The sequence below is a fragment of the Neobacillus sp. YIM B06451 genome, assembly GCF_032667185.1.
Lineage (GTDB): Bacteria > Bacillota > Bacilli > Bacillales > Cytobacillaceae > Bacillus_D.
The window spans coordinates 112499-154219 of sequence record NZ_JAVFKJ010000011.1; the positions used below are offsets into that span (position 1 = coordinate 112499).

A 41721-nucleotide genomic window follows, 5' to 3' on the forward strand; every position below is an offset into this window, starting at 1 on the left:
CATGTTCTGAAAAATAACCCCCTCGGGGAATGGGAAGCCATCGCCCTGAAACAGGGAGGAAAGCCAATCCCCGAAGATTACCTGAAGGAAGTCGCGAAAAAGGTGGCGGACAGGAAAGGCCAGTTCAGAAATATAACCGATTATGAGCGGTACACCCTCGGCATCCTCGCGGCTGGTGGAAATCCCGAAAATTTTGCGGGATACAACCTGGTAGAGGGCATCTACAATGGCGATTTTACAAGGCAGGGCCTTAACGGGGCTGCATACGGTCTGATTGCCCTGGACAGCGCGGACTTTTCCGTTCCTGCGGATGCAAAATGGAATCAGGAAAAGCTGAAGGCTCATCTTATCGCGAACCAGGGCGGCGATGGCGGCTGGGGCCTTGACATGGAGGCCGGAAGCGATCCGGATACAACGGCAATGGTGTTAACGGCATTAAGCCCGTACAAAGATGAAGCAGCAGTAAAACCGGCAATCGAAAAAGGGCTTGCCTATTTGAAACAGCTGTTTGCCGCTGGCAAGGTTGACAGCAGTCCTGCCACCGCTCAGGTAGTGATTGCCCTGTCGGCTTTAGGGCTTGATGCCAATACCGGCATCATCACAGCGGATGGAAAGACGTTGCTCGGCTATCTGGCGTCGTTCAGGCATGCAAATGGAGGATTCGCCTGGAAAGCGGGAGACGAAGCGGATCCCCTTTCAACAGCTCAAGGGGTTCAGGCATTGGTTGCCTACCAGCTTTACAAGGATGGCAAGGGTTCCCTTTACACATTCGCGCTTGATCCATCAGCAGGCGAAAATTCCGTTATTGAACAAAAGGCTCCTGAAGCCGGCAAGGAAGGCGCTGGAGAACAAGAAGGACACCGCCTACCGGATACGGCTACAAATGGATACACGATGATTGCAATCGGCATGTTCTTACTGGCAGCGGGAGGAATCCTGTTGGCCGCAACGAGGAGAAAACGCGCCTAAAGCATGGCTTCCAGCACCGGGCGGCCTTCAAGAACGCTGCCCGGAAGCCACGTCAAAGCCGAGAGTAAATAGAGGACAGGAGGAATGGCAATGGGACGTAAATTCATCATAAGGCTGCTGCTTTCTTTTTCATTGCTAGCCGCCCTTGCGCTTGGAGGATGCGGTACTAACCCTGAGCCTTCGGAATCGAAACAAAAGAATAGCCAATCGGAAACGGTCATAACGAATGAAGAGCAGGCCAGGGAAAAAACGGCTGACACCTCATCCTCCTCCGAGCCTGAGGATGCTGAAACTGTCTTAACCGGAAAAGATGAAGCTAATGGCCAAACGTCCAAAGGCACAACTTCCACCGCATCTTCTGAACTAGGCAACTCTGGCAAAGCATCTGTGGGCAACGGATCATCAAGCGGAACAGAAGGCGGGGAAGCTGCCGGAAGTGGAAACACCACAAATACCTCAGGAAAGGCTGGTTCAGGTACTTCAGCTTCTTCCGGGACTACCTCCTCCAAGAGCGGTTCCGGTTCTTCAACCAGCACAGCTTCACCGGGCAGCACGGTCTCTCCGGGAAGCACGTCTTCCTCGGGAAGTACTGCTTCCACGGGCGGAACGGGATCTTCCGGGACAAGCGGAAGCAGCCAGCCATCTGCAAAGCCAGCCCAAAAGCCCGCGCCAGCAGCGTCGGCAACCATAACAATTACAGGCCCGGACGACGCAGGGGTCATTCTTGCGGCAACCAAAGTTGAGTTCAAGGATGGCGACACTGTGCTTGATTTGCTCCTAAAAGCAGCGGGTAAAAAGGGAATTGACGTCGATTACACAGGAAGTGGCCCGACTGCGTATGTGGTGGGGATCGATAATTACTACGAATTTGATTATGGATCAAGGAGCGGCTGGATTTCCAAAAAGAATGGCAAGAGCCTTGAAAAAGGCGCAGGCATTGTAAAAGTTTCAAATGGCGACAGGATTGAGTGGGTCTACACTGAAGACTTTCTGAAAAAAGAATGAACAGCCTCCATCCTTTAACCGCGTTTAGCTACTATGCCGGAGCACTGGCACTCCTGCTTATTTTTCAGCATCCCGTTTTCCTTCTCGCGGGCTTTTCCATCATAGTGCTTGTGAATTTTGTCCAAGATCGCTGCAGAAGCCTGCGGCGATGGCTTTTTTTTATGCTGATAAGCGGGGCTCTCTTATTTGTTGTAAATCCCCTTTTCAATGAAAGGGGACGCCATGTCCTTTTTGAATGGGTAAGCCACCGAGTCACGCTGGAGGCGGTTGTGCTCGGCGGAATGGCGGCGCTATCGGTCATGGGTATTATCGCCTTGTTCGTTTCCTACAATGAGATTATGACTCCGAACAAGCTGCTGTTCCTTTTTTCAAAAATCATGCCGCAATTCGCAGTCCTTCTTATGCTAACACTCCGCTTCATCCCGCTGATGAGGATTAGGCTCGGGGAAATAGCCGCCGTCCAGGCAAGCAAGGGAATAACCGTTGTGTCGGGAACGATAAGGGAGCGCGCCAAAAACGGCATGCTTTACATTCAGACACTGCTTGTCTTTTCACTTGAGGAGGCAATCCAGACCGCGGACTCAATGAAGGCACGTGCATATGGGACCGGGCGAAGGTCAGCCTACCACCACTTCCGCTTCAGGAAACTGGATTGGCTGGCGTTCTGTGTACTTATCCCTGCCTTTGTTTTTGCTGTTTATGGCCGGATAAAAGGGTGGGGAACGCTTGCCGTTTATCCAATCATGGAGGGTGTGGGCCTGTCGGGCGCGGAAACAGGCTTGCTGATAGCCATGATCTGTTTTGTTGGCTTCCCGGCAATTATTGAACTGAAAGGGGCTTTCCGTTGGCATACATCGAACTGAACAACGTTACATTTACCTACCCGGAAGCCCCCGGACCGGCGCTTTCCTCGGCTAGCCTTTCGATCGGCATGGGGGAATTCGTCGTCCTGTTCGGCCCGTCCGGCTCCGGTAAAAGTACACTGCTTAGGCTTTTAAAAGAAGAAATTCGCCCTCATGGAAAACTTGATGGGACGATAACAACAGGGGGTCCTGGTCCGGCCGAAACAGGTTTCGTTTTTCAGGACCCGGAAAACCAGATTGTCGCAGACGACCCGCTCCATGAGATGGTTTTCGGACTGGAAAACCGTGGCCTCCCGACGAATGAAATGCGGAGCCGTGTTGCGGAAATCGTCAGCTTTTTTGGGGCGGAAACGATTTTACATAAAAAAATGCATGAACTATCGGGGGGACGGAAGCAGCAAATGAATCTTGCTTCCGTCTTGTTGATGCAGCCGGATATCCTGTTGCTTGATGAACCTGCTTCCCAGCTTGATCCGGTTAGCACACGTGAACTGTTTGATATGCTAAAACGGCTGAATGAGGAATTCGGGATGACGATCATCCTTGCCGAGCACCGCCTGGATGATGCGGTTGCGCTTGCCGACAGGCTGGTCATGCTTGAAGGGGGCAGGATTGTCCAGGACGGGCCGCCGCGGCTCATCATGCGCAGGCTTTGGGGTTCGAATTCCGAGGCCTTTATCCCAAGCATTCCCGCGTTGTTTTTGCGGGAGGAAAAAGAAACCCTGCTGGAAAGCCTGCCGCTTTCCATAAAGGAAGGGCGGAGCAGGCTTGACCTGCTTGGGCCGAGGGCTGCGGAAACTGGCCTTGAGACGGGGAAGTCCGTCCAAACGGGTGAGGTCCTTCTTTTCGCGAAGAACCTTGGCTTCCAATATGAAAAGAAGAATGGGCCTGTAATTGAAGATTTCATGCTTGAGCTTAAAAGAGGCGAGCTTTATGCACTTCTTGGCGGAAATGGTTCCGGGAAGTCAACCTTGCTTAAATTGCTATCCAACGTACTAAAGCCTTTGGAGGGGAAGGTATCCTTTGAAGGCAGGCCGTTCAAAAAGTGGAATCCACAGGATCTTGCCGGAAAGATTGCCTATTTGCCGCAAAATCCCAGGCTGTTTTTCCTTCATGACAGCGTCGCGGGCGAAATTGACGCTGCTTGCTTAAAATGGGGAACGGACCGTTCGGAAGCTGAACGGCTCGTACACGAATTCGGTCTAGAAAGCCTTCTTAATCGCCATCCATATGACCTGAGTGGTGGAGAGCTCCAAAAGGCGGCCTTTCTTTGCCTGCTGCTCAGGAAACCGGATGTATTCCTGTTGGATGAACCGACAAAAGGACTCGACCCGATTTCGAAAAAGAACCTCGGTTCAATTTTGCAAAGAATAAGGGAAAGCGGTTCGGCAATTCTTATGGCGACGCATGATATCGAATTCGCCGCAAAATACGCCACCCGGTGCGGCATGCTTTTTCAGGGTAACATTACTTCGGAAGACTTGCCTGAAAGCTTTTTTAAAGGAAATTTCTTTTACACGACAGTGGCCAGGCGCCTGTTCAGGAGCTTGGACAAGCCTGGGAAAAAGGCTGAGAGATGATCATGTGGAATTGGGAGGGAGGAAGAGCATGGTTCGATGGAAAAAAGCTGTTATCGCCGTAATCCCTGCAATCATGCTGGTCCTCCTTTTCTATGCCGCAGCAAAGGCGGAGGCGTTTATGTGGGCGAGTGTCGGCTTTGCCGCTTTGGCGTTCATTTACCTCCTCGTCCGGTTTGAACGGAGGAAAATTGAAGCGAGGGAATTGGTGCTCCTTGCCGTACTCGCAGCAATCGCGGCAGTGGGAAGGATTCCGTTCGCAAGCATCCCAGGGGTCCAGCCAACTACGTTTGTGATTATCATGTCCGGCCTTGTATTCGGTGCCGAAAGCGGCTTTTTGGTTGGGGCGGTCGCCGCCCTTGCCTCGAACATGATCCTTGGCCAGGGGCCGTGGACGCCATGGCAAATGGCCGCATGGGGTCTTGTCGGGCTGACGGCAGGTTTATTGCGGAAAACCCGCTTGATGGATAACCGATGGGGTAGAATAGCTTTCGGATTCGCATGGGGCTTTTTGTTCGGATGGATTATGAATATTTGGGGATTGCTGGCGTTTGCCCAATCCGGAGGCGAAGTTAGCCCAGCCTCGATCGCAACGTATTTTGCCGCAAGCTCGTTATTTGATTTCATGCATGCATGCTCGAATGTATTTTTCCTGTTGCTATTTGCCGATGTGTGGCTGAAAAGCCTAGGCCGGTTCAAGCGGAAATACGGTCTCCTTGAAAGGGATGACGTGTGAAGGAATCAGGCTGGCATTTATAAAAAGCTGTGTTAAATGACAGGGTGAAAGTGGCCATGCACCTCGGGAAATGCAAAAGGCAGCCCACCCTGTGACATTTATTCTCTGAGGATTTCCTTGTGGAGGGGACACCAACAGCCACGTTAAACTGAGCATTTTTTGAAAAATGTTCACAGGCCTGATGTGAATAATAGTGTAAAATGGAGGAAGAAGAATTGTGAAACTAATCACAATTAATACTTGAAGGGTCGCGGTCATATGTCTTCCTCCTATTCCAAGCCTGAAGAAATCATGGACATCACAGTTCAAAACGGCGTCAAAAAAACAGGTTATTCCCTTAAAACCTCAATGATTCTTGGTTTCCAGGCCGGGGCGTTCATCGCACTCGGCTATTTGTTGTCAATCCGGATCACAGCACCGCTTACCGGCGATATAGCCGGAATCGGCACGTTCCTCGGAGCAGCCGTTTTTCCAATCGGCTTGATTCTCACTCTTATTGCCGGTGGTGAGCTGCTGACAGGAAACATGATGGCTATCCCGCTTGCGGCGTTCGCCCGTAAGATTTCCGTCCGCGCTGTCATGCAAAATTGGGTGATTATCACACTATCAAACTTTCTCGGCGCCCTGTTTGTCGCCTACGCTTTCGGGCATATAGCCGGACTCACTTCATCTGGAATATTCCTCGAAAAAACAGTCAGTATTGCGGGACACAAGCTTGAGGCGACGTTCCTTGAAGCGTTTGTCTCAGGGATTGGCTGCAACTGGCTTGTCGCGGCGGCTGTCTGGCTCTCCTACGGCGCGAAGGACATTATCGGAAAAATTGCTGGCATCTGGTTCCCGACAATGACGTTTGTAGCCATCGGATTCCAGCATGTCGTTGCCAACATGTTTGTCATCCCGGCAGCGATCTTCGAGGGGCATTATACATGGGGCCAATACGTTGCCAATTTCATCCCGGTATTTTTGGGAAATGCCGTGGGCGGCGCCGTGTTTATTGCGATGGCTTACTGGATCGCCTTCCGTAAACCCAAAGTAAAGTCCAATACCCCTATCATTTATTTAAAAGTAAAAGGTTGAAAAGAAGCCGTCGGCATAAAGCTGGCGGCTTAAATATTTCATTGCTGGCGGACTGAAATGAACCCCTGAAATTATTGAACGAAATAACCCGGGAATTATTCGAAATCCTCGAATAATTGAACGATAAAACCCAATAATAGAACAATATATTTTCCAAAAGAAAAATCCCCTTGAAAGAGGGGACTTTTTTATTTTTAAGGAAACTTTAAAATTGATCCTTGCGGATAACTCAAAACAAGTTATTGTATTCCAGCTCCAGCGCCTAGCCCCTCGAGGTCATAAGCCGGTTCCCTCCGGAGGGCTGGCCCGTCCTGCGGGCCCCGTCTTATGCTGGTCGGGGCTGACCAAGGCGCTTGCGCATTTTGTTCCATAAAAATATATCCTGCGCCTAATCCTGCGTCTGGAGCGCCAGCTTAAGCCCCAGGCCAATATAGACAACGCCTACAGCTTTCCCCATCCACTTTGATGCCGGACCAGGTTTGGAGAAGAATTTGCTGCCAATGGAACTGGTCAGTAACACAAGGGAGGTCGTGTAGACAATCCCCATTACAACAAAGGTCAGGCCAAGTATCAAAAGCTGGATTGTAACCGGCGGGCCGTCAGACCGCACAAACTGCGGCAAAAACGCCAGGAAGAACAAAGATGTTTTCGGATTCAGCAGTTCAATCAGCAGCGCCTGGCGGAACGACGGGATTCCAGTTGGAAGCAAGGGCTTTTTTGCCGTCTTCGGTTCCTTTTTTGACCTTTCCAAAAAAGCCATAATACCTAAATAAATCAAATACGCTGACCCCATGTATTTGACGATCTCAAACGCAAGTGAGGAAGTCATCAAGATTGCCGACAAACCCGCAACAGCAGCGACGGTATGAATTAGGTCCCCGGCCGCAAGCCCCAATCCGGTAACAATCCCGGTCTTTATTCCTCCTTTAACTGTCTGCGATATTGTTATAAAAACCGCAGGGCCCGGAACAAGGAACAACATGAGGACAACCAAAATGAACGTTAGCACTTTTCATTCCCCCCTTTTACACAGAATAATAGTTATCTATTCGACAAACGTATTAGCTATTTTAACACTTTAAATTGGGAATAGAAACTACTATTCTGAAATAATAAAATTCTTTTTAAAAAGAGCAAAGCCGTTTTTTAAAAAGAAAAAGCTGTCCCTCTTTTCAAATCTTCTTGTGGGGTTAAAACGCCAATGACTCGGAATAGGCAATTCCTATCCGAAAAGCTTTTTTGAAAATTGCTGCTAAGGTATCAGGCTCCCGCAGAAGATTCAAGTTGCTTAGCCAGGAATCGAAGCCACACTCTACTACCTGCCATGAAAAAGATTTTTCTTCCATTGCATGGGTAAAATTTGTCCATTTAGGGTATTAGGAAATGACATAGTGAAGAGGAGGCTGAAAAGAGATATGAGCGATTTATTCAGCAGAGGAATTTTGCTTGGCCTTGGAGCGGCAATCGCAGGCAAGGAAAAACTTGAAGAAACGATTATGAAAATGGCCGAACAGGGCACGATGAGCAAAAACGAAGCGGAATCACTGTTCAATGACCTTGTCAGGAAAGGCGCGCAAAAAAGCGAGAGCTGGAACCAGGATATCCGGAACTCGATCACAAGCCAACTGAAAGAGTTAGGATTTGTAACAAAGGACGAATTCGATACCTTACAGGCCCAGATCGTCCTTTTGCAAAAAGAGCTTGCCTCACTCCGAACGAAGGATAGCCAGCAGTCCGAAAAATCTTCCGGCTATACGGATAGCGGAAGCGGGCTGAGCTCTGCCGGCTCGGGGTTCGGCGACACTCTTCCGGGCGCGGGTATTCAAGGTGTACCGGAAGATATGCAATTGACTGGCGCTGAAGAACAAACGGGTTTCAGCGGAAACCTGGCCGACACTGCCAGTAAAAAAACCCCTCCCGATACAAATCGTGTTCATGACTGACAGTTGGTGATGGAATGTTGACAGATAAGCTGCGGCGATTAAACAGATACAAAGAAATCCTTTCCCTTCTAGGGAAATACGGATTCGGATATTTGATAGAAGAGGTCGGCCTTAGCCAGCTCCTTTCATTCAAGGATCGGATTAAGGCCGATTTTAAAAAGGAAAACTCCCAGGAAATAGGCGTCCGTATCAAGGGTCTGCTGGAAGAGCTCGGCCCCACATTCATTAAGCTCGGCCAGCTCCTGAGCATCAGGAGCGACCTTTTGCCTGACGATGTAATTAGGGAACTGGAGACGCTCCAGGACGATGTTCCGCCCGTTCCAATCGAACAAATAAAGGAAAAGCTTACAAGCGAACTGGGCAAGCCTCCTGAAGAAATCTTCCATTCCTTTAATGAAGACTACGTGGCTGCCGCATCCATTGGCCAGGTCCATGAAGCTGTATTGTGGACAGGCGAAAAAGTCATGGTGAAAGTGCAACGGCCCGGCATACAGAAAACGGTCCATACCGACCTTGAAATCCTCCGTGATTTGGCAAAGCAGCTTGAACAGCATTATGATTTGGCCGAGCAATACAACGTATCGGAAATCACCGAAGAACTAAGCAATTCGATCAGGAAAGAACTTGATTATATAGAAGAGGCCCGCAATACCGAAACAATCGCCCTTCAGTTTGAAAAAAATGAAAAGATCAAAGTTCCGGAAATCTTCTGGGATTACACGACATCGAATATTTTAACAATGGAAAAAATCGACGGTATCAAGATAACTGATGTAAATGTGAAGGTGGCGGACAAGAAAAAACGGCGGGAGCTGGCCGATCTGCTTGTCCAAGCATTTGTTACACAAATTTTGCGGGAAGGTTTTTTCCACGGCGATCCACACCCGGGGAATATGCTCTATATGGAAAGGACCGGGCAGCTTGCATTCATTGATTTTGGCCAGGTTGGCAGGCTCTCGGGCAGGATGCGTTATGAAACGGCTTCGATGATGATCGGCCTAATGCGCGAGGACACCGACATGATCGTCAAAGCGCTATATCGGCTTTCCGATGTACCATCCGATGTGGATGAAAAGGAATTTTACGATGATGTTGACCGGATCAGCAAAACGGTGAGCAGGGTTCCACTCGGGGAAATGGATCTCGGAATGACGGTTAAGGATTTGCTTTCCACCGCGCAGGAACACCGGATTATCGTGCCGACCGAGTTGACGATGCTCGGGAAAACATTGATCACTGTCGAGGGAATCATTTCAGCAATCGACCCGGAGCTGAACCTGATCCAGCTGGCCAGGCCATACGCCGAGGAACTGGTCATGGAGCGCTACAACCCATTTAATATAGGAAAGCGGCTCCTGAAAGACGCGGAGGAAATGTCGGAAACCATTGCGAAGCTCCCCGGCCGTGTTGATGAAGTCCTTGAACAGACTGCGGATGGCGAGCTGAAACTGAAAATTAGCCTGTCGCAAATCGATGCGATTTTTAACAAAATCGATCGGATCTCAAACCAAGTATCTTTTAGCCTGACCTTGCTGGCCTTCAGCATCGTCGTCCTGGGACTTATAGTTGGCGCAACCTTTGGGACGGATACATTCCTGACAAGCATCCACGCGCTTGAAATCGGCTTCGCCGTAGCGTTCCTCATGTTCCTCTGGATCATTTATTCAATACTAAGGTCGGGCAGGTTTTAAAAAAGGCAAGGTTAAATAATGGTGTTGAATGTTATCTCGTTGATTGGAGCGGAGGGCACCGACTCCAGCGGGATGCAGCGGCAAGGTGGAGACCCCACAGGCGCAAGCGCCGAGGAGGCTCCACTGACGCCCCGCGGAAAGCGTGTGCCCGGAGTGGAAATCAACAGCAAAGTTTAACAATCGAAAACAGGAGGACCCCGTTTTCAATTCGGCGGGTCTTCTTTTTTCGCAGTCAATCATCTTTAAAACACATCAAAAAACCGGCCCCATCCGGGAACCGGTCATAATGTTAAAAGGAAAAGCCGCATTTGCCGTAGGTAATATAAGAAAGTTTTAAACCACCACTCCTCAAAGTGGGTGTCTCCAGAAGCGTTCCTGCCTGTCCTCCTTGCCGTGTAGGCGGAGGCATGTCATTCCGGCTTCGTTCAAAAACTCCCTATAACAGCTTAAAGGTTAAAACTTTATTATGAGTACGAACAACGCAGCTTGATAGTAGTATAATACAATAATTGCCCTGAATATTCAATGTAAATCAATTCCAAATCACATTAAGCAGAGGCTTTTATCATGCTCGTCCTTAATTGGAAAATGATTTGCGAAGCAATCGCCTTGTAGCCAAGGGAATTCGGATGGACGCCGTCCGGGGCAAGGTTCTGCAAATTATTCCCGTTAATAACCTTCGACGTTTCCACGACAATGGCAGTCGGGATGTCCTTGGCCGTCCTGTAAATATTCAAATTCCATTTTGGCAAAAGCTTGTCGGCCATTCCATAATACACCGCTTCGGGATTAAGGGGATTATACAATTCCAGGAACACAATCGTCGCTTTCGGATTAATCTCCGTAATCCTTGTCGCGATATCGGCCAAATTTTGCGCAAAAGACTCTTGAATCGAATCGAACGCCTTAAAGGCCGACTGGAAATCCGTCTTCTTAGCTGCCCGAAGGACATCATTTCCACCGATATTCACCGTAATAATATCCGCCCGCTTAATTTCCTCGTCATACGTGCTCGAATCAACGAGCTGCTTCAATTCGCCGCTCGTCATCCCGCTGACCCCTTCATTCTGGAAATCGACTTCCTTGGCAGTCAGCCTCCCAAGCTCTTCTGAAAAATGCTGGACAAGATTTTGGTCCTGATCCGCTCCAACTCCACGGATAATCGAATCCCCAAGGGCAAGATGGTATAGCGAATTCTTCGGATACTTCGAATAATAATCAATATATGTCGGAGAGCTTTCCTGGCCGGATGCTTCCAGCGACTGTTTCTTCAATTGGCTAATCTGATACTGGGGATAATAAAGCCAGCCGGCAATACTTCCCACAATGATGACGGCAACCAGGAGGATGTACTTAGCTATTGATTATGCTCCCCTTCCATTATTGTCTTGAATTTTCTTACAACCATTATACCAAAATATGTATGGGTAATAATTAGGTAATCACTGGTAATTCCCTTTCCCTGCCAGCCCTAAACCTTTTTTTAGAGCTTTTTTTTGAAAAACTGGCCACCCGGGCCGCTCGTTTCGGATAGACTTGTTACTTCACGCCACCATCCAATTTGCATCATAATCATTCTGCAAAAGAAAAATTTTTGTCAGCTTGTTGGGAAGAATTGGCTCGTTTTTGTGAAAAAAGGAGCAATTTTTGTCGAATAAAAGTCCCTATGAATGGTAAGATAGATAATTTTTATCTAGAATTCAAACCGATTCTGTGCAACAATAACAGAGTAAGGAGGGGGAATTTTGAACAGAAAGTTAATTTTGGTGATGATCGCAGTGTTTGCTTTGGCGATTACAGCCGGTGGTTATGCAGTGTATGGAGCGAATAAAGACAAAAGAGCTGAAGATTCGGTAGAAGAGGCCAAAGCCTCCGCCGCCGACTTATATAAGGAATTGAAAAAATACATAAACTCCGGTGAAGAAACCGGCGAGTTTAAAAAAATTGATGGCGACAAAATTTTAACCGTAGAAGCAAAGCTAGCCATTGCAAAAGCTGACCTTGAACCTGCTTCGGAAAACGCAAAAAAGAAGCTTGGCAAAGTCCTGAAAGAAACAGTGGAACCAAAAATTAAAGAAATACAGGAATACAATAAAGGCGCTTCAATCGCCATGACTTTATATGGACGGATCAAAGAGGCGGAAAAGCTGGCCGCGGAAAACCCGCTAGCGCCCGAGCTGCTTGCTGGATTGCCGCAGCTGAAGGAAGACACGATGGAGGAGAGCAGCAAATTCAAAAGCCTTGAGGCTCCATATTCCACTCTATTCGCCGATAGATACGTCCTGAGAGTCGAAAAGCTTGAGGGAATCATCAATATGTTCGCGACAGCCGAACAGACTGTCCAGGTGGTCATCGATATGTCTGTCGATGAAAAGACTAGCAGGGAAGTGTTTGAAAAAAAAGCTGAAGAAGCGAAAAAAATGATTGAAGACCTTACGAATGAAGCCGCACGGGAAGAATTGACAGATGAACTAGAAAAAGCGACGACGGCTTTCTATACAGCGGCTGTGGAGCGGGAAGAACTGGCCAGAAAAAAGGCTGAGGAAGAAGCAAAAACGTTTACCGCCGGGGATGGGACCGTCTTTGAACTCGGGGAAGGGCCTAATTTCGAGCCGGAAGCATCGGTGGCAAAAAAACATGGAGGAAAGGTTTACTACATGCCGAACTCCGACGTGGGAATCATCGTCAAAGATAAAACGGCCATCCTGTCAATGAGCACTGGCTCAATCGGAACGACAACCGGCCAGGCGAAGCTCCTTGCCGATTTGCTTGTGGCGAAGGGATACAAAATCTCGTACGAAACGATAAAGGAAGTCGTGGATTCAGGCACGACTTTTGAGGACACGAACGAGTTCATCCGTGTTTACAAAGAAGGGGACAAGCTATACGCGAATATGTGGTAATAAGGAGCATCCAGGATACATTTGCCTGGGTGCTTTTGATTTTTTTAAAACTGCCCGCTTGCATTACGTGATTCTCTTTAGGAATTCCCTCTGAGAAACCTGGTACGAGACTTGTTGGGGAAACTCTCTCGAAATGATACGGCACTTATTGGATAATCGCTCAAAATAATATGTGTGCAATACCTCAATAGTATGAACAAACTGTTTCCAAACCGTTAAGATTTGTGTAAAATTGCGCAAACGAGTTGATTCCGCGCCCGAGAAGATTTACTTTTGTACTAACGGACTGGCCGTTTTTGGAGGTTGATGAGAATGAGGATACTTGTAATAGAAGACAATGAAAGCGTTTGTGAAATGATAGGGATGTTTTTTTTAAAAGAAGGCATTGAAGGAGAGTTCGTCCACAATGGGCTGGATGGCTTTAACCGCTATAAAGAGGGCGGATGGGACTTGCTCATTGTCGACTGGATGCTTCCGGGCATGGATGGCGTAACCCTTTGCCGGAAAATCCGCCAGGAAAAGAGCAAAATCCCGATTATCATGCTGACCGCGAAGGACAGCGAATCGGACCAGGTCCTCGGGTTGGAAATGGGTGCTGACGACTATGTGACGAAACCGTTCAGCCCGCTTGCCCTGATGGCGAGGATCAAGGCGGTTGCCCGGAGATATCAAAGGGCCGGGGACACGGAGGATGAGCCACGGCATATGATCTCGACAAAGCATTTCCGGATCAACAAGGACACGAGGGAAGTGCTGCTTGACGGGACGGCGATTACAAACCTGACGCCTAAGGAATTTGATCTCTTGTCTTATCTCGCATCAAACCCAAGGCAGGTATTTACGAGGGAACAGCTGCTTGAACGGGTTTGGGGCTATCAGTTTTACGGGGACGAGCGGACGGTCGATGTCCATATCAAACGGCTGCGGAAAAAAGTCGGGACGGCCGCACAGCCTTTTTTCCATACAGTATGGGGAGTAGGCTATAAGTTTGATGAGACGGTGGAGGCTAATGAGAATTAAGTATTTTTACCAGCAGCTGTTCAGCCATATCGGGGTGCTGGTCGTTGCGTTCCTTGTCCTGAGCCTGCTGTTTACCCATTACGTCGAGAACCTTGTTTATCAGAGTAAAACCGACGAACTACTCGAATACGGGGAAAATATTTTAACAGACCTTGAATGGAGCAGCCGCAGCCCGAGGGAGGCGGAGTCGGTCATCAACCAGTACGCGAGGGTACTTTTTGGCCGCGATATCCAATTCAGCGTTTTCCGTGTCGATGGAACGACGGTTACGCTGCTGAACCCGATTGCGTGGAGGGGCCCAGCCATCGAACTGACGCGGTCGGACTGGATGAAGCTGCGGGCCGGCGAGCCGGTTGTCATTAAATCGGATTTGGAGCGCTACGATCAGAACGTTTCGATTGTTACGATACCGTACAATGTTGGCGGTGAATTCGTTGGAGGCGTCCTGCTGATTTCCCCGGTAAAAGGGCCGAGGGAGATGATCAGCGTCATCAATGAGTACCTCCTCTATACAGTCCTGATTGCCCTCGCTGTATCTTTTTTACTGAGCTGGATCCTTTCAAGAATCCATGTTATCCGGATCAAACGTATCCAGAAGGCTGCATCCGCGGTTGCGGCTGGGGATTATTCAGTCCGTGTGCAATCATCCAATTTTGACGAGATTGGCGAGCTGTCGACCGATTTCAACCAGATGGTCGATAAAATCAACGAGTCGATGGAGGAAATTGAAAGCCTGGAAAACAGGCGGCGGCAGTTTATGGCGGATGTATCACATGAATTGCGCACCCCGCTAACAACGATCAGCGGCATTATCGAAGGCCTTCGGAACGACATGATACCCGAGGCAGAGAAGGAAAAGGGTATCAACCTCGTCAGTAAAGAATCGAAGCGCCTGATCCGGCTTGTGAACGAAAATCTCGATTACGAAAAAATCCGTTCAAACCAGGTCGTCCTTTCAAAGGAAGATATAGAGCTGTCCGAAGTATTTGAAATCATCAAGGAGCAGCTTGACCTGCAGGCTGAGGAACGGGGCAATGAAATCGTTGTCCACGTAAGTGACGAGACAATGATTTGGGCGGATTATGACCGGCTCCTGCAAATCCTGATTAACATTACGAAAAACAGCATCCAATTTACTGAGGGTGGCTTGATAAATCTGACCGGCTATATGAAAGACGAAACAACGGTTATCGAGATTTCCGATACCGGAATCGGCATCGATCCGGATGAAGTCGAAAAGATTTGGCGGCGCTTTTACAAAGCCGACCTTTCTCGGACAAGCAATCCTTACGGCGCGTTCGGCCTCGGGCTGTCCATCGTAAAACAGCTCGTCCATCTCCACGACGGGGAAATCAATGTTGCTAGTGAAAAAGGGAAAGGGACGAAATTTACGATTAAAATCCCATATATGAAGGAAGAGCAAAGCCGCGGATAGGGTTCCGCGGCTTTTAATCTTGCACGCTGGGAAACGGTGAGTACCATATGTGAAAAGAGGGTAGGCTTCGCTTGGGCTAGGATAAAGTGGGCTCGAGGCTGTCCGGATCATGGTGGCATTTGGACAACGGGTGGCATTTTTTCAGGAAAGCTGTCCGAATCATGGTGGCATTTGGACACCGGTCAGCAATTTTTCCGGAAAGCTGTCAGAATCATGATGGGATTCGGACACTGGGTAGCACTTTTCCAGGAAAGCTGTCCGAATCATGATGGGATTCGGACACCGGGTAGCTCTTTTCGAGGAAAGCTGTCCGAATCATGGTGGTATTCGGACCCCGGTCAGCGCTTTTTCCGGAAAGCTGTCCGAATCATTGTGGCATTCGGTCACTGATTGGCGCTTTTTCCGAAAAACAGTCCCGCATTAAGAAGACTCCCAGTAGAAAACTCCTCCAAATAGGAAAATTCCCTGTATATTTCCTTATTTTTAAAAGCCTCGCCTCAGTTTGTTAATAATTTGTTCATATTTTCCGGATAAGATAGTAATAGATCGGAAAAGGATTATATTAGGAGGTAATCATATTGAGTGATTTTTACCATAACTATCCACAACTCCCACCACAACCGGAGCCGGAGCCTGAGAAAAAGCCGGCCAAATCGGGAAAAATGAAAAGCTTCCTCTCTACCATCAGCGCAGGGGTCATCGGTTCGGCCCTTACCCTAGCCGCAGTCAATTATACAGATATTGGTTCAAGTATAGATAACCAAGCTCAGACACAAGAAAGCTCCGGCAGCCAACCTGCCAATATCGTTCCCGCGTCCACCGTCTCCAGTACCGAAAAAGGATCGGTCGCCGATATGGTTGAAACAGCATCCAAGGCGATCGTCGGCATTGTCAATTTACAGCAGCAGAACAATCCATTCGGTGATACACAGGGAATTGTGGAGCGTGGATCTGGTTCGGGCGTCATTTTTAAAAAGGATGGAAACAAGGCTTATATCGTGACAAATAATCACGTAATTGAAGATGCTGAAAAACTCGAAGTTTCATTCTATGACGGCGAGAATGCCCCAGCTGAGGTTGTTGGCGCTGATGCCTTGACAGACCTCGCCGTTATAAAAGTCGATGCCAAGTATGTTGATCAAACCCTTGAATTCGCGGACTCTTCCACCCTGCGTCCGGGGGATGAAGTGTTTGCCATCGGGAACCCGCTCGGACAGGACCTCTCCCGCACCGTTACACGGGGAATTGTCAGCGCGATTAACCGCAGCATTGATGTAAACACATCGGCTGGCGAATGGAAGCTTGACGTAATTCAGACAGACGCGGCTATCAATCCTGGGAACTCGGGGGGCGCGTTGATTAATACAGCGGGGCAGCTAGTCGGCATTAATTCTTTGAAAATCTCAGATAGAGGCGTGGAAGGTCTTGGATTCGCGATCCCAAGCAACAATGTTGTCCCAATCGTTAACGAAATGATTAAAAACGGCAAGGTCGAACGGCCGTATCTCGGCGTCAGCCTTGCAGATTATGAGGAAATCCATCCGGCCTTCCTGCAGGACCTGCCTAAAGAAGTCAATTCAGGGACAATGGTTACATTCGTCCAGCCTGGTTCCGGCGCGGATAAAGCCGGCGTCCAAAAGCAGGATCTTATTGTAGCCATCAATGGGAAAAAGGTTGAGAACTCAGCGGATTTAAGGCGCTACATGTACTCAAGTGCCAAAGCCGGCGACAAAGTGAAGCTGAAAATTTACCGCAATGGCAAAGATCGTACTATTGAAGTGACACTGACAGGAAACAATGTGACGAGCTAATCAAAAAAGGAAACGAGCCTAAAAGCCCGTTTCCTTTTTGCATTAATTTACGCGTTTACCGGCAGCGGCAGGCCAAGCCCTTCGGCGACACGGGTTCCATATTCCCTGTCAGCTTTCAGGAAATGTCCGATCTGGCGCAGTTTGATGTCGTCGCGCTCAACCGGTTTCATAGCACCGACAATGTTCGCGACAAGCCGTGCTCTTTCTTCCTCGCTCATGAGCCGGTATAGGTCACCCGCCTGTGTAAAATGGTCATCATGGTCGTATGCGGTACTCGATGCGGTGCCCGATACGTCGTATGGAGCAATCTTATTCTCAGGCGTTTCTTTTGGGCCGCTAAAGCTGTTCGGTTCATAATAGACCGATCCGCCGCCATTGTTGTCGAATCTCATCTGCCCATCGCGCTGATAATGGTTCACTTCGGAGCGCGGGCGGTTGATTGGCAGCAGGTTGTGGTTCGTGCCGACGCGGTAGCGGTGAGCGTCCGAATAGGCGAACAGGCGCCCCTGCAGCATTTTATCAGGCGATGCTTCAATTCCAGGGACAAAGTTCCCAGGGGAGAAAGTGGCCTGTTCAACTTCGGCAAAATAATTTTCCGGGTTTTTGTTCAGAACCATCCGGCCGACTTCCTGAAGAGGATAATCCTTCTGGGACCAAACCTTTGTTACGTCAAACGGATCCCAGCGGTATGTATCCGCATCAGCCAGCGGCATGATTTGTACATAGAGCTTCCATGCTGGATAATCCCCATTTTCAATCGCATTATGCAAATCTTCAATGTGGTAATCAGGATTGGTTCCCGCAATTTCAGCGGCTGTTTCTACCGCGAGGTTTGCGATTCCCTGTTCAGTCTTGAAGTGGTATTTCACCCAAAAGGCTTCCCCTGCAGCGTTTACCCATTTGAACGTATGGCTGCCAAAACCGTGCATATGGCGGAAAGTCGCCGGAATGCCGCGGTCAGAGAACAGAATCGTTACTTGATGGAGAGACTCAGGCGATAGCGACCAGAAGTCCCAAACTGCATTTGGGTTTTTGAGATGCGTTTTCGGGTCACGCTTCTGCGTATGGATGAAGTCAGGGAACTTAATCGCGTCACGAATGAAAAACACGGGAGTATTGTTTCCAACGAGGTCGTAGTTTCCATCCTCGGTATAGAATTTTACCGCGAACCCACGCGGATCGCGAACAGTGTCGGAAGACCCAAGCTCGCCGGCCACCGTTGAGAAACGGATGAACATTGGCGTCCGTTTGCCTACTTCAGAGAGAAACTTCGCTTTTGTAATAATGCTCACATCTTTTGTTACTTCGAAAAAACCATGGGCACCCGCGCCTTTTGCATGGACGACCCGTTCAGGGACACGCTCCCGGTTAAAATGCGCCAATTTTTCAAGCAAATGGACATCCTGGATGAGAGTCGGGCCGCGCTGCCCAGCGGTGATGGAATTTTGGTTGTCGCCGACAGGCGCGCCCCAGCTCGTCGTCAGCTTTTTTTCGTTTTCCATGATTCATCCTCCTTTACCTTATTAGCATAGTGGAAATGGTATTAAGTAATATTAATTATTACTTTATAATAATTATAATTTAATGCGGAGTAAAAAGTCAAACTTTTGCAAACTCTATAAAAAGGTATATGGCCAGGCATTGTAGGATATGACTATTTTTGCAGTGGAATGTCAAAAAGCAGCCGGCAATTCAGCCAGCTGCTTTCATTTTTACAATATTTTAATCTTAATCATTAATCACGACGGCCTGGCTTCCCATCTGTTCCCAAGCCTTTATAAAATTGTTCCTGTCAGCCTTCCTGTCCTTCGTCCCATACGGATCATTGAAATAAATATAATTCTCGTCAAAACCCGTCAGTGCGACACTGTGCATTTTAAACGTAATCTTTACCTGTCCTTCGGGAGTGTCCCATGTTGTAAAATTGGATTCCCCAAGCGGCGCGTAAAGTGTGTTGATAATGACCCAGACTGGTGAGCCGGCGGCAAGTTTTTCAATTACTGCATCGAACGGTTTTCCGGTCAGATCCTCAGCCCGCGAACCAGCATACTCCCTGGCCAGTTCAAAAATCGGGCCATGGTACACTCCCAGGCCTGGCCCCACTTCCATATTTCCTACAAACCCTGAATAAGGATTTCCATATTGCCCATTTTCATATCGCAAAGGAACCCGTTTTACCTTCTTCGCCAAATCTCCTTTTGAAACATTGATACCCTCGTAATTCAAGACCATTGCAAGGCTGGTTACCTCACACCCATTGTACAGCCTCGGTGCAGCCATTTGGTTTAACAGCGGAACATCCAGATGGATTTTTTCAACAGGCTTTGGCTGTTCGGGAATTTCCTTCTTTTTAATATTTCGTTGCACTGTGGAAGCATTTGTATATGCCACTGCGGTATTTTCCTTTTTTAAAAAAAGTAAAGCTTTCTCTGTTTTTAAAAAAAGTGAGGCCTTTTTTTCGCCTGGAAGAAGAAAAAATCCCGCCACCATGGCAATTACGATTACCCAACTAACGTAACCAATCAGTTTTCTCACTTGACAATCCCCTAACTGAACTCCCTAATTATTTTGCTCTGTATCTCTATTACTACTCATACTCCAAAGTTTAGCAAAATATAGAGAATAATCCAGTCCTTGTGATCGAAAATCGGCATAAAGACCCATCTGAAAAATAAAAAACGCACGGACAGCTGTCCGCGCGTTCGCATTATTAAGCTCTTGATGCCTGGATTTCAAATGTAACTTTGATTTTATCGCCTACAAGGACGCCGCCAGTTTCAAGTGCAGCATTCCATGTAAGGCCGTAGTCAGCACGGTTAATGCTTCCAGAACCGCTGAAGCCGACTTTTTCGTTGCCCCAAGGATCTTTTCCGGAACCCTCGAAAACAACTGCGAACGTTTCAGGGCGTGTCACTCCACGGATTGTAAGGTCGCCTGTTACATCGTATTCGCCTTCATCCGTTTTCACAATGTTTGTGGATGTGAATGTAATTTTAGGGTTGTTTTCCACATCGAAGAAATCAGCGGAACGAAGGTGGTTGTCGCGGTCTTCATTCCGGGTATTAATGCTTGCCGTATCGATCGCGAAAGAAATGTCTGCAGTTGTCAGATCAGCTGGATCCGCTTCAACAGAAGCATCAAATGCTTGGAAGGTGCCCTTAACGTTTGCAATCATCATATGCCTTACAGAAAAGTCCACGCTGCTGTGCGCCGGGTCAATTGCCCATTTTGTTTTTGCCATTTTTATTCCTCCTAAAAGTAAAATAACTTAAAACATCTTTAATGTGAGATAACTAGTTTCAAAGCTTATTATATAAAGATACTGGTTGTTTTGTCAAATATTTTAATTTAAATTAAAATGATAATGGACATCTTTTCCAACATGATTGAAATTTTGAAAGGAGGGTAAACTGAAATGGGCTTAGTCCGCTGCTTATTCTGAGAAAGAGATTAAAAGACGCGGGCAAGATAAAATATGTATATAAGGTAGGAGGAATTCTTATGAGTAAAGAGTTAACAAACATCGTAAATAAACAGGTAGCGAACTGGAGTGTCCTGTTCACAAAGCTACACAATTACCACTGGTACGTTACCGGACCAGAATTTTTCACACTCCATGCAAAATTCGAGGAGCTTTATAACGAAGCAGCTGTTCATATCGATGAGCTGGCGGAGAGGCTGCTGGCGCTGGGAGAAAAACCTGTCGCAACGATGAAGGATAGCCTTGAATTGTCATCCGTCAATGAAGCGGAGGGCGGGGAAAGCGCAAAAGAAATGGTCCGTTCGATTGCGGACGATTTTACAACGTTGATCGGTGAATTGAAGGAAGGGATGGATCTTGCGTCGGAAACAGGCGACGAAACAACCGGCGACATGCTTCTGGCCATCCATGCAAGCCTTGAAAAGCATGTGTGGATGCTGAACTCATTCCTTGGAAAATAGGCACAAAGAAAAACAGGACTGCCTTTTGGGCCGTCCTGTTTTCGTTTTGAAAAAATAAAAAGCGCCTGCGAATACAGGCGCCAGCTAGAGGAGAAGATGAGATTCGAACTCACGCGACGGTCGCCCGCCCTAGCGCATTTCGAGTGCGCCCCCTTGAACCACTTGGGTACTTCTCCATAAAGTTGTTGGAGCGGGTGAGGGGAATCGAACCCCCGCCATCAGCTTGGGAAGCTGGAGTTCTGCCATTAAACTACACCCGCAGGCAGAAAGTTGCAATTGGTCTGGTCGGGATTACAGGATTTAAAAATCCACCTAATCCTTTTTGTGCGTACTGTGTCCCCGCCTCAGGAAGGTCCGCAAGCAGCGGCTCGGCGTGTACAACTCGGAGTTAACTCAAGGGAGTTATGCTCGTGGCTGTGACCAGTAAAAAAGGTACGCAGCTAGAACGTAATGCGGATGAGAGGACTTGAACCTCCACGGGGTTGCCCCCACTAGAACCTGAATCTAGCGCGTCTGCCGATTCCGCCACACCCGCGTTTTTATGAAAAACAGCATAAATAATATATCATAATAATACCTATTTTTAAAGAGGAAATTTCTCCTGCCCGCTACTTTTACATAAAAATTGTCTACCAAGGCGGGTCAGTAATAAAATGGTAGTAGTGGTCGTCTTGTTAGAGGACTGGCNTTTTTATGAAAAACAGCATAAATAATATATCATAATAATACCTATTTTTAAAGAGGAAATTTCTCCTGCCCGCTACTTTTACATAAAAATTGTCTACCAAGGCGGGTCAGTAATAAAATGGTAGTAGTGGTCGTCTTGTTAGAGGACTGGCGTTTTATATACAAACGCGTTCGGGACACAATCGCTGGCCAAAAACGTAATCCAGAGTCCCGATTATCGACTTATCGGAACTCATATTGCTATTAAAACGAAAATAATGTCGGATTACCATTTTGTACGGATAGAAAATCACCAAGATTCAAAAATAAGAACTATTCATTAAACGCGGATACGAAAGCCAAGTAATTGGCTACAATGGTTGATAAAAAAATATCCTGAATGGAGGAGAAGGCATGTTTACGGTCAAGCCAGTGGGCAGGGTTTACAACAATCGCAAAGAAGTAAAGGACGATTATTGGGGAGATGTCATTTCTGAAATTGAAATGAATGAAATTCTGGATGGCAAATGCCTTGAGGGAATCGAGGAATTCTCCCATCTGGAGATTTTATTCCTGTTCCATCTCCTCCCTGAGGATAATATCGAATACTGTGCCAGGAGGCCGCGAAATAATCCGGATTGGCCCGTGACCGGGATATTTGCACAACGGGGCAAGAACCGGCCGAACAGGATTGGCTCAACGATTGTTCGCCTTTTGAAAAGGGAAGGAAATAAGCTCACCGTGGCGGGGCTGGATGCCATCGATGGCACGCCGGTTATCGATATCAAGCCTGTCATGAAGGAGTTTTTGCCGAAGGAAGAAGTCAGGCAGCCGCGCTGGTCATCTGAACTGATGGAGGATTATTGGAAATAACAAGGCTAATTAAAGATTGCAATCTGGTCAACCAACTATAAGAAAAAGGCGGCCCTAAAAAAAGGTCGCCTTTCCTACTTAAAGCAAGTACTCATAATAATCCTGCGCATGATAGGATTTGAACCCGCACGATTCATACAGCCTCAGCGCATGGGCGTTTTTCGCTTCGACTTCCAAAAAAAGCGGCCTGCCTGCCTTGTCTTCCTCAGCAATGATACACGAAAGCGCCTTTCTGCCAATCCCTTTTCCCTGGTATTCAGGCAGAATGGCAAAACCATAGATCCACGCTTCACCATTCGGATGGTCGACACGCATTTTCCCTACCGGCTCACCATAGGCTTCGACAATATAGAAATTTTCACTGCTGCTTTCCTTCAGTTCCTGATGATACGTAGCCGCTTCCTGTTCAAGAAACCCGAAACACTCGACTTCCAGGCGTATTTCGAGAGGATTGTCCCTCTCGGTTGAATGCCTCAATATGACCCCTTCACTAGAAGGAGGAGCGGTTCCGTCCCATTTCATCTGGTATTCCGTCACAAAGTAACGGTTCGGAACAGTTTCCAGAAAGCCCTTCGCCGATTCGGAGCCTGCAGGAGCGTTCAGGAGAATCTGCCTTGTGCCGCGGTTTTGCGCTTCTTTTATCGCTTCCTTCAAAAGCCCGGTGAAAATTCCTTTCCGGCGCCAGTTAGGGTGCACCATTCCACACAATTCAACCTTCGTGCCGAACCCGTAAATGCCCAGGAATCCAACCAGCTGACCGTTTTCATAATGGAAAAAATCATCCTTAGTGCCTTCTTTTCTTGTGGCAAGCATATCCCAATTTAATTTCAGTTCGAATCCGCCATCATCTTCGCATGAAGCCTGCAATTCTTTAATCTCGTTCATTTGTTCAACACTCAGCATAACAATCCCCCTTGCCTTTTTTAAAAAAGCACTTATCTTTATTCGTTTCCGCCGCTGTTTAGTCCTGCCACTTTCCGGCATAGTCGACAAAAAGCTTCGATATGAGCGGCAAGGTTTTGTTGATGTTATAGACGAGATAAAAATAACGTTCATCGTGAAATCCTTCAATTTCATACATATTGACTAAGTTGTGGCTGGCATAGTCACGCGCCGCTATTTCCGACATAATCGCGATGCCGATTCCTTGCCTCACAAACTGAATGAGGCTTTGTCCGGAATCGGTATATGCAATGATATTTAACTGATCTTTTGGGATGCCCGCTTTTTTTAAAAAACGATCCAAAATCGAGTTCGTCCCTGAGTCGGAATGCCGCATCACAAAAGGTTGGCTTTTGATATCATCAATTCTCACCGCTCCGGAAAACTTAATGTCTGTCGACGTAACAAGAACAAGTTTCTCACGTAATAAGGGTACATACCTCAATTTTTCATTCTCATATTTTTCTCCAAGCATGCCGACATCGACGGATCCGCTCAGGACTTTGTCCGCTACGGCCTTTGAAGGGTATTCGGAAATATTAAAGGTTGCGGCAGGATATTCTGCCCGGAACTCCTTGATCATTTTCGGGAGGAGAAATTGTCCCGGGACGGAGCTTGCCGCCATCCTGATGGTGCCGCGGAATTCAGCCATCCCTTGATTCAGGTCAAGGAGCGCTTCATCTTTTAAAAGAAGGAGCTTTTGTGCCCATTTATACAGGCGCTCCCCATGTGGAGTCAGGATGTTTTCCCGGCCAACCCTGTCGAACAGTTTGACGTCCAGCATTTTTTCAAGCGACTGGATATGGGAAGAGACAGTTGACTGGCTTAGAAAAATTTCTTCGGCCGCTTTTGAAAAGCTATTGTGTTCGACTACTTTTGTAAAAACAAACAATTGATGGAAATCCACGAGCTGACCTCCTTTATTCAAGAAAACGATTTATTAAATCGATATTTTCGATACTCATAGAGTACCACGTTCTTTTTTCCGAAAAAAGGGGAAAGAAAATCCGCCGGGCGATTTCCGGCGGATGTTGGCTATGGCTGGATAAATGGAGCCTGTTTCAAATGTCCGGTAAGCTCCTTCATACGGTAGTAAAATACCTCATAACGGACCCAGGAAAGCGGAAACTTCATGGCCGGCTTCCCTTCATGGCTGTAAACAAGGACATGCCTTTTCGTTTTTTCGACCCGTCTGATTTCATGGAGCAGAATCCCTTCGCGTTTCTTCCCATCCTGGAGGATGAGCTCATGCCCGACAATCGAAATGCTTTTTGTTTTATTTTTCTTCAGCTCGTTTATAGTCAGGGCAACGCCGGCGAGCGTGAACAAGACCGATGGCAATAACGGGCCTTCGAAACCTCTCATGGCATTCCGGATCCAATGCATGATTAAAAGCCCGTAGAAAAACCACATGCCTGTACTGATTCTCGGTTTGCTTTCGTAAAAGATGCTGTTTTCGACTTCTGCTTTAACATCTTCACGCCTTTTGAAAAATGCTTCTTTGTGCCCTTCGATCGACAAGGAATCCAAATCTATGAAGTCGGTATACGTGCCGTCCCAAAGATGGGCTGTATCTTCGCCATCCTCAAGCGCGTAGGCCCCAGCCCAGCCAACAAACCCCCTTTCGAGCTCTTTGAAGCCCATCATATAGAAACGGATTGGCTGGCCATAATAATTTTCCGTTTCCACCTTATCAAGGATTCGAATATTCTCCGGAAAATGGGCCACTCCATCTTCATCCTCGGGCAGATTGACAATGGTCGTAAACAGCCTTGTTTTCGCCAAATGCGGCTGTTTTCCTTCTTTAATCGGATAGAGGTGCTCCAAATCCAATTCCCTGAGTTCCCAATAGGCCATCTCCGCGCTTTCTATATTTTCCGCGCACTCGGCAATGACGGATTTGTCGACAGAAAGACTTTTGGCAAGGCAAACAAGCAGCGCTTCCGTTTTAATGAACGGATCACGAAAGGACAATGCTTCGAGAAGCGCCTTCTCGGAGTCCTCGGAGAAATAATAGTTCATCAGTTTGAGAAAAAGCCTCATCCGGCTCCTGATGTAAAAATAATTGTCCTTCCAGGCTGTATACACGAATTTCGGCGAGTAATCCTTGTCGAAATTCATGTAAATTTCTTTTGCAGCCTGGTAATCTTCGAGTAGGAGCGGCAGGACTGTTTGCTTTTTAAAGCCTTTTTCCACTTCCGATGCATTGACGGAAAGGAGCAGGTCATACAGCATAAACTTATAATGCTCCGAACCGAGCTTATCAATTGTTTGGCCGAGGATATCCCTTGTCAGGACCGGAAACGTTGAAATTTCACTAATTGGAATCATAAAGTCCTCTGTACCATTTATGAGCCCAACGATCTTGTCTTCGAGAAAGTTGAATACTTTCTCGTCTTCAGTACCGAGCAAGTATTCAATAGCCCTTTCCTTCGCAGAGAGGCTTAGCCCGTCAAAGTGTTTGATCAGGCAGACAACAACCTCCTCGATGGAAAAATTACAGACAAAATCGGTCAAGTAATAGGAAGGGTTGTCCCACTTGTCAACCGGCTCTGGGAATGTCCCTGCTGCCGTGATGATCATGTCGCGCAGCACATCTACCTGTACTTCAAGGTTTTCCATCTGCCTGTACTCATAGAGCTGGTCAAGCCCTTCAAACCTTTTTTGCGGATTGTCACTCTTAACCATCCTTATAATTGACCGCAATTTTAATTCGTACAAGTTATCCCCCACCCGTTCAAAAATTCTCCAATATTTACTTTCTATTCCTATTATTCTATTTTAAATTAAAAGTATCTTCAATCCTATTACGTGGAAAAAAATGAAGAGGAGGTCGTATCTGCTATTTCATACAAATCTGAAATCCGGTTAAAGAAAGGGAGTGGGGTTATGTTTGGCCAGGCACCGTATCCGGTCAAGGTGGAATGGGGGAGAAGGGGGGCCATGGAAGCGGCACAGCGCGGTGATATCGTCATTGTTGTCGATGTCCTTAGCTTCTCATCCACAGTTACAACCGCATTGCATGCCGGGTGCGACATTTACCCGTACCCTCCTCATCTCGATGGTAAGGCTTACGCGGTGCAAATTGGCGGAGAATACATACTTGGCAGGTCGGAAGCGGCCACGCTCGGAAAGGCGACACTCTCACCGGTTTCCTTTAATCCTTCGCATAAAGGGAAAAAATTCGTGCTGACTTCCTTGAATGGGGCATTCTGCACCTGGATTGCGGACAAGGTGCCTGCTTTGCTTATTGGCTCACTCCTCAATGCCGATGCGGCAGCCATGGCCGCAAATAAAATCTGGGAGAAAATCAAAGCAGATATCACCGTCGTGCCATGCGGAGAGCAGTGGAACGAGTCTGAAGAAAACGAAGACACCCTCCGGCCTTCAATTGAGGACTATCTCGGTGCCGGAGCAATTTTGTCGCTGCTTGATGGGGAAAAATCACCTGAAGCAGAAGTGTGCACTGGCGCATTTCATTCAGCAAAGGACAGATTAAGTGAGCTTATATGGGACTGCGGGAGTGGAAGGGAGCTGCGCGCAAAAGGCTTTGAAGCGGATGTCGTCCACTGCAGTCGGCTTAACGCTTTTTCAACTGTCCCGCTCCTAGCAGGGAATAAATTCATCCATGCTCATGAAAAATACAATTTTCTCGATGAATAACATCCCCGCCTATTCCGAACCCTATTGGAAAAAGGAGGCCGCACCATGGAAAAAGAAACGGTCATCAATGAATTGAACGCGTTTTTAAAAGGGCAATATATGGGCATCCGAGCGTATGAGCACCTAATCGAAAGGCTCGAGGACCCAGAAATCAAAAAGCTTTTTCAAAGCTTTCAACAGGACCATCGTCTGCACGCGGCGATTGTTGCCGAGCGCATCCAAGACCTCGGCGGAGTTCCGGAAAACAACGAGGGGCTTGCAGGGAAAATCCAGGGTTTCATGAGTGAAATGATGATGCCCAAAGACACAGAAGGAATCGTCAAACTCGCTTTAAAAGGCGAAGATGTGTACGGAATCAAGCTTTCCGAGGAGATTGTCAAAGGGGATCTCGACCCAGAGAGCCGGAAAATGGTTGAAGGCATTCTCGATACTGACCGGAAACATGCAGCCATCCTCGATACCCTCGTCCATTAAAAACAAAGCCGCTTTTCCTCGTATAAGGGAAAGGGGCTTTTTTTCACTTTAGAATCCAAACGACTCTATACGGGCACTCCCCTTTTCAGGATTTCAGTGCCCGATTTTTTGGGGTTATCCTTCGCTGAAGGCGGATTTTTATTTGCTTTTTTATCTGAAAACAAGGAAAATCAAAACTATATGATTTTGAAGAAAGCAGGGATTTTATTGCCTGATTTTATAGAGCTTGGAATATCAATAGAAATGGCGGGGATTTTGAAGGAGAACGGAATCGCCGTTCCGACGCCAATCCAGCAGCTGGCGATTCCGGTCGTGCTGGATGGGCAAGACATCATTGCCCAGGCGCAGACCGGAACGGGAAAGACCCTTGCCTTCGTCCTGCCCATTATCGAAAAAATCGACACGGATGCAGACCGCATCCAGGCGCTCATTGTTACGCCGACAAGGGAGCTCGCGCTGCAAATAACCGCCGAACTTGAAAAGCTTGTCGCATCCATGGATGTAAGTGTCCTTGCTGTGTACGGCGGCCAGGATGTAGATAAGCAGCTTAAAAAGCTTGCAAAGCGGGTACATATTGTCGTTGGGACCCCGGGCAGGCTGCTCGATCATATCCGCAGGGAAACGGTCCGCCTTGGTGAAATTTCATTTCTTGTCCTCGATGAAGCAGACCAGATGCTCCATATCGGGTTTCTGAACGAGGTAGAGGCCATCATCAGGGAAACTCCTTCCAGCCGACAGACGATGCTTTTTTCGGCCACGATGCCAGAAGATGTACGGAAGCTTGCGAAAAAACATATGCGGGACCCTCAGTATATGCAGGTTGAAAAAACGCAGGGACCGGCCGAAACCGTAAACCAGCTCGCTGTCCAGACGACCGACCGCGGCAAGCAGGGGGCGATAATGGAACTCGTCCGGACGCACCGACCGTTCATGGCGGTCATTTTTTGCCGGACGAAACGGCGGGTCGGCAGGCTTCATGAAGTGTTAAAAGCGAATGGCTTTTCGTGCGAAGAACTGCATGGCGACCTTTCCCAGTCAAAACGCGAACAAGTGATGAAAAAGTTCCGCGATGCTGAATACCAGCTGCTCATCGCCACGGATGTTGCCGCAAGGGGCCTTGATGTCGAGGGCGTAACGCATGTTTTCAATTATGACATCCCCGAGGACTCCGAAAGCTATGTCCACCGGATTGGCAGGACCGGCCGCGCTGGGACGAAAGGGCTTGCGATCACCTTGTTCACTGCGGCTGACCGGCCAAAGCTGAACGAAATCGAAAAGGAATTGAACATCCGGATCAAGAAGGAGAACATGGAAGGCCCTAAAGATAAATCAACTTCTGATAAATCTGTTTCAAAGCCCGGCACTGGCAAAAAGACTACAGGAAAGGGTACTCTGAGAACCAGCCATAGGACAAAGGAACCCAAACCTGCCGCTACATCCGGGCGTAGCCAAAAATCTGACCACGGACGAAAAACAGCTGCTTCCGATAGTAAAAAACAGCCGGCCAGCCGTGGAAAACAACAAGCGACCACCGGTAAAACCGATTGGGGCAGGAGGGCAGGGGCAAAGCAAGCATCGAGCCGCCAAACCCGAACCCAAACTCGTGGAAAAAGAAAATAGAGAGAAGGAAGCTCAGAATACCCTGCAAAATCGTACTTGCAGGGTGAATACAATACTAAACATCTTGGGAGTGCAAAATGGAAAACTGGATTATTGCTTTTATGAATGAATATGGATACATAGGGATTTTTCTTTTAATAGCCCTCGAAAATATTTTCCCTCCGATACCATCCGAGGTGATTCTTACCTTCGCGGGCTTTATGACGACAACCTCAAACATGACAGTCACAGGAGCGGTTGTGGTTTCAACCCTCGGCTCTGTCGCGGGTGCCGCAGTATTGTACGGTGTCGGCAGGCTGCTTGACGTGGAAAGGCTGGAACGAATTGTCGACCGCTGGGGCAGAATTCTTCGCCTTTCGAGAAAAGACCTTCATAAGGCGGAAAACTGGTTCCGCCGCCATGGGGTATGGACGGTGTTCTTCTGCCGGCTTGTCCCACTAATTAGAAGTCTAATTTCGATCCCGGCAGGAATGGCGCGGATGAAATTTCCGATCTTCCTCCTTTTGACCACAGCTGGAACGTTGATTTGGAATACGATTCTCGTCAACGCAGGCGCGTTGCTCGGCGCTTCCTGGGAAAATGTCGCGGCGTTTATGGATAATTTTTCGAAAGTGGTTTATGTACTGCTCGCAGGAGCGGCCCTGTACGTTGGGGCGAAGTTTATAAAAAAGCGCGCGTAACCAATGGAATGTCGATGCAAATAAAAGGGTTCCGGCCGTTCAAACGGCAGGAACCCTTTTACGTTTTAAACTCTGCGTGGCGGTGGGTAAAAATATCCTCATCGGAATCACGGACGAGAATGAATGTTTCGATATTATCCAATCCGTGAAGCGTGCCATTGTGGTGCGCGATAATCTCCTTTGCGCCAAGCACCTTGTTCGCCGTCGTCGAATGGCCATCAGCCACAAGTGTCACGTCGTAGCCGAGTGTCGTTGCGCGCCGGCACGTCGTATCCACCCCATATTCGGTTTTACAGCCCATAATCACGAGATGCTTGATATCGAGAGTTTGCAAGTAATCATGAAGCGTCGTGAGATGAAACGCATCCGCCGCTTTTTTCGTAATCGTAATATCATCCCTTGTAGGCGAAATATGGGGATGTACCTGAGATTCAATTGAAATCGGCGACGCGACTTCCGTATCCATCATGAAAATGATTGGAACGCCTTCGGAACGTGCTTTGTCGACCACCTTCTTCATTGTATCAAGGAGCGTCTCTTTTTCAAATACAGGCCCAAACTTCGGTCCTTCAATAATGCCAACCTGCGCGTCTATTACAAGCAGGGCAGTATTCCCCATTCTACCGTCCCCCCTCATTTTTTTACAAACAAACTATTGCCGGATAAAACCCGACAATAGTTTGTTTCCTTTCGCGCAGGATAGTAAACATTTTTCCCCGTTAAAATTCAAGCCTGTCCCCAATCCGAATGCCTAGGCCCTCAATCGTGCCAACGGGAAGCTCAAGGACAGAATATACGCTATTATCCGGCTTCGTCGCCCGCCACGGTTTTAAGGAGTGAACCAGGCGGATAACCTCCTTTTGTTTGTTAAGAAGAACGACATCAATTGGGAATGACATAAAGAACATATGGACCGAATTGCACGGAACGATCCACAGCCCTTCCTCCTGAATCGGCTCCTTCCTAAACATCAATCCTTTAAACCGTTTATAGAACATGTCCGCAGTCTGAATCGCAAACGGTATTGTAACAGTATTTTTCATTAATCGGCTCCTTTTAAAAAAATGTGAATAGTATGTTCATTATATTAAAACGAATGTTCTCTTAAAAGAACGAAAAACTTAGAAATTGTGAGGAAATTGAAGTAAATGGGATAAAACACCGAAAAAATCCTCTAAAACGAACGTTTTTCAACCTTTTCAACCTTTTGTGTACGTTATATAATTCAATCAAGTTCTACATATAGAACCCTTAAAAAACAAAACTTATAGGAGGCGGGAAGATGAATCTTGTAACAAGGCTAGTGAAAGAAGAAGAAGGTCAGGCAATGACGGAGTATGGGTTAATTATTGGGTTAGTTGCGGTTGTTTGTATTGCAGCTGTAGCCACAATAGGAGATGAGGTTGCTAGGTTACTCGGTAAGGTTGCAGATAAGCTTAAAGCAACAGCAACAACATAATTTTTTAGCCCTGCTTTTCAAGCATGAGAAGCAGGGTTTTTTTAAAAGAAAGGGGGGCCTTCTTTGGCGAATATACTTCTTTTAATACTATTGGTTATTTGCTTAATAACAGATATCAAATCAAGAAAGATCCTAAATATTGTTACACTTCCAGCTATTCTTTTTGGATTTCTGTTTTACTTGTTAACAAATGGCTATGAGGGGTTCCTGTTTAGTGGAAAAGGATTTCTAGTCGGGTTAGGGGTCCTATTTATCCCGTTTGCAATGGGTGGAATAGGAGCTGGGGATGTCAAACTCTTGGCTGCAATCGGAGCAATGAAGGGAGCCTTTTTTGTATTTTACGCCTTTTTATATGCGGCAATCGTTGGCGGGTTGATTGCCCTTTTCATCCTAATAAAAAGAAAAGATGTAAAAGGTTTTTTTATGAGAATTGTCAATTCTATTTTTCTTCTTTCTGTTAGTAAAAGCCAGGATTCAATTCAGATGAGTAAAAAAGATCTTGCTCCTTCCTTCCCATATGGGGTAGCAATGGCCGTTGGGACTTTTACAATGCTTTTAATGGAGGGCAGGATATGAAATCGGAAAAAGGACAGTCAATGGTGGAGACAGCACTTATCCTTCCGTTGCTGCTGATGATATTGTTCGGGATAGTCGACTTTGGCCGGATTTTCCACGCCTTTTTAACATTGGACCATGCGGGAAGGGAAGCAGCCCGGCTAGCTAGTATGCAAAAAAGTAATGCCGATATCACAGCTAAGATTGATTCTTCAATTGGGGGTCTTGATTCCAGTAAATTGACAATAACCATTACCCCTGATGACATTGCCAACAGGACAAGTGGAAAAGAGGCATCAGTTAAACTCGAATACAAAATCAATTTCATAACTCCTTTTGTAACAAGTTTGGCATCGCCGTTAACATTGACTGATACTACCGTGATGAGGGTGGAGTAGCATGTTAAAAATACTTAGGAACGAAAATGGAAATGTAATGGTAATAGTCGCGGTTTTCATGATTGTTTTGCTTGGCTTTACAGCAATGGTAGTTGATGTTGGCAGCCTTTATTTAGAAAAAAGCAAATTACAAAAAGCACTAGATGCAGCTGTTCTTGCCGGGGCAAAAGAACTCCTCAATGGTGAGGCTAAGGCAAAGACTGCTGCAATAGATATAGCTAAGAAAAATGGAGTAATCTTAGTTGAAGAAGATTTTGATGTCGAGCCTTTTAAGTATATCAAGGCACCAAAGACCATAGACAAAAGCCTTTTTTTTGCAAAAGTAATTGGTCTAAATAATGCTAATGTTTCCGCATCATCTAAAGCTCAATTGGAAGGAGGACTTATAAAGAAGGAAGGGGTAGTTCCACTAGGTATTAAAGAAGATCAGTATAAAGTTGGAGAGAACTATTCCCTTAAGTCCTCAGAGTCTATAAATGGAAATTTTGGGTACCTAGAACTTGTTGGAGATAAAAGGACTCTAAGAGATCAAATTATAGGTGGAGCGGAACTCGAAGTTTCAGAAAATTTATTTGGTTGGACAGATCCAGGTGAAAAGTGGGGGCAAGTTGTGCAAGGCTTTGAAAGTAGAATAGCTAAGGATAATGGTATTGTAAAGTGCCAGAGTTTTACAACTGCAGATGATTCCTGCCAAAGGGTAATTATTGTCCCAATGGTTAAAGAGGTTAAATTAGAAGGAAAAACAAAAGTTGAAATTGTAGGGTTTGCTGCATTTTATATTACGCGTGTTGTAAATGATAAAGGCGATAAAATTGTTGAAGGGAAATTTATCCAGACTTATACTGTTGGTGAATTTGGTGGAGAAAAGGATTATGGGATTTACAAAGTTAGTCTTGTAGAATAAGACACGTTTTTGGAGGAAGTCATGAAATCAAAAAAACTATGGATCTGGTCCTTAATTTTTGGGCTGGTTGCCACTTCATTTTTATATATGTTTATCAATTCAAGGTCCAATGTGCAAACCTCGGCACCTCCAACTACTAAACCAGTTTCCATAAAAGCAGAGGACAACGCAGAAAAAACTATAGAAACCAAAACAGCATCTACAAAGACAGCCGCCGCAGCTGAAAAGAATAAAGAAGACAATGAACTACTCCCACTTAGTGACGGAAAAAGAGCCATGACCATCCAAGTCACAGATGTCCAGGGAGTCGCAGGCTTCATCAAACCTGATTCACATGTCGATGTTGTTGCAAAGCTGATTGTTCCCGAGGATGCGAAAGAAGGGCAGCATGATGCAGGTACTCTCATTCTTCAAAATGTCCGGGTTCTTGCAGTAGGTCATGCTGCCGATGATGAAGAAGCGAGAAAAAAATATCAAATGGTGACACTTGAGGTAAACCCAAGAGAGGGTCTGACACTTGGATTCTCAACTAAATATGAATTGTATCTCATGCTCCGTAAAGAGGGAGACGATAAGCTAGACAAGAAGCATACACACGTCCATGAAGACGAACTGCACGAAGGGGTGTTTTTGAAATGACATGGTTTGTTGTAACGAAACATGCCGAGGTGTTCGAGGATTTAAAAAAACATGCCCTTGCATTGAAGGCAGAAGTAAGCTGGATTAAGCGGAAAACGGATATTCCGGAAGAAGCAAAAAAAAGCATTATCTTTCTTGCAATCTCAAAAGAAGATAACGAAGAAGGCTTATATGAAGAATTGAATGTATTTTTTAAAAATAACCAGGGAATCCCGATTTTAATAGACATCGAGAATCGCCTTGATATTCGAAAAGCGCTCCGGGCTGGTGCTTTTGATGTCCTTCCTTTCCCTTTTTCTATAGATGCCTTGCGAGAAACAGTGAGGGAAGCAGAGCGAATCCTTGTGAGCAAGAAAGTTGTATCGGAGAAAACTCAAGTGAAAGAAGAGGCCCCTACAAAAAAGGCGAGGATTATTACGGTCTGCAGTACAAAAGGTGGAGTGGGGAAAACGACGTTTACGGTCAATTTGGCCGCAGCATTTGCAAAACAGTTGAAAAAAGTAGCGGTGGTTGACCTTGACTTGCAGTTTGGGGACGTATCCATGTTCTTTGACTGCAAACCGAATAAGACAATTTATGAGTGGGTGAAAGAAGATTGTTACGGCCAGCCGGAAAGGCTAGGCGGCTATATGCATTCCGTCAATGAGTATATTGACATATTGGCCGCACCAATCAGGCCGGAGTTTTCGGAAGTCATTCTCGAGGAGCACATTCAAAAGCTGACAGCCTATTTAAGGCCCCATTATGATGTAGTCTTAATCGACACAGCCCCTTATGTTGAGGGGAATATCTTAACGGCTCTTGAAAAATCCGACGACATTTTCATGATCACTTACCTTGATTTGCCCACATTAAAAAACTGCAAGATCTTTATTGATACTCTCCAAACATTGGAACTCGGCAAAAAGGTTAAGGTCATCTTGAATCGGGATTCAAAAAAGCGGGGAATAAACAAAGAAACCGCCGAAGATGTCCTTGGAATGCCTGTACACACCAGGATTCCCGACCTCGAAAAAGTAGTCGTGAATTCTGTGAATGAAGGCAATCCATTTGTTTATTCGTATCCACGGGCAAAGATTTCCAAGGTGATGTATACCCTTGCCCAAGATTTATTCGGAAAGCCTCTTAAAAAAGAGAGGAAACCGTTTTTTGCAAGAAAAGCCCTCAATGAGGGGAGGCTCATTTAATGTCTCTTTTAAAAAGGCTGGGCAAGGAAGAATTGATTGTACCAAAAAAGCATACCGTTTTTCATCATAGCAAGAGCATCCCGGAGGACGGACTGGAAAGTAAATTGCATAACTTCCTCGTGGAAGAAGTTAAAAAAGCGGCGAACGCGGACGATGTCAATTACGAGGAAATTATCGAGAAAAAATCGGATGAGTTTTTACAAAAAGAAGCCGCCCATCTATCCTTTGAAGATAAGCAGGCCATTTACAAGGGGGCGAAAAATGAACTTGTCGGATATGGCCCGATCACCCCGCTCCTGGAAAACCATGAGGTAACGGAAATTATGGTAAACGGCCCGAAGGATATTTATATAGAAACAAAAGGTAAAATCAAAAAGACTTCCGTCCATTTCAAGGATCATGATCACGTCATCAGGATTATTGAAAAGATTGTCCATCCTCTTGGACGAAGAATTGACGAAAGCTCGCCGATGGTTGATGCGCGCCTCCCGGATGGATCAAGGGTAAATGCAATCATTCCTCCATTGGCGATTAATGGGCCTGTTTTAACAATCAGGAAATTCTCGGATACCCCGTTTACAATTGATAATTTGATTCAATTTCAAACATTAAGCACGGAAATGGCTGAATTTATTGAGGCATGCGTCGTTTCGCAATTGAATGTTTTCATCAGCGGCGGAACGGGTTCGGGGAAAACTTCAACGTTGAATGTCCTATCCTCGTTTATTCCTGAAAGTGAGCGAATCGTAACGATAGAAGATGCGGCCGAGCTGAAATTATCGCAAGAGCATGTGGTGGCGCTTGAATCAAGGCCTCCCAACATTGAAGGACAGGGAGCGATTTCAATCCGCGAGCTTGTCAGGAACTCGCTTAGGATGCGCCCTGACAGAATTATCGTTGGGGAAGTCCGGAGCGCAGAGGCGCTTGATATGCTGCAGGCGATGAATACAGGGCATGATGGAAGCCTCGGGACCGGGCATGCGAATTCGCCAAGGGATTTGCTGGCAAGGCTTGAAACGATGGTTTTGATGGCTGGCTTTGATTTGCCGATCCGCGCCATCCGTGAACAAATCGCCAGCGCGCTTGATCTTATTATCCACCAAACGAGGATGAAGGACGGAACAAGGAAAATCACCCACATTACAGAAGTTCTCGGCCTCGAAGGCGATACAATCGTTACCCAGGATCTCTTTGTTTTTAAGGAAACAGGCATAGCCGAGGAAGGCAAAATTAGGGGAAGGTTCGTCTCCACAGGAATCCGCCCTGCATGTGCCGAAAAGCTTGAGTTGTCGGGCTTTAAAATTCCATCTTCCTGGTATGTGGAGGAATGGCGAGTATGAAACTGGACTTTAACCTGCTGATTCCGCTTTTATTGTCGTTGGCCGGATTCAGCCTTGCCTCTTTAGTCGTTTTTTCTGTAATTGGCAGGAAGATGAAGATGAAAAAGCGGTTGAATCGCTATTTTATTGTGGAGAAGGAAGAAAAAGTAAAAGATGAGGGAAAACCAGATAAAAGCAGTCATGTATCAATCATTCAAAAGGCGGGATTCCACTTAAATGCTTTTTCACCGGGTCTCTCAAAATGGGAGAAAAAACTCGTGCAGGGGAATTCTGCCCTGTCGCCGGGAGAATTCTTTTTGTATCGCCTTTTATCCCTAATCTGTGCTGTATTAATTGCCATAATGCTGAACATTCATTTTTTATTTTATTTTCCAATAGGGATTGTCGGTTTCTGGCTTCCGGTCCTCCAGTTAAACAGGAAAATACAAAAGCGCTTAACCCGGAGCGGCTATCAGCTATCGGAAGCGCTCGGGACGATGGCAAATTCTATGCGGGCAGGATTCAGTTTCATGCAGGCGATGAAACTGATTTCCGACGAGTTCCCAGATCCAATTGGAACTGAATTCAGCAAAACCTTAAGAGAGATAAATTTGGGAGTCCCTGTGGAGGAAGCCTTCATGAAAATGCTCCATAGGCTCCCTGACAAAGAGCTTGAAATGGCTGTAAAGTCAATGTTGATCCAAAGGACAAGTGGAGGAAACCTGGCCGTTCTTCTTGAGACGATCCAGGAAACGATAACAGGAAGGATTCAAATTAAAGAAGAAGTTAGGACGCTGACTGCCCAGGGGAAACTCTCGACCTGGATTATAACGGGACTGCCAGTCTCCCTTGCCTTTTATCTTAAGCTTGCTAATCCCGAGTATTTCAACCTTTTGGTCGAACACCCGCTTGGTTGGGTGATGTTGTCGGCCGGAGGTATGGGTATATTAATGGGATGGTTCTTTATCAGGAAAATCGTCCGGATCGAGGTGTAGGCAATGCTGAATGCTACCCTTTATTTTATGGTTTTTTTGTCGATGACTCTTGTATACCGGGCGTTTCTGCAATTCCTTTATCGACGTGAAATGACGATTCATGGCAGGGTAAAAAACTTACTCGGAAATGAACGGGAAGCGAAGAAACCTGTTGGAACAAAAAACAGAGGGCCGTTTTTTTTGGAAGGATGGAGTTCGTCCCTCGCTGTTAAAATGAAGAAATTGTTATCCCGGAAACTAACTGCGGAAGCGAAAAGTGAAATTGAAAAAAAACTGCTTGATGCCGGGATGTTCAAGTGGACAGCAGTAGACTTCAGGCTGCTGCAAGTCCTTTCGGGACTCATCCTCTTTTTCCTCGGCTTCATTCTGTTTGGGGGGGCATCCGGCAAAACGCTAAGTCTGTTTCTGCTATCCAGCGCAATTGGGGGGCTGGGATTTTATTATCCCATATTTTATTTGGGTGCCAGAAAAAAACAGCGCCTCGCAAAAATCCAAAAGACGCTTGCCGACTTTTTCGATATGGTCAACCTATCGGTAGAAGCAGGAATGGGATTGGATGCCGCGATCATGAAGGTCTGCAAAAACCAGGATGGCCCATTATCGGAGGAGTTTCTGCGGGCAATGGAAGAAATGAGGCTGGGCAAATCGAGAAGGGATGCATTTATAAGCCTAAGGGCGAGAATTAGCCTGGATGCTTTTCAAAGCATAATGACCTCCTTAATCCAGGCGGACCAGCTCGGTATCGGGATGTCCAAGGTTCTCCGCGCGTTAACGGAAAGGGTCAGGGAACACCAGCGGCAGCTTGCACGTGAAAAAGCGCTGAAGGCACCAGTAAAAATGCTTTTCCCAATGGTTCTCTTTATTTTCCCTGCAATTTTCATCATATTGCTCGGGCCATTGGTCATCTATTTTTTGCAAAATGGACTGGGAGGATAAACGATCTCTTTCCGAACAGACAGGGAGGCCAACAATGGAAGGAAGCCGAATAAGAATATTACGTACTGGCCAGGGGCTTTCGTTAAATAAGTTAAGTGCCATGACAGGTATTTCGAAATCATACTTGAGTATATTGGAAAGAGAGATACAGAAGAATCCAAGCATAATCGTCATTGAAAAGCTTGCTGAAGCACTCAATGTCGATGTGGATGTCCTAATTAAAGGAAGAGGTAGATATGAAGCTGAAAGCGATGGGACAGGCATAGTAAAGCTCCAACTTGAATTTTCCGAGAAAAACATGGAACCGGAAAAATATAAAAGGGTAAAGGAACTCCTGGAGATTTTGAATGAAACGGAAAGCCGCTAAATTTTTGTGTCAAATGTGTTGGCAGCGACATCAAATGTTTAAAAAAATGAACCCTTGCATCGGCAAGGGTTTTAATTCGTGCTTTCCGCACTATTGTATAAATTTTTCCGGTCATCAGGCTCGGCTGCATCTTTCTCGGCAAGATGCGACCTGAAGGAGAGTTCGTCACGTTCTTTGCGTACCTTCCTCAGTTCCTTTTTTAAAGCCATAATCCGCCGTGTTCCAACTGCACCCATAATGACTACTCCCGCGAGCACTGAGCCCAGTATGACAAGGATCAACGGCCAGTGTGCGATTCCAAAGAAATAATCCACTTCTACAGGCTCAACATTCATGACTGCAAAAACGGCGATGACCACGGCGAAAAGAATAGCCAGTAGCAAACTCCATTGCGTTTTCAAAACAGCAACCTCCCATGGTTTCGTATCCATTACCTTAAAGATACCCAAAAGGAAAAGGCAAAAAACAAAATAAAAAAGAACCTTTGCCGAAAAAGCAAAGGTTCTTTAATATGGAGACTATCGGGATCGAACCGACGACCTCTTGCATGCCATGCAAGCGCTCTCCCAGCTGAGCTAAGCCCCCGTGTTGTAAGTCTGTGTTTTGTTTAAAAACAGCTACAACAAAGATTATAGCCACCTTCGTAAAAGTTTGCAAGAGAAAATTTACTTTTTTGTGATATAATTTTTTGGAGCCCGTTTGGATGGGTAGGCAACCTCATACCGGGCATGTATTTATATCGTATTTTAAGGAGGCTTCCTTTTGAATAACATCCTGTTTTATATCCTGATTATCCTTATGCTAACAACAATCGGCTGTTTTGTATTCGGCTATCATAACGCCGGCTATTTAGTTGGCTTCATTTTTGCCGGGTTTGCCATGTCGGTAGGCTTGGTCTACTCCGTCAAAAACCGGAATTACACACACAAATACTGGCATGACGATTATGTCGAGCGCAGACAAAAGACAAAGGAAAAGGAATAGGAAAGGGCGGCAATTGGTCGCCCGTCTGTCTATTTAGCTGATGCTTTCGATCTCAACCCTTTGGACTCCCTCATATTTGGAAATCAAATTATAAACCTCTGTGGTCTTTAATTTCGAATTAACAGCTATGTGTAAAAAAATGTGATGGTTCCCGTCACTTAGATCCTTGATCCTCAGTTTCCTCAATATATACTTTTGCTCATTAATATAATCAACGACAGAATCGACCTGTTCCCGCTCTTTAACATGGAGTTGCAGCAGAATTTCCTTTTCCCTCAATTGCTTCGGGCCAATCAGCTTCATAATAAATGGGACGAACTCGACACTGAATATAATGAGGGCGACACCTGCAAATGACTCGAGATAAAATCCCGCACCAACGGCTATCCCTATACCGGCCGCTCCCCATATCATCGCGGCAGTCGTAAGCCCCGAAATACTGTCATTTCCTCTTCGCAAAATAACTCCCGCTCCAAGGAAACCGATTCCCGATACAATCTGGGCAGCCAGGCGAAGGGGGTCCATTGTAATATTTACCATGCCAGGATGGGCTTTGTAGGCTGATTCCACTGAAACAATTGTCAAAAGACAGCTGACAATACAGATCACCAGGCTTGTCTTTAGGCCAACCGGCTTCCGTTTCAACTCCCGCTCGAGCCCGATAACCAATCCTAAGACAGCCGATATCCCTAATTTTAAAAAGATCTCTGTCTCAAACGCTGCCATATCCTCTCCCCCGTCCATTAAAACATTCAATTCAGGTAATAATATAATAGAATTATGCACAGAATCCATGTAAAATACATTACATTGTACATAATTTAAACACATCGAAGGAGTCATTATGAAACCAGTTATCAACCCCTACCTGGCTTTGGCGGTTGGCGTTATCACCGTTTCCGCTTCAGCCATCTTTGTAAAGTTTAGCGCATCATCCGCTGGAGTAATAGCATTTTACCGGCTTTTCTTTTCAGTTATCTTTATGCTGCCGCTTTTCCTTGCAAAATTTACGCCCGAACTAAAAAACATAACGAAAAGGGACTGGATCTTTACAATTGTAGCAGGCGTCTTGCTTGCTTTTCACTTTATCCTCTGGTTCGAGTCTTTAAACTACACATCAGTTGCCAGTTCAACTGTGCTCGTTACCCTCCAGCCACTTTTCGCATTTTTGGGCACTTATTTGTTTTTTAAAGAAAAAGTAACAATCGGTGCAATCACAAGCGGAATCATCGCGATTGCGGGAAGCTTCATCATTAGTTGGGGTGACTTCCGGGTTAGCGGCTCTGCTTTGTTTGGCGATATTCTTGCGCTCATCGCCTGCGCCTTCATAACGGGCTATCTCCTATTCGGGCAAACAGTCAGGCAAAGGGTCTCATTAATAACATATACATTCTTAGTTTATCTGGTAAGTTCCATTACGTTGTTTTTTTATGTATTAGGAACGGGTGAATCATTCATACCAAAGCAGGATAGTGACTGGATCCATTTCATCCTGCTCGCGTTGCTTCCTACTCTTCTTGGCCACAGCCTGTTTAACTGGGTTGTAAAATGGATAAGCACCTCGGTGATTTCGATGGCGATTTTGTTCGAACCGATTGGGGCGGCTATCCTTGCCTATTTCCTTCTTGGCGAATCCGTCATGTGGTCACAGGTTGTTGGTGGCGGAGTTGTAATCGCTGGTATCGGTTTATTTATTATCAGTGAGAGGCGAATAAAAATGAGAGAGCCTGAGGTCCAACAGTAGGGGAGAGTATCTATAATTAATAAGATAATACGTCCTCTGAGGTTTATTGGGTAAAAAGGATGGACGGGAGTTTCGAGGTCATCAGTAAATGAACTGCTCACCTAACACTTCCCGTCCAGTATTTTTCATTTGGGTAAAAAAAGATTTAAAAATTATATTGCAAACATTTTTAGACCGTGTTATATTAAATATCGTCCTCTTCGGGCCATTGGTTAATAAGCTTCCGGCGGTAAAATAAACCGGTTGACACCAACGAAAAGGATATGATATAGTAATTAAGTCGCTATCGCGGCAATAGGAAAATTGTTCCTTGAAAACTAAACAAACAAGCGTCAACAAACAAT

43 protein-coding genes, 4 tRNA genes and 1 other RNA gene (1 of these 48 running past the window's edge) are annotated in these 41721 nt (G+C 46.4%); 31 read left to right on the top strand and 17 right to left on the bottom strand.

The features are described 5' to 3' along the window. The 6 genes from RB160_RS16960 to RB160_RS16985 form a co-directional block, all read left to right on the top strand. Positions 1–969: the 3' portion of a DUF4430 domain-containing protein gene (locus RB160_RS16960; protein ID WP_316571613.1), read on the top strand. Its footprint begins 786 nt before the window's first position; 969 of the gene's 1755 nt are visible here — the last part of the coding sequence; its start codon lies off the left edge, out of view; the stop codon is at positions 967–969. A gap of 90 nt (positions 970–1059) precedes the next feature. Next, positions 1060–1974, top strand: coding sequence for a DUF4430 domain-containing protein (locus RB160_RS16965; protein ID WP_316571614.1), 915 nt, complete (start codon positions 1060–1062; stop codon positions 1972–1974). 161 nt (positions 1975–2135) lie between these two features. Continuing rightward, entirely contained in the window at positions 2136–2837 is a 702-nt protein-coding gene (locus RB160_RS16970; protein WP_396954738.1) for an energy-coupling factor transporter transmembrane component T, read from the top strand. Next, positions 2819–4417 (top strand): ABC transporter ATP-binding protein, encoded by a 1599-nt coding sequence (locus RB160_RS16975; protein WP_316571616.1) that lies wholly within the window; start codon positions 2819–2821, stop codon positions 4415–4417. The genes RB160_RS16970 and RB160_RS16975 overlap by 19 nt, the downstream gene beginning before the upstream one ends. Positions 4418–4445: 28 nt before the next feature. Next, a complete protein-coding gene (locus RB160_RS16980; RefSeq protein ID WP_316571617.1) occupies positions 4446–5150 on the top strand; it encodes an ECF transporter S component in 705 nt (234 codons plus the stop codon). Positions 5151–5408: 258 nt separating this feature from the next. After that, positions 5409–6227: a formate/nitrite transporter family protein gene (locus RB160_RS16985; RefSeq protein ID WP_316571618.1), complete on the top strand. Its 819-nt coding sequence runs from the start codon at positions 5409–5411 to the stop codon at positions 6225–6227. A 388-nt stretch (positions 6228–6615) separates the two neighbouring features. Here RB160_RS16985 and RB160_RS16990 read toward each other — a convergent pair whose 3' ends face one another. Further along, positions 6616–7236, bottom strand: coding sequence for a LysE family translocator (locus tag RB160_RS16990; protein ID WP_316571619.1), 621 nt, complete (start codon positions 7234–7236; stop codon positions 6616–6618). Between the two features lie 406 nt (positions 7237–7642). Between RB160_RS16990 and RB160_RS16995 the strand changes: the two genes are divergently transcribed. The 3 genes from RB160_RS16995 to RB160_RS17005 are packed head-to-tail and all read left to right on the top strand — an operon-like array spanning position 7643 to position 10038. Then, positions 7643–8170: a phasin family protein gene (locus RB160_RS16995; protein WP_316571620.1), complete on the top strand. Its 528-nt coding sequence runs from the start codon at positions 7643–7645 to the stop codon at positions 8168–8170. Between the two features lie 14 nt (positions 8171–8184). Then, entirely contained in the window at positions 8185–9861 is a 1677-nt protein-coding gene (locus RB160_RS17000; protein ID WP_316571621.1) for an ABC1 kinase family protein, read from the top strand. Positions 9862–9882: 21 nt separating this feature from the next. Beyond that, positions 9883–10038 (top strand): hypothetical protein, encoded by a 156-nt coding sequence (locus tag RB160_RS17005; RefSeq protein WP_316571622.1) that lies wholly within the window; start codon positions 9883–9885, stop codon positions 10036–10038. Between the two features lie 118 nt (positions 10039–10156). Here the strand turns inward: RB160_RS17005 and ssrS are convergent. Next, positions 10157–10352: non-coding RNA, 6S RNA (ssrS, locus tag RB160_RS17010), on the bottom strand. A 57-nt stretch (positions 10353–10409) separates the two neighbouring features. Further along, positions 10410–11186: a GDSL-type esterase/lipase family protein gene (locus RB160_RS17015; protein ID WP_316571623.1), complete on the bottom strand. Its 777-nt coding sequence runs from the start codon at positions 11184–11186 to the stop codon at positions 10410–10412. A gap of 420 nt (positions 11187–11606) precedes the next feature. On the opposite strand from RB160_RS17015, the gene RB160_RS17020 reads away from it, so the two are divergent. From RB160_RS17020 to RB160_RS17035, 4 genes are all read left to right on the top strand, one after another. Continuing rightward, positions 11607–12764, top strand: a complete 1158-nt coding sequence (locus RB160_RS17020; protein ID WP_316571624.1) for a hypothetical protein — start codon at positions 11607–11609, stop codon at positions 12762–12764. A gap of 312 nt (positions 12765–13076) precedes the next feature. Continuing rightward, positions 13077–13784, top strand: a complete 708-nt coding sequence (locus RB160_RS17025) for a winged helix-turn-helix domain-containing protein (RefSeq protein ID WP_316571625.1) — start codon at positions 13077–13079, stop codon at positions 13782–13784. Beyond that, on the top strand, positions 13774–15219 hold the full coding sequence (locus tag RB160_RS17030) for a sensor histidine kinase (RefSeq protein WP_316571626.1): 1446 nt from the start codon (positions 13774–13776) through the stop codon (positions 15217–15219). The genes RB160_RS17025 and RB160_RS17030 overlap by 11 nt, the downstream gene beginning before the upstream one ends. 578 nt (positions 15220–15797) lie before the next feature. Then, positions 15798–17030, top strand: coding sequence for a S1C family serine protease (locus RB160_RS17035; RefSeq protein WP_316571627.1), 1233 nt, complete (start codon positions 15798–15800; stop codon positions 17028–17030). A gap of 47 nt (positions 17031–17077) precedes the next feature. Here RB160_RS17035 and katA read toward each other — a convergent pair whose 3' ends face one another. The 3 genes from katA to RB160_RS17050 all read right to left on the bottom strand — a co-directional run bounded on the left by katA (position 17078) and on the right by RB160_RS17050 (position 20271). Beyond that, positions 17078–18532, bottom strand: a complete 1455-nt coding sequence (gene katA, locus RB160_RS17040) for a catalase KatA (RefSeq protein WP_316571628.1) — start codon at positions 18530–18532, stop codon at positions 17078–17080. Positions 18533–18758: 226 nt separating this feature from the next. Beyond that, positions 18759–19565, bottom strand: a complete 807-nt coding sequence (locus RB160_RS17045; protein ID WP_316571629.1) for a C39 family peptidase — start codon at positions 19563–19565, stop codon at positions 18759–18761. A 175-nt stretch (positions 19566–19740) separates the two neighbouring features. Further along, positions 19741–20271, bottom strand: a complete 531-nt coding sequence (locus RB160_RS17050) for a YceI family protein (protein WP_316571630.1) — start codon at positions 20269–20271, stop codon at positions 19741–19743. A 260-nt stretch (positions 20272–20531) separates the two neighbouring features. Here RB160_RS17050 and RB160_RS17055 point away from each other — a divergent pair, with 260 nt between their 5' ends. Further along, entirely contained in the window at positions 20532–20972 is a 441-nt protein-coding gene (locus RB160_RS17055; RefSeq protein ID WP_316571631.1) for a Dps family protein, read from the top strand. 88 nt (positions 20973–21060) lie between these two features. Here RB160_RS17055 and RB160_RS17060 read toward each other — a convergent pair. The 3 genes from RB160_RS17060 to RB160_RS17070 form a co-directional block, all read right to left on the bottom strand. After that, positions 21061–21148 (bottom strand) — tRNA-Ser (locus tag RB160_RS17060). Between the two features lie 10 nt (positions 21149–21158). Then, a tRNA-Gly gene (locus RB160_RS17065) sits at positions 21159–21232 on the bottom strand. Positions 21233–21423: 191 nt separating this feature from the next. Beyond that, a tRNA-Leu gene (locus RB160_RS17070) sits at positions 21424–21507 on the bottom strand. 545 nt (positions 21508–22052) lie between these two features. On the opposite strand from RB160_RS17070, the gene RB160_RS17075 reads away from it, so the two are divergent. Continuing rightward, positions 22053–22511 (top strand): SAM-dependent methyltransferase, encoded by a 459-nt coding sequence (locus RB160_RS17075; RefSeq protein ID WP_316571632.1) that lies wholly within the window; start codon positions 22053–22055, stop codon positions 22509–22511. 78 nt (positions 22512–22589) lie between these two features. Here the strand turns inward: RB160_RS17075 and RB160_RS17080 are convergent, their stop codons facing one another. The 3 genes from RB160_RS17080 to RB160_RS17090 all read right to left on the bottom strand — a co-directional run bounded on the left by RB160_RS17080 (position 22590) and on the right by RB160_RS17090 (position 26174). Then, entirely contained in the window at positions 22590–23414 is an 825-nt protein-coding gene (locus tag RB160_RS17080; protein ID WP_316571633.1) for a GNAT family N-acetyltransferase, read from the bottom strand. A 58-nt stretch (positions 23415–23472) separates the two neighbouring features. After that, entirely contained in the window at positions 23473–24360 is an 888-nt protein-coding gene (locus tag RB160_RS17085) for a selenium metabolism-associated LysR family transcriptional regulator (protein WP_316571634.1), read from the bottom strand. 128 nt (positions 24361–24488) lie between these two features. Then, the gene (locus RB160_RS17090) at positions 24489–26174 is read right to left on the bottom strand and encodes a hypothetical protein (protein ID WP_316571635.1); all 1686 of its coding nucleotides are present in this window, start codon (positions 26172–26174) and stop codon (positions 24489–24491) included. Positions 26175–26342: 168 nt separating this feature from the next. On the opposite strand from RB160_RS17090, the gene RB160_RS17095 reads away from it, so the two are divergent. The 4 genes from RB160_RS17095 to RB160_RS17110 all read left to right on the top strand — a co-directional run bounded on the left by RB160_RS17095 (position 26343) and on the right by RB160_RS17110 (position 29890). Further along, entirely contained in the window at positions 26343–27116 is a 774-nt protein-coding gene (locus RB160_RS17095) for a 2-phosphosulfolactate phosphatase (RefSeq protein WP_316571636.1), read from the top strand. A gap of 45 nt (positions 27117–27161) precedes the next feature. Next, entirely contained in the window at positions 27162–27590 is a 429-nt protein-coding gene (locus RB160_RS17100; protein WP_316571637.1) for a ferritin-like domain-containing protein, read from the top strand. A gap of 180 nt (positions 27591–27770) precedes the next feature. Continuing rightward, a complete protein-coding gene (locus tag RB160_RS17105; RefSeq protein WP_316571638.1) occupies positions 27771–29210 on the top strand; it encodes a DEAD/DEAH box helicase in 1440 nt (479 codons plus the stop codon). 77 nt (positions 29211–29287) lie between these two features. Continuing rightward, entirely contained in the window at positions 29288–29890 is a 603-nt protein-coding gene (locus tag RB160_RS17110) for a DedA family protein (protein ID WP_316571639.1), read from the top strand. Between the two features lie 58 nt (positions 29891–29948). Here RB160_RS17110 and RB160_RS17115 read toward each other — a convergent pair whose 3' ends face one another. Both RB160_RS17115 and RB160_RS17120 read right to left on the bottom strand, forming a co-directional pair. Next, entirely contained in the window at positions 29949–30509 is a 561-nt protein-coding gene (locus RB160_RS17115) for an isochorismatase family protein (RefSeq protein WP_316571640.1), read from the bottom strand. 100 nt (positions 30510–30609) lie between these two features. Then, positions 30610–30933 (bottom strand): DUF192 domain-containing protein, encoded by a 324-nt coding sequence (locus RB160_RS17120; protein WP_316571641.1) that lies wholly within the window; start codon positions 30931–30933, stop codon positions 30610–30612. A gap of 239 nt (positions 30934–31172) precedes the next feature. On the opposite strand from RB160_RS17120, the gene RB160_RS17125 reads away from it, so the two are divergent. The 10 genes from RB160_RS17125 (at position 31173) to RB160_RS17170 (ending at position 38649) form a co-directional block, all read left to right on the top strand. Beyond that, positions 31173–31349 carry a Flp family type IVb pilin gene (locus tag RB160_RS17125; protein WP_316571642.1) on the top strand — a complete coding sequence of 59 codons (177 nt, stop codon included), beginning with the start codon at positions 31173–31175 and terminating at the stop codon, positions 31347–31349. A 63-nt stretch (positions 31350–31412) separates the two neighbouring features. After that, the gene (locus RB160_RS17130) at positions 31413–31925 is read left to right on the top strand and encodes an A24 family peptidase (RefSeq protein ID WP_316571643.1); all 513 of its coding nucleotides are present in this window, start codon (positions 31413–31415) and stop codon (positions 31923–31925) included. Further along, positions 31922–32302 carry a TadE/TadG family type IV pilus assembly protein gene (locus RB160_RS17135; protein ID WP_316571644.1) on the top strand — a complete coding sequence of 127 codons (381 nt, stop codon included), beginning with the start codon at positions 31922–31924 and terminating at the stop codon, positions 32300–32302. The genes RB160_RS17130 and RB160_RS17135 overlap by 4 nt, the downstream gene beginning before the upstream one ends. 1 nt (position 32303) lies before the next feature. Beyond that, entirely contained in the window at positions 32304–33206 is a 903-nt protein-coding gene (locus RB160_RS17140) for a Tad domain-containing protein (RefSeq protein WP_316571645.1), read from the top strand. A 21-nt stretch (positions 33207–33227) separates the two neighbouring features. After that, positions 33228–33845: a Flp pilus assembly protein CpaB gene (cpaB, locus tag RB160_RS17145; protein WP_316571646.1), complete on the top strand. Its 618-nt coding sequence runs from the start codon at positions 33228–33230 to the stop codon at positions 33843–33845. Beyond that, a complete protein-coding gene (locus RB160_RS17150; protein ID WP_316571647.1) occupies positions 33842–35032 on the top strand; it encodes a CpaE/TadZ family protein in 1191 nt (396 codons plus the stop codon). The genes cpaB and RB160_RS17150 overlap by 4 nt, the downstream gene beginning before the upstream one ends. Then, positions 35032–36372: a TadA family conjugal transfer-associated ATPase gene (locus tag RB160_RS17155; RefSeq protein WP_316571648.1), complete on the top strand. Its 1341-nt coding sequence runs from the start codon at positions 35032–35034 to the stop codon at positions 36370–36372. Before RB160_RS17150 ends, RB160_RS17155 begins: the two co-directional genes overlap by 1 nt. After that, complete coding sequence (locus RB160_RS17160) at positions 36369–37346, top strand: type II secretion system F family protein (protein ID WP_316571649.1); 978 nt, start codon at positions 36369–36371, stop codon at positions 37344–37346. Before RB160_RS17155 ends, RB160_RS17160 begins: the two co-directional genes overlap by 4 nt. Before the next feature lie 3 nt (positions 37347–37349). Continuing rightward, positions 37350–38282: a type II secretion system F family protein gene (locus RB160_RS17165; RefSeq protein ID WP_316571650.1), complete on the top strand. Its 933-nt coding sequence runs from the start codon at positions 37350–37352 to the stop codon at positions 38280–38282. Positions 38283–38316: 34 nt separating this feature from the next. After that, the gene (locus RB160_RS17170; protein ID WP_316571651.1) at positions 38317–38649 is read left to right on the top strand and encodes a helix-turn-helix domain-containing protein; all 333 of its coding nucleotides are present in this window, start codon (positions 38317–38319) and stop codon (positions 38647–38649) included. Between the two features lie 71 nt (positions 38650–38720). On the opposite strand, the gene RB160_RS17175 is transcribed toward RB160_RS17170, so the two are convergent. Next, positions 38721–39050, bottom strand: a complete 330-nt coding sequence (locus RB160_RS17175) for a LapA family protein (protein WP_316571652.1) — start codon at positions 39048–39050, stop codon at positions 38721–38723. A 111-nt stretch (positions 39051–39161) separates the two neighbouring features. After that, positions 39162–39234: transfer RNA gene (locus RB160_RS17180), tRNA-Ala, on the bottom strand. 177 nt (positions 39235–39411) lie between these two features. Here RB160_RS17180 and RB160_RS17185 point away from each other — a divergent pair. After that, a complete protein-coding gene (locus tag RB160_RS17185) occupies positions 39412–39633 on the top strand; it encodes a hypothetical protein (RefSeq protein ID WP_316571653.1) in 222 nt (73 codons plus the stop codon). Between the two features lie 33 nt (positions 39634–39666). On the opposite strand, the gene RB160_RS17190 is transcribed toward RB160_RS17185, so the two are convergent. Then, positions 39667–40359, bottom strand: coding sequence for an MgtC/SapB family protein (locus RB160_RS17190; protein WP_316571654.1), 693 nt, complete (start codon positions 40357–40359; stop codon positions 39667–39669). Between the two features lie 118 nt (positions 40360–40477). Here RB160_RS17190 and RB160_RS17195 point away from each other — a divergent pair, with 118 nt between their 5' ends. Further along, entirely contained in the window at positions 40478–41377 is a 900-nt protein-coding gene (locus RB160_RS17195; RefSeq protein WP_316571655.1) for a DMT family transporter, read from the top strand. Positions 41378–41721 lie beyond the last annotated feature (344 nt).

What these genes read in the sequence shown, in the direction of transcription:
- RB160_RS16965 (WP_316571614.1), top strand. Translation starts at nt 1,060, where the DNA reads ATGGGACGTAAATTCATCATAAGGCTGCTGCTTTCTTTTTCATTGCTA.
- RB160_RS16970 (WP_396954738.1), top strand. Translation starts at nt 2,136, where the DNA reads ATGCTGATAAGCGGGGCTCTCTTATTTGTTGTAAATCCCCTTTTCAAT.
- RB160_RS16980 (WP_316571617.1), top strand. Translation starts at nt 4,446, where the DNA reads ATGGTTCGATGGAAAAAAGCTGTTATCGCCGTAATCCCTGCAATCATG.
- RB160_RS16985 (WP_316571618.1), top strand. Translation starts at nt 5,409, where the DNA reads ATGTCTTCCTCCTATTCCAAGCCTGAAGAAATCATGGACATCACAGTT.
- RB160_RS16995 (WP_316571620.1), top strand. Translation starts at nt 7,643, where the DNA reads ATGAGCGATTTATTCAGCAGAGGAATTTTGCTTGGCCTTGGAGCGGCA.
- RB160_RS17000 (WP_316571621.1), top strand. Translation starts at nt 8,185, where the DNA reads ATGTTGACAGATAAGCTGCGGCGATTAAACAGATACAAAGAAATCCTT.
- RB160_RS17025 (WP_316571625.1), top strand. Translation starts at nt 13,077, where the DNA reads ATGAGGATACTTGTAATAGAAGACAATGAAAGCGTTTGTGAAATGATA.
- RB160_RS17030 (WP_316571626.1), top strand. Translation starts at nt 13,774, where the DNA reads ATGAGAATTAAGTATTTTTACCAGCAGCTGTTCAGCCATATCGGGGTG.
- katA (WP_316571628.1), bottom strand. Translation starts at nt 18,532, where the DNA reads ATGGAAAACGAAAAAAAGCTGACGACGAGCTGGGGCGCGCCTGTCGGC.
- RB160_RS17050 (WP_316571630.1), bottom strand. Translation starts at nt 20,271, where the DNA reads ATGGCAAAAACAAAATGGGCAATTGACCCGGCGCACAGCAGCGTGGAC.
- RB160_RS17055 (WP_316571631.1), top strand. Translation starts at nt 20,532, where the DNA reads ATGAGTAAAGAGTTAACAAACATCGTAAATAAACAGGTAGCGAACTGG.
- RB160_RS17075 (WP_316571632.1), top strand. Translation starts at nt 22,053, where the DNA reads ATGTTTACGGTCAAGCCAGTGGGCAGGGTTTACAACAATCGCAAAGAA.
- RB160_RS17080 (WP_316571633.1), bottom strand. Translation starts at nt 23,414, where the DNA reads ATGCTGAGTGTTGAACAAATGAACGAGATTAAAGAATTGCAGGCTTCA.
- RB160_RS17095 (WP_316571636.1), top strand. Translation starts at nt 26,343, where the DNA reads ATGTTTGGCCAGGCACCGTATCCGGTCAAGGTGGAATGGGGGAGAAGG.
- RB160_RS17100 (WP_316571637.1), top strand. Translation starts at nt 27,162, where the DNA reads ATGGAAAAAGAAACGGTCATCAATGAATTGAACGCGTTTTTAAAAGGG.
- RB160_RS17105 (WP_316571638.1), top strand. Translation starts at nt 27,771, where the DNA reads ATGATTTTGAAGAAAGCAGGGATTTTATTGCCTGATTTTATAGAGCTT.
- RB160_RS17110 (WP_316571639.1), top strand. Translation starts at nt 29,288, where the DNA reads ATGGAAAACTGGATTATTGCTTTTATGAATGAATATGGATACATAGGG.
- RB160_RS17115 (WP_316571640.1), bottom strand. Translation starts at nt 30,509, where the DNA reads ATGGGGAATACTGCCCTGCTTGTAATAGACGCGCAGGTTGGCATTATT.
- RB160_RS17120 (WP_316571641.1), bottom strand. Translation starts at nt 30,933, where the DNA reads ATGAAAAATACTGTTACAATACCGTTTGCGATTCAGACTGCGGACATG.
- RB160_RS17125 (WP_316571642.1), top strand. Translation starts at nt 31,173, where the DNA reads ATGAATCTTGTAACAAGGCTAGTGAAAGAAGAAGAAGGTCAGGCAATG.
- RB160_RS17135 (WP_316571644.1), top strand. Translation starts at nt 31,922, where the DNA reads ATGAAATCGGAAAAAGGACAGTCAATGGTGGAGACAGCACTTATCCTT.
- RB160_RS17140 (WP_316571645.1), top strand. Translation starts at nt 32,304, where the DNA reads ATGTTAAAAATACTTAGGAACGAAAATGGAAATGTAATGGTAATAGTC.
- cpaB (WP_316571646.1), top strand. Translation starts at nt 33,228, where the DNA reads ATGAAATCAAAAAAACTATGGATCTGGTCCTTAATTTTTGGGCTGGTT.
- RB160_RS17150 (WP_316571647.1), top strand. Translation starts at nt 33,842, where the DNA reads ATGACATGGTTTGTTGTAACGAAACATGCCGAGGTGTTCGAGGATTTA.
- RB160_RS17155 (WP_316571648.1), top strand. Translation starts at nt 35,032, where the DNA reads ATGTCTCTTTTAAAAAGGCTGGGCAAGGAAGAATTGATTGTACCAAAA.
- RB160_RS17160 (WP_316571649.1), top strand. Translation starts at nt 36,369, where the DNA reads ATGAAACTGGACTTTAACCTGCTGATTCCGCTTTTATTGTCGTTGGCC.
- RB160_RS17165 (WP_316571650.1), top strand. Translation starts at nt 37,350, where the DNA reads ATGCTGAATGCTACCCTTTATTTTATGGTTTTTTTGTCGATGACTCTT.
- RB160_RS17170 (WP_316571651.1), top strand. Translation starts at nt 38,317, where the DNA reads ATGGAAGGAAGCCGAATAAGAATATTACGTACTGGCCAGGGGCTTTCG.
- RB160_RS17190 (WP_316571654.1), bottom strand. Translation starts at nt 40,359, where the DNA reads ATGGCAGCGTTTGAGACAGAGATCTTTTTAAAATTAGGGATATCGGCT.
- RB160_RS17195 (WP_316571655.1), top strand. Translation starts at nt 40,478, where the DNA reads ATGAAACCAGTTATCAACCCCTACCTGGCTTTGGCGGTTGGCGTTATC.